At 41.8% G+C, this 57,671-nt stretch carries 46 protein-coding genes (1 of these 46 running past the window's edge); 20 read left to right on the top strand and 26 right to left on the bottom strand.

Annotated features, from left to right (window positions below; genetic code table 11):
• Positions 1 to 13, bottom strand: the start of a protein-coding gene (locus HWQ58_RS30700) for a threo-3-hydroxy-L-aspartate ammonia-lyase (protein WP_292871414.1). 956 nt of this gene lie to the left of the window's left edge; the window shows 13 of its 969 coding nt (coding positions 1-13); its start codon is at positions 11 to 13; its stop codon lies off the left edge, out of view.
• A 208-nt stretch (positions 14 to 221) separates the two neighbouring features.
• Here HWQ58_RS30700 and HWQ58_RS30695 point away from each other — a divergent pair, with 208 nt between their 5' ends.
• Positions 222 to 1,034, top strand: coding sequence for an SDR family oxidoreductase (locus HWQ58_RS30695; protein WP_292871412.1), 813 nt, complete (start codon positions 222 to 224; stop codon positions 1,032 to 1,034).
• 209 nt (positions 1,035 to 1,243) lie between these two features.
• Here the strand turns inward: HWQ58_RS30695 and aroF are convergent, their stop codons facing one another.
• Positions 1,244 to 2,344 carry a 3-deoxy-7-phosphoheptulonate synthase gene (gene aroF, locus HWQ58_RS30690; protein ID WP_292871410.1) on the bottom strand — a complete coding sequence of 367 codons (1,101 nt, stop codon included), beginning with the start codon at positions 2,342 to 2,344 and terminating at the stop codon, positions 1,244 to 1,246.
• 59 nt (positions 2,345 to 2,403) lie between these two features.
• Here aroF and HWQ58_RS30685 point away from each other — a divergent pair, with 59 nt between their 5' ends.
• Complete coding sequence (locus HWQ58_RS30685; RefSeq protein ID WP_292871408.1) at positions 2,404 to 2,589, top strand: hypothetical protein; 186 nt, start codon at positions 2,404 to 2,406, stop codon at positions 2,587 to 2,589.
• Positions 2,590 to 2,640: 51 nt separating this feature from the next.
• On the opposite strand, the gene trpD is transcribed toward HWQ58_RS30685, so the two are convergent.
• The 15 genes from trpD to scyA form a co-directional block, all read right to left on the bottom strand.
• Positions 2,641 to 3,804 carry an anthranilate phosphoribosyltransferase gene (gene trpD, locus HWQ58_RS30680; RefSeq protein ID WP_292871496.1) on the bottom strand — a complete coding sequence of 388 codons (1,164 nt, stop codon included), beginning with the start codon at positions 3,802 to 3,804 and terminating at the stop codon, positions 2,641 to 2,643.
• A gap of 188 nt (positions 3,805 to 3,992) precedes the next feature.
• Entirely contained in the window at positions 3,993 to 5,222 is a 1,230-nt protein-coding gene (gene trpB, locus HWQ58_RS30675; protein WP_292871406.1) for a tryptophan synthase subunit beta, read from the bottom strand.
• Between the two features lie 73 nt (positions 5,223 to 5,295).
• Positions 5,296 to 6,522 (bottom strand): tyrosinase family protein, encoded by a 1,227-nt coding sequence (locus tag HWQ58_RS30670; RefSeq protein ID WP_292871404.1) that lies wholly within the window; start codon positions 6,520 to 6,522, stop codon positions 5,296 to 5,298.
• A 103-nt stretch (positions 6,523 to 6,625) separates the two neighbouring features.
• Positions 6,626 to 7,459, bottom strand: coding sequence for a tryptophan synthase subunit alpha (trpA, locus tag HWQ58_RS30665; RefSeq protein WP_292871402.1), 834 nt, complete (start codon positions 7,457 to 7,459; stop codon positions 6,626 to 6,628).
• 457 nt (positions 7,460 to 7,916) lie between these two features.
• Entirely contained in the window at positions 7,917 to 8,744 is an 828-nt protein-coding gene (trpC, locus tag HWQ58_RS30660; protein ID WP_292871400.1) for an indole-3-glycerol phosphate synthase TrpC, read from the bottom strand.
• Positions 8,745 to 8,867: 123 nt separating this feature from the next.
• Positions 8,868 to 11,072, bottom strand: coding sequence for an anthranilate synthase (locus HWQ58_RS30655; RefSeq protein WP_292871398.1), 2,205 nt, complete (start codon positions 11,070 to 11,072; stop codon positions 8,868 to 8,870).
• Between the two features lie 394 nt (positions 11,073 to 11,466).
• The gene (locus HWQ58_RS30650; RefSeq protein ID WP_292871396.1) at positions 11,467 to 12,663 is read right to left on the bottom strand and encodes a 3-dehydroquinate synthase; all 1,197 of its coding nucleotides are present in this window, start codon (positions 12,661 to 12,663) and stop codon (positions 11,467 to 11,469) included.
• Positions 12,664 to 12,700: 37 nt separating this feature from the next.
• The gene (tyrA, locus tag HWQ58_RS30645) at positions 12,701 to 13,759 is read right to left on the bottom strand and encodes a bifunctional chorismate mutase/prephenate dehydrogenase (RefSeq protein WP_292871394.1); all 1,059 of its coding nucleotides are present in this window, start codon (positions 13,757 to 13,759) and stop codon (positions 12,701 to 12,703) included.
• Between the two features lie 14 nt (positions 13,760 to 13,773).
• Positions 13,774 to 15,063, bottom strand: coding sequence for a glycosyltransferase family 4 protein (locus tag HWQ58_RS30640; RefSeq protein WP_292871392.1), 1,290 nt, complete (start codon positions 15,061 to 15,063; stop codon positions 13,774 to 13,776).
• A 113-nt stretch (positions 15,064 to 15,176) separates the two neighbouring features.
• Positions 15,177 to 16,373: a scytonemin biosynthesis PEP-CTERM protein ScyF gene (gene scyF / locus HWQ58_RS30635; RefSeq protein WP_292871390.1), complete on the bottom strand. Its 1,197-nt coding sequence runs from the start codon at positions 16,371 to 16,373 to the stop codon at positions 15,177 to 15,179.
• Between the two features lie 171 nt (positions 16,374 to 16,544).
• The gene (locus tag HWQ58_RS30630) at positions 16,545 to 17,921 is read right to left on the bottom strand and encodes a ScyD/ScyE family protein (RefSeq protein ID WP_292871388.1); all 1,377 of its coding nucleotides are present in this window, start codon (positions 17,919 to 17,921) and stop codon (positions 16,545 to 16,547) included.
• A gap of 135 nt (positions 17,922 to 18,056) precedes the next feature.
• Positions 18,057 to 19,391, bottom strand: coding sequence for a ScyD/ScyE family protein (locus tag HWQ58_RS30625; RefSeq protein ID WP_292871386.1), 1,335 nt, complete (start codon positions 19,389 to 19,391; stop codon positions 18,057 to 18,059).
• A gap of 92 nt (positions 19,392 to 19,483) precedes the next feature.
• Positions 19,484 to 20,455: a scytonemin biosynthesis cyclase/decarboxylase ScyC gene (scyC, locus tag HWQ58_RS30620; protein WP_292871384.1), complete on the bottom strand. Its 972-nt coding sequence runs from the start codon at positions 20,453 to 20,455 to the stop codon at positions 19,484 to 19,486.
• Positions 20,456 to 20,480: 25 nt separating this feature from the next.
• Entirely contained in the window at positions 20,481 to 21,542 is a 1,062-nt protein-coding gene (scyB, locus tag HWQ58_RS30615) for a tryptophan dehydrogenase ScyB (RefSeq protein ID WP_292871382.1), read from the bottom strand.
• 303 nt (positions 21,543 to 21,845) lie between these two features.
• Complete coding sequence (gene scyA / locus HWQ58_RS30610) at positions 21,846 to 23,729, bottom strand: scytonemin biosynthesis protein ScyA (RefSeq protein ID WP_292871380.1); 1,884 nt, start codon at positions 23,727 to 23,729, stop codon at positions 21,846 to 21,848.
• Between the two features lie 1,692 nt (positions 23,730 to 25,421).
• On the opposite strand from scyA, the gene HWQ58_RS30605 reads away from it, so the two are divergent.
• Positions 25,422 to 27,401, top strand: coding sequence for a scytonemin biosynthesis sensor histidine kinase (locus tag HWQ58_RS30605; RefSeq protein WP_292871378.1), 1,980 nt, complete (start codon positions 25,422 to 25,424; stop codon positions 27,399 to 27,401).
• A gap of 141 nt (positions 27,402 to 27,542) precedes the next feature.
• Positions 27,543 to 28,430: a response regulator transcription factor gene (locus HWQ58_RS30600; protein ID WP_292871376.1), complete on the top strand. Its 888-nt coding sequence runs from the start codon at positions 27,543 to 27,545 to the stop codon at positions 28,428 to 28,430.
• Positions 28,431 to 28,593: 163 nt separating this feature from the next.
• On the opposite strand, the gene HWQ58_RS30595 is transcribed toward HWQ58_RS30600, so the two are convergent.
• The gene (locus HWQ58_RS30595; protein ID WP_292871374.1) at positions 28,594 to 29,796 is read right to left on the bottom strand and encodes an AAA family ATPase; all 1,203 of its coding nucleotides are present in this window, start codon (positions 29,794 to 29,796) and stop codon (positions 28,594 to 28,596) included.
• 693 nt (positions 29,797 to 30,489) lie between these two features.
• Between HWQ58_RS30595 and HWQ58_RS30590 the strand changes: the two genes are divergently transcribed.
• From HWQ58_RS30590 to HWQ58_RS30560, 7 genes are all read left to right on the top strand, one after another.
• The gene (locus HWQ58_RS30590) at positions 30,490 to 31,236 is read left to right on the top strand and encodes a GDSL-type esterase/lipase family protein (RefSeq protein WP_292871372.1); all 747 of its coding nucleotides are present in this window, start codon (positions 30,490 to 30,492) and stop codon (positions 31,234 to 31,236) included.
• A 209-nt stretch (positions 31,237 to 31,445) separates the two neighbouring features.
• Positions 31,446 to 31,880: a hypothetical protein gene (locus tag HWQ58_RS30585; RefSeq protein WP_292871370.1), complete on the top strand. Its 435-nt coding sequence runs from the start codon at positions 31,446 to 31,448 to the stop codon at positions 31,878 to 31,880.
• Between the two features lie 179 nt (positions 31,881 to 32,059).
• A complete protein-coding gene (corA, locus tag HWQ58_RS30580) occupies positions 32,060 to 33,061 on the top strand; it encodes a magnesium/cobalt transporter CorA (protein WP_292871368.1) in 1,002 nt (333 codons plus the stop codon).
• Positions 33,062 to 33,505: 444 nt separating this feature from the next.
• Positions 33,506 to 34,792 (top strand): cation:proton antiporter, encoded by a 1,287-nt coding sequence (locus HWQ58_RS30575; RefSeq protein ID WP_292871366.1) that lies wholly within the window; start codon positions 33,506 to 33,508, stop codon positions 34,790 to 34,792.
• Between the two features lie 547 nt (positions 34,793 to 35,339).
• A complete protein-coding gene (locus HWQ58_RS30570; protein ID WP_292871364.1) occupies positions 35,340 to 37,529 on the top strand; it encodes a cation:proton antiporter in 2,190 nt (729 codons plus the stop codon).
• Between the two features lie 4 nt (positions 37,530 to 37,533).
• Positions 37,534 to 38,016: a hypothetical protein gene (locus HWQ58_RS30565; RefSeq protein WP_292871362.1), complete on the top strand. Its 483-nt coding sequence runs from the start codon at positions 37,534 to 37,536 to the stop codon at positions 38,014 to 38,016.
• A 107-nt stretch (positions 38,017 to 38,123) separates the two neighbouring features.
• Positions 38,124 to 38,954: an AMIN domain-containing protein gene (locus HWQ58_RS30560; RefSeq protein ID WP_292871360.1), complete on the top strand. Its 831-nt coding sequence runs from the start codon at positions 38,124 to 38,126 to the stop codon at positions 38,952 to 38,954.
• Positions 38,955 to 39,039: 85 nt separating this feature from the next.
• On the opposite strand, the gene HWQ58_RS30555 is transcribed toward HWQ58_RS30560, so the two are convergent.
• Positions 39,040 to 40,959 (bottom strand): transketolase C-terminal domain-containing protein, encoded by a 1,920-nt coding sequence (locus HWQ58_RS30555; protein ID WP_292871358.1) that lies wholly within the window; start codon positions 40,957 to 40,959, stop codon positions 39,040 to 39,042.
• A 306-nt stretch (positions 40,960 to 41,265) separates the two neighbouring features.
• Between HWQ58_RS30555 and HWQ58_RS30550 the strand changes: the two genes are divergently transcribed.
• Complete coding sequence (locus HWQ58_RS30550) at positions 41,266 to 42,030, top strand: DeoR/GlpR family DNA-binding transcription regulator (RefSeq protein ID WP_104906232.1); 765 nt, start codon at positions 41,266 to 41,268, stop codon at positions 42,028 to 42,030.
• 136 nt (positions 42,031 to 42,166) lie between these two features.
• Here HWQ58_RS30550 and HWQ58_RS30545 read toward each other — a convergent pair whose 3' ends face one another.
• Positions 42,167 to 42,706: a DUF3172 domain-containing protein gene (locus tag HWQ58_RS30545; protein WP_292871356.1), complete on the bottom strand. Its 540-nt coding sequence runs from the start codon at positions 42,704 to 42,706 to the stop codon at positions 42,167 to 42,169.
• Positions 42,707 to 43,426: 720 nt separating this feature from the next.
• On the opposite strand from HWQ58_RS30545, the gene HWQ58_RS30540 reads away from it, so the two are divergent.
• Positions 43,427 to 44,254 (top strand): ABC transporter permease, encoded by an 828-nt coding sequence (locus HWQ58_RS30540; protein WP_292871354.1) that lies wholly within the window; start codon positions 43,427 to 43,429, stop codon positions 44,252 to 44,254.
• A gap of 8 nt (positions 44,255 to 44,262) precedes the next feature.
• Here the strand turns inward: HWQ58_RS30540 and HWQ58_RS30535 are convergent, their stop codons facing one another.
• On the bottom strand, positions 44,263 to 44,772 hold the full coding sequence (locus HWQ58_RS30535) for a hypothetical protein (RefSeq protein WP_292871352.1): 510 nt from the start codon (positions 44,770 to 44,772) through the stop codon (positions 44,263 to 44,265).
• A 345-nt stretch (positions 44,773 to 45,117) separates the two neighbouring features.
• Here HWQ58_RS30535 and HWQ58_RS30530 point away from each other — a divergent pair, with 345 nt between their 5' ends.
• Entirely contained in the window at positions 45,118 to 45,783 is a 666-nt protein-coding gene (locus tag HWQ58_RS30530) for a hypothetical protein (RefSeq protein ID WP_292871350.1), read from the top strand.
• A gap of 176 nt (positions 45,784 to 45,959) precedes the next feature.
• Here HWQ58_RS30530 and HWQ58_RS30525 read toward each other — a convergent pair whose 3' ends face one another.
• Positions 45,960 to 47,018 carry a glycosyltransferase family 4 protein gene (locus HWQ58_RS30525; RefSeq protein WP_292871348.1) on the bottom strand — a complete coding sequence of 353 codons (1,059 nt, stop codon included), beginning with the start codon at positions 47,016 to 47,018 and terminating at the stop codon, positions 45,960 to 45,962.
• Positions 47,019 to 47,383: 365 nt separating this feature from the next.
• Between HWQ58_RS30525 and HWQ58_RS30520 the strand changes: the two genes are divergently transcribed.
• The gene (locus HWQ58_RS30520) at positions 47,384 to 48,067 is read left to right on the top strand and encodes an ATP-dependent Zn protease (RefSeq protein ID WP_292871346.1); all 684 of its coding nucleotides are present in this window, start codon (positions 47,384 to 47,386) and stop codon (positions 48,065 to 48,067) included.
• 111 nt (positions 48,068 to 48,178) lie between these two features.
• Here the strand turns inward: HWQ58_RS30520 and HWQ58_RS30515 are convergent, their stop codons facing one another.
• Positions 48,179 to 49,471 (bottom strand): glycoside hydrolase family 10 protein, encoded by a 1,293-nt coding sequence (locus tag HWQ58_RS30515; RefSeq protein WP_292871344.1) that lies wholly within the window; start codon positions 49,469 to 49,471, stop codon positions 48,179 to 48,181.
• A gap of 338 nt (positions 49,472 to 49,809) precedes the next feature.
• Between HWQ58_RS30515 and bchI the strand changes: the two genes are divergently transcribed.
• Both bchI and HWQ58_RS30505 read left to right on the top strand, forming a co-directional pair.
• Positions 49,810 to 50,934, top strand: coding sequence for a magnesium chelatase ATPase subunit I (gene bchI, locus HWQ58_RS30510; protein WP_292871342.1), 1,125 nt, complete (start codon positions 49,810 to 49,812; stop codon positions 50,932 to 50,934).
• Positions 50,935 to 51,102: 168 nt separating this feature from the next.
• Positions 51,103 to 51,399 carry a hypothetical protein gene (locus tag HWQ58_RS30505; protein WP_292871340.1) on the top strand — a complete coding sequence of 99 codons (297 nt, stop codon included), beginning with the start codon at positions 51,103 to 51,105 and terminating at the stop codon, positions 51,397 to 51,399.
• Positions 51,400 to 51,460: 61 nt separating this feature from the next.
• On the opposite strand, the gene HWQ58_RS30500 is transcribed toward HWQ58_RS30505, so the two are convergent.
• Together HWQ58_RS30500 and HWQ58_RS30495 are read right to left on the bottom strand one after the other, a co-directional pair.
• Positions 51,461 to 52,555, bottom strand: coding sequence for a nucleotidyltransferase domain-containing protein (locus tag HWQ58_RS30500; protein WP_292871338.1), 1,095 nt, complete (start codon positions 52,553 to 52,555; stop codon positions 51,461 to 51,463).
• Between the two features lie 236 nt (positions 52,556 to 52,791).
• Positions 52,792 to 53,025: a Nif11-like leader peptide family natural product precursor gene (locus HWQ58_RS30495; protein WP_292871336.1), complete on the bottom strand. Its 234-nt coding sequence runs from the start codon at positions 53,023 to 53,025 to the stop codon at positions 52,792 to 52,794.
• 504 nt (positions 53,026 to 53,529) lie between these two features.
• Here HWQ58_RS30495 and HWQ58_RS30490 point away from each other — a divergent pair.
• Entirely contained in the window at positions 53,530 to 53,844 is a 315-nt protein-coding gene (locus HWQ58_RS30490) for a hypothetical protein (protein ID WP_292871334.1), read from the top strand.
• 208 nt (positions 53,845 to 54,052) lie between these two features.
• Here the strand turns inward: HWQ58_RS30490 and HWQ58_RS30485 are convergent, their stop codons facing one another.
• Positions 54,053 to 55,897: a tetratricopeptide repeat protein gene (locus HWQ58_RS30485; protein ID WP_292871332.1), complete on the bottom strand. Its 1,845-nt coding sequence runs from the start codon at positions 55,895 to 55,897 to the stop codon at positions 54,053 to 54,055.
• A gap of 536 nt (positions 55,898 to 56,433) precedes the next feature.
• Between HWQ58_RS30485 and rplU the strand changes: the two genes are divergently transcribed.
• Both rplU and rpmA read left to right on the top strand, forming a co-directional pair.
• The gene (rplU, locus tag HWQ58_RS30480; protein ID WP_292871330.1) at positions 56,434 to 56,841 is read left to right on the top strand and encodes a 50S ribosomal protein L21; all 408 of its coding nucleotides are present in this window, start codon (positions 56,434 to 56,436) and stop codon (positions 56,839 to 56,841) included.
• A 29-nt stretch (positions 56,842 to 56,870) separates the two neighbouring features.
• The gene (gene rpmA / locus HWQ58_RS30475) at positions 56,871 to 57,167 is read left to right on the top strand and encodes a 50S ribosomal protein L27 (RefSeq protein ID WP_292871328.1); all 297 of its coding nucleotides are present in this window, start codon (positions 56,871 to 56,873) and stop codon (positions 57,165 to 57,167) included.
• Positions 57,168 to 57,671 lie beyond the last annotated feature (504 nt).

Genomic DNA, 57,671 nt, shown 5'->3' with positions numbered 1-57,671 from the left:
GATATTGTGCCATTGATGACGATATTAAATATTCTTGCTCTTGTTTATATAGATACAGTTTTTTATATTTGCGTTTACTATGCTTGATTGCAGCATACTCCTTTCAGGTGGATAGCATCATTTCTTGTCTGCATAGAAATAGCTACAGCGAACATTATATATTGCTGTAGCTAAATTTATAAAACTTAAATTAATTAATTCACGTTCGCCATTTTTTTAGCATGAATAAAACATCTGAAAGTCGGCAAAAAAAAACTGCCCTAATTACAGGAGCGGCTAGTGGGATAGGCTATCAATTAACCCAGATTTTTGCTCGTCATAGTTATAATCTTGTGTTAGTAGATAAAAATGAACAAAAACTTACTGAAATTATAGATGAATTTCCGCAAAAATTTGGCATTTCCGTCAAAATTTTTGTTAAGGATTTATCTATTGCTACATCTCCAGAAGAAATTTTTACAGAACTACAGCAAGCATCCATCAAGATTGATGTGCTAGTTAACAATGCTGGCTTTGGTACTTATGGAGTATTTAGCGAAACAGACCTCAACATTGAACTGAAAATGCTTCAGGTAAATATGGTCAGCCTGACTCATTTAACTAAATTGTTCCTCAAAGATATGGTCGAACAAAACTATGGAAAAATATTAAATGTGGCCTCAGCGGCTGCTTTTCAACCAGGGCCTTTAATGGCAGTTTATTTTGCTACTAAAGCCTATGTATTATCATTTTCAGAAGCGATCGCTAATGAATTAGAGGGTACAGGTGTTAGCGTGACTGTTCTTTGTCCAGGGCCAACAGCATCAAAATTCCAACAAAATGCTGCAATGGAAGATTCAAAGATTGCTAGCGTTAACAGAATGATGGATACAGAAACCGTCGCTAGGATTGGTTATCGGAGCTTAATGAAAAACAAAACTGTTGTTGTTCCTGGAATGAGAAATAAGATATTGACTGAAAGCGTTAGATTTACGCCCAGAAATTTAGTCACAAAGGTTGTCAGAAGTATGCACGAACTTAAAAGAAATAGGTAGTTCGAGATTTTATACTCTTTTCAAGAAAACCCGACCAACGGATTTTTCAGATGAAAGAATCTGTCGATCGGGTTTAACCATTTGCAAAAAATCGGTTTATAGTCCAATACGCTTGGGTGTAGATAATTGGTCTTTTAAGACGCGATAAATCGGGTCTCTACAATCAGGGTTTTGTTGCTCATTCTGAACTGTATTGGTTTATAGTCTATCTACTTTGAAAGTTCTGGTGTGAGGAGAATTTGGCTTTCACCAATGCGATCAAATGCAGGTGTAGGCCAACGATCGACTACTTTGCCCAGAATTGACATTTCTTGAACCAAGCGGTCAAATTTATCAGGGGTAAGAGATTGGGGACCGTCAGATAAAGCTTTTGCTGGATTGGGGTGAACTTCAATCATCAAAGAATCTGTACCAGCGGCGATCGCAGCCATTGCCATCGATGGAACATATTCAGACCTACCCGTACCATGACTGGGATCAATCATAATTGGTAAATGGGTCAGCGATCGCAATACAGGAAGCACCGATAAATCTAAAGTATTGCGGGCATATTTACCATCAAAGGTTCTGATTCCCCGCTCACAAAGAATTACATTCGGATTTCCAGATGCCAAAATATATTCTGCTGCCATCAGCCATTCGTCAATTGTGGCAGACATCCCCCGCTTCAGCAGCACTGGTTTATCTTGAGCGCCTACCTTTTTCAGCAACGAAAAGTTGTGCATATTCCTAGCTCCGATTTGGATGATGTCAGCTGTTCTCGCTACTGCTGATAAATCGGCAGCATCCATCAGTTCTGTGACGATACCCAAACCAGTAGCTTCCCGCGCTGCTGCTAACAAATCTAAAGCGCTTTCACCATAACCTTGAAACGCATAGGGTGAAGTACGAGGTTTGTAGGCTCCGCCACGCAGAAACTGCGCTCCAGCTGCCTTCACGCGCTTTGCCGTTTCGACAATCATCGCTTCATTTTCCACAGAACAAGGTCCAGCTACCACCACAATCGGATGATGTTCGCCAAAATAGACATCACCGTTAGGTGTCGGTACAACAACCTCGCTGGCTTCTCCATGTCGGAATTCTCGGCTTACCCGCTTGAAAGGTTGTTGCACTCGTAATACTTGCTCAATCCAAGGGCTGAACTCTTGAACCTGTAATTTATCGATGCTAGTGGTATCACCAATTAGCCCCAGCACAACTTTATGAGTGCCAACACTTTTTTCTACTGTCACTCCCCAAGTTTCACTCAGTTCTTGGCTGATGCGAGTAATTTCTTCAACAGGTGTACCGCTCTTAAGTATGATAATCATCTATTTTTCCTTGTGTATAAGTTTGGGTGGGCTAATCTTTACAGGTCGATGCATTAAGATTGCGGGTTGATGCATTAAGATTGCAGGTCGATGCATTTACATTGCAGGTCGATGCATTAAGATTGCGGGTTGATGCATTAAGATTGCAGGTCGATGCATTTACATTGCAGGTCGATGCATTAAGATTGCGGGTTGATGCATTAAGATTGCAGGTCGATGCATTAAGATTGCAGGTTAAGGTGTAAGGCATTAGAAGACTTGCGTGTACACCGTAGCTCCTCGTAGGAGAGGTTCGTCTAGCGCAAAAATTCTGCGAGTTGTTCTAGTTTTGTCCAAGCTGCGCCGCTTTGCAGAATTTCCTTGGCAAGGGCAATACCTTTAACACAACCTGCTAAAACATCAGTTTCTCCATGAATTGCTTCACCAACTTGCAGGGCCAAGGCTGTATTTAAAGCGACTACATCCTGCTGCGCTTGCGTGCCTTTACCTTGCAAAACTGCCTTCAAGATTTGGGCATTTTCTTGGACATCTCCACCGCACAACGCCGCAGTTGGTGCAAAACTCAAACCAAGTTCTTGAGGATTGAGGGTTAGAGAACGCACTTTTTTATCCTGGAGTACAGCCAAGTCAGTGACATCTGCCAAACCAGCTTCATCTAAACGTTCCCGTCCGTGGAGGGCGATCGCTTGCTGACATCCCAGTTGGGATAAGGCTTGAGCAATCTCTTCTAGTAAAAGCGGGTCATTCACACCAATAATTTGCCCCGTCGGTCGCATCGGATTTACTAGCGGGCCGAGCAAGTTAAAAACAGTCCGCACTTTCAAAGTTTTTCGCAAAGTAGCGATCGCTTTTAGTGCAGGATGCCAGCCAGGAGCAAACAAAAAGGTGATTCCAACTTCGCCAACTGCGGCTTGTACTTTTTCAGGAGTGGCGTTGAGGTTTATACCCAAAGCTTCCAACACATCAGCCGAACCAGTCTTGCTAGATGCCGAACGATTGCCATGTTTGGCAACCTTTACCCCTGCGGCTGCGGCAACAAAGGCGACAGCAGTAGAAATATTAAAAGTTGAAGCGCCATCTCCACCAGTTCCACAGGTGTCAATTAGGGGGACTGGGGACTGGGTACTGGGTATTGGGGATTGGGTACTGGGTACTGGGGATTGGGAAAACTCTTGCCCAGTCCCTAATCCCCAGTCCCTAGTCCCTATCCTTTGGGATTGTAAGACGGTGGCCATGCCAACTAATTCTTGTGCAGATACGCTTTTAGCTTGAATTGCAGCTAAAATCGCTCCTGATAGCGCTTGGGGAATGGCATCTGTGAGCCAACCCTGCATCAAATCCGCAGCTTGGGAAACCGTCAACGATTGCCGATTCAGCAACTGTTGCAATAAAGCTGGCCAGTTGTAGAGATCAGGAGGGGTGGAGATGTTTTCAGGTGGAGTTTGAGTTACAGCTATCATATTGGTCAGCCCCTTCGGGGAAGTCAAAAGTCAAAAGTCATTGGTCATTTGTCATTGGTTATCGGTTACTTGTACTGAGAGAACGCGAACAGCCCCTCGTACAGAAGCCGTTGGTGCAGCCTCTCCAAAAGTTGTATTGGTCATTGGTCATTTACGAAGGACAAATGACAAATGACAAAAAGAGAAAATTAAGGAAGAAGGACTTTGGCGACAGTTTGCACATCTTTGTCACCTCTGCCAGAACAATTGATGACGATGCGGAGATTGCCTGTTAACTGGGGACAAAGAGTATCTAGATAAGCGATCGCATGAGCCGTTTCTAAGGCTGGGATAATCCCTTCTAGTTGCGAAAGTCTTTGAAATGCATCTAAAGCCTGTTTATCGGTAACACTGTAATACTCAGCGCGACCAAGATCCATTAAATAACTATGCTCAGGCCCAACACCGGGATAATCCAATCCGGCACTAATTGAATGGGCTTCGATTACTTGACCGTCATCATCTTGCAGTAAATAGCTCATTGCACCGTGCAATACACCTATTTTTCCTTTTGTCAAGGTAGCAGCGTGTTTTTCTGTGTTTACACCTTCACCCGCAGCTTCCACTCCGATTAGGCGCACCGAAGGTTCATGCACAAACTCATTGAATAAGCCGATCGCGTTGGAACCTCCACCTACGCAAGCCAGTAAAATATCTGGTAGTCCTCCCCATTTTTCTTGGCATTGAGCGCGAGTTTCTACACCAATTACCGCGTGGAAGTCACGCACAATCATCGGGTAGGGATGAGGCCCAGCAACAGAACCCAGGATGTAATGAGTTGTTTCTACATTCGTCACCCAATCCCGAATTGCTTCCGAAGTCGCATCTTTGAGAGTTCCTGTACCTGCTTCCACTGGTCGAACTTCTGCACCCATTAATTTCATGCGAAACACATTCAGGGCTTGGCGTTCCATATCCTGGACGCCCATGTAAATCACACATTTCAAACCAAATCGCGCACATACAGTTGCAGTCGCTACGCCGTGTTGTCCTGCACCTGTCTCGGCAATAACGCGTTGCTTACCCATGCGTTTAGCGAGTAACACTTGAGCCAAAGCATTATTAATTTTGTGAGCGCCTGTATGATTTAAATCTTCGCGCTTTAAATAAATTTGCACTCCCGTGCCATCTGGTCTAGCGTAATTTGCTGTCAGGCGTTCAGCAAAATATAATGGGCTGGGTCGTCCTACATAATCACGCATTAAGTTTTGCAGTTCTGCTTGAAAACCCGGCTCATTGCAATATTGTTTATACGCCGCTTCCAATTCACTTAATGCAGGCATTAAGGTTTCCGGGACATATTTACCGCCGAATTTTCCAAACCTGCCCAAAGAATCTGGTTGCACAGTTGCAGTTTTGATGTTTTGTATGCTTACCACAGGTTAAAATCCTTTTATGTTCAAGTATTTTTTACTTTCGTTCTAACTTTTTAGAACTTATGCCACTGTTGAATTATCTTTGCGTTTTCCATTCCCAGGTTTGGTAGGTATAGCCCAGTTTCCGGTGATCTAAAACGTCTATAGGGCGCACCAAATCGTCAGAGTTAAAATTTGGTAATAGGGATAATAAATCTCCTAACGCCGTAGCTTTGGGGGTAGACATACCGCCGTCCCAAGGCCACATAAAGTCTTTAAGATTGTGTCCATAAGGCTGACCACCATCAGCAGGATAAAAATCGCTACCTTGATGACCGTTCTCTTGCCATTCAGCCCAGAGGCGGTCTGCGTTGGCATGATGCAACCAAAATACTGGGTCATAAGGCGAACTTGGTATATTGCTCATAGTACCCAGACCCTTAAACTTTATGGGTTTTGTGCTTGCGTCTATCTGTACCCCACCGACTAAACCATGAATGTAGTTGTGGATGAATCCTCCAGGGGTGACTTTACCCTGCTCATCTACAGAGATAAATCCTTCCAAAGCAGGGCGAAATAGAGAATAGTTATTAAGACTCAGGGCACGCTCAACATCTTTTTTGGGCACAGGATAATCACTGGCCGGAGGTAGTTTTAGAAAGCGGACAAGTGATGTGCCTAATGATGTTTGGGTATCTGGGTCAATATTTAATGCTGGATTCATAACCCAGCCATTTGCAGCAGAGAAAGCCCCAGGCACAGCGCCACCTGTAAAATTCCCCTGATTTGGAATTTTGATGGTTATTCCTTGACCGTTAGAACCAAGAAAGTCATCGTTAAAAATTACATCAAGTGCTTTGGCATCTGTCCAATCCCAGTATGGCAGAGTCACAGTTGGGTCTACTGCTTGCAAAGCTTGTTCAAATCTGCGGATATATTCTCGATGCCAAGGGAAAAATGCGGCATTTTCATGAGCAAGTTCTTGGACGGAACCATCGGAATGTCCTTTATGGTTATGAATTAACCGTGTTGCCCCTAGATGTATGGCAACGAATTGGTCGTAAATACTGAGCTTGCTACCTGCGGGTATGACAGTTTTTAAGGTTTTGATAGCCTTTACGAAGGCTGTTTTCTCTGCTGGTGTCAGGTCAGTTACGTTCTTCCTTACAGCTAAGTGAGCGTATTGTCCTGGAAAATTATGATTCCAATGGTATTTGTATTGTCTATGGTCAATGCGATCGTGAGCGAAGACTGTAAGCGCACAGGTACTAACTAGAAGTACGCTATAGATTAATATTTTGACAAATTTCAGCAGAGATTTCATTGTCTTAATCGAGGCAGAGGGCAGGGGGCAGGGGGCGGGGGAAAGAAAGAGAAATAATTGATACTGATTGCTTATTCCCTACTCCCTAAATTTGCAAGTAAATTTATCGCACCTCTTGAAGAGATGGACTTTCGCGCCGACTTTCTGTAATGGCTGTTTTAAGTTCTCGACAAAATTCTTCTACAGCTTGCAATCCTTCAGTTGGGCTACCTTCAGCTAAACGTTTGACAAAGGCGCTACCAACAATCACTGCGTCTGCTCCCCATTCCATGACTTGATGTGCTTGTTCTGGTGCGGAGATGCCAAAACCAACGCCGATGGGTTTATTGGTGACGCTTCGCAAATCTGTAATTAAATGTTCTACGCGGTTTTGGATTTGAGTGCGGATACCTGTAACGCCTGTAACACTTACCAAGTAGATAAAACCCTGAGATTGACGAGCGATCGCTTCAATTCTATCTTGAGAACTGGTAGGAGCTACGAGTAAAATTACCTCAATTCCGAAAGATGCAGCAGTTTGGATTAATTCTTCTGCTTCTTCTAAGGGTAAGTCTGGTACTACTAACCCTTGCACCCCAGCAACGGCAATTTGCGCCAAAAACGACTTAATACCCCGGTACAAAATGGGATTGTAATAAGTAAATAAAATTATCGGCGCTTTTAAGCTAGGAATCACTATGTGCAACATCTCTAGCACTTGCTCTAATTTCGTGCCTTTTTGCAAAGCGCGGGTTGCTGCTGCTTGAATCACAGGCCCATCTGCGAGAGGATCGGAGTAGGGAATGCCCAACTCGATGAAGTCAGCACCGTTGCGATCTAAGATACGTAAAGCTTCGGCGGTGGTTTCTAAGTTAGGATCGCCTGCTGTGATAAAAGGGATTAAAGCACACTGTTGGCGATCGCGTAAAGTTTGAAAGGAATCGGAGATAGAAATCATGCTGAAAAATAGTTAATGATTGGTTAATAGTTTTGGAATAATTAACACTTAGCAATTAGTGATGCCTATGCTAAATTTTTTGTTAATGAGTCTTTGATACTCGTGAATGAGGCTTTTAGCTCCATTAATGAGTCTTTGATACTTGTGAATAAGTCTTTTAGCTCCATTAATGAGTCTTTGATACTCGTGAATGAGGCTTTTAGCTCCATTAATGAGTCTTTGATACTTGTGAATAAGTCTTTTAGCTCCATTAATGAGTCTTTGATACTCGTGAATGAGGCTTTTAGCTCCATTAATGAGTCTTTGATACTCGTGAATGAGGCTTTTATCTCCATTAACGAGTCTTTGATACTCGTGAATGAGGCTTTTATCTCCATTAATGAGTCTTTGAACTCCATTAACGAGTATCAGAGCTTCATTTTTTTAGATTACAGATTTTAGTAATTAGGTAACAGATTTAAGAAAGGCTCAAAATCTCACGCACAGCTTGTTCTACATCGCTTTGTTTAACTAAAGACTCTCCAATCAAAACCGCACGCGCACCAGCCTCAGCGACAAGAGATAAATCAGCAGGTGTATATAGTCCAGACTCGCTGACGACGGTGATATCTAAACTTTGTAATTGTTGTTGACGCTCTGCCAAGAGTTGCTGTGTTGTTCCTAAATCAAGAGTAAAATCTTCTAAATTGCGATTGTTGATTCCTACTAAACTTAGGTTATCAAGCTTTAGCACTCGATCCAGTTCAGCCAAGGTATGGACTTCTACTAGTGCAATCATGCCCAAATCGTGAATTACTCGCAAAAAATCTTGGAGTTCTCGATCTGATAAAATAGCCGCAATTAACAATACCGCATCTGCGCCTGCTGTCCGTGCTAAATAAATTTGATAGCGGTCAATGATAAACTCCTTGCACAGTAAGGGTAATGCAACTTGTTGACGTACATTCCGCAGATTATCAAAACCGCCCTGAAAGAACTTTTCGTCAGTCAGCACTGATAAACAAGCTGCACCGCCTCGTTCATAAGCTTGAGCAACAGCTACTGGGTCAAAATCTGCGCGGATAATCCCCCGGCTAGGTGATGCTTTTTTTACCTCGGCAATTAAACTAGGTTGGTTGGCATTTTTCTGCAAAGCAGTCAAGAAATTTCGCACAGTTGGGGCTACATTTAACTGTTGTCGCAAGGAGGCTAAAGGCAGTTCTTGCTGCATTTTTGCAACTTCTTGCTTTTTGTGCGACACAATGTCTTCAAGAATATGGCGGGAAGTGACAACTTGATTAGTCATAAGCTGTTAGGTAGCAGGGAATAGGAGCAGGGGGAGCAGGGAGCAGGGAGCAAGGGGAGCAGGGGGAGCAGAGGAGAATAATTAATAACCAATGCCCAATGCCCAATGCCCAATGCCCAATGCTCAATGACTAATGACTAATGAATCTTCGACCTGCGTATATGCACGCACCACATTTTTAATGATTTCCAAACCGACTTCTCCACCTAAAGTCATGATTGATTCTGGATGAAACTGAACGGCGGCGATGGGAAGTGTCTGATGTTCAATGCCCATAATTACGTCGTCATCAGAAATTGCTGTTACTTTCAGTTCTTTTGGCAAACGTTGCGGTAGGGCAAACAATGAGTGATATCTACCGACTGCAAAGGATTCGGGTAAGTTTTTGAAGGTGACAGAATTGGAATCGGTGACGAAAATCCGTGAAGATTTACCATGTTGAGGATAGTTGAGAACTCCCAACTCGCCATCAAAAGCTTCAACAATGCCTTGCAATCCTAAACAAACTCCGAAAATAGGAATTTGGCGATGCAGAAGGGCGCCGACAGTCTCGGAAACCCTAAAATCACTTGGTCTACCAGGCCCAGGAGATAAAACAACTAAGTCAGGGCGTTCTGTATCGAATAGCGATTCTGAGAAACCATGACGCAGTGTGGTAACGCTTGCACCAGTTTGGCGAATGTAATTGGCTAAGGTATGAACAAATGAGTCTTCGTAGTCTATTAATAAGATGCGCTTGCCAGATTTTACACCTGGGACGTGTTTACTTAATTTCAGAGAACCGGACTCATCAATTTTCTGACTCGTTTGCTTTACACGCCGAATCGTTTCAAATAACGCAGCGCCTTTAGTAATTGTTTCTTGTTCTTCTGCTTGGGGTATGGAGTCATAAAGGACAGTAGCCCCGACTCGCACTTCGGCGATGCAATCTTTTAAGCGGATTGTCCGCAGAATTAAGCCAGTATTTAAATTACCGTTGAAATTTAAATAGCCGACTGCTCCACCATACCAACGTCGGGCGCTCTTTTCGTGCCGTTCAATAAAGTCTATTGCTGCCCTTTTGGGTGCGCCGGTGACTGTAACTGCCCATGTATGCGAAAGAAAGGCATCTAAGGCATCAAATTGCGATCGCAGAGTACCCTCAACATGATCTACTGTATGTATCAGGTGGCTGTATAATTCAATTTGGCGACGACCAATGACTCGTACTGAACCAGGTTCGCAAATTCGGGATTTGTCATTGCGATCGACATCAGTACACATGGTCAACTCAGCTTCATCTTTATGAGAGTTGAGTAACTGACGAATTTGCACCGCATCGTCAAGAGCATCTTGTCCCCGGCTAATAGTGCCACTAATGGGACAAGTTTCTACCCGCCTACCTTCAACCCGCACAAACATTTCTGGAGATGCACCAATCAGATATTCGCCACCTAAATTAAAAATAAACCCATAAGGACTAGGATTTATTTCCTTTAAAGTGTTAAATAGTTTGCTGGGTTCATCTTCATAGCCTTCAAAAAAGTTTTGACTAGGAACAACTTCAAATAAATCGCCTCTGCGGAAATAATCGAGTGCAATCTCAACTTTTTTGGCATATTCGCCTACTTTGTGGTCAGCAGTTTGATTTGGTAGAAGATGTTTACCGCGATAATCAACAGACTCACCTGTTCTAGGAAGATTCTTGGTGCTGCCGTGCGCTGTTTGAAAATCATATTGTAGACGAAATGCACGTTGCTGATAGTAGTCAACAACAATCAATTCATCTGGCAAATAAAGCACCAAATCGCGTTGATCTGTAGGACGCTCCAAGTGTTGGGCAATTGGTTCAAACTGAAAAACTAAGTCATAACCAAACGCACCATACAAGCCTAAATGCTCATCTTCTTGACTAGAGAAAGTATATAGAATTTCGCGGACAACTGTAAATGATGAAGGCTGTTTACTACGTTCTTCTTCAGGAAATAATTCTTTTGTAGCTTTAATAAAGCCGACGATATTGTTATTTTCTTGGGTGACGTTCTCGAGCTGTTCTGACTGGGATAGTCTCTCTAAAAGGAATGGCAAAAGCACTTGACCGCGTTCATTCAATGCTATCAAAGTGAAAGCATTATCCTGCGTAGTCAATTCTAGCGGTGGATTAACAAATCCGATCGCCCATCTTTTATATCTGCCTGGATATTCGTAGCTACTCCTTAGCAACCCTCCACGCTGAGAATTTAAATGGAACAGAATATCTTCGAGGGCAGTGTCCATCTTAACTTCAGTGATGGAGCGAGAAACACTTACACCGCTAAGAGTTTTGTAAGAACGGGAATCAAAAATCATGAGTAATTTCTCTGAAATAGTTATTAGTCAATCATCAATAAGCAGCAATTGATTATTAGTAGTTATTTTTAAAGTAGTAGCATTAGATAATATGCTGTCAATCTAAGTCAACTTATTTTAATTATTGTATGATTTCTAAAAAATGTAATAAAAAACTTTTTGCTTCTTATTTAAGAATACTAGATGTCAAGCAAACAATACATTGAATAATTTTTCGATTGGATGTCAATTTATTCGCTTTTTATACTGCTTTTTTAATACATTTACCAACAATCCGATTTAAAAATCTCTACCTCCCCCAAAAGTAATAAATAATCTGATAAAACCTCTGCGTTTTTTTGCGCTTCCCTCAGCGTACCTACCCTACGGGAAGGCGAAGGAAGCGCCTATGGATTTAAAAATTCCCCTTCGCCTCTTGCAACAGCGAAATTGCTTGCTTATACAAAGACAAATTCACCTCATGAACCTCAATACTTTTTCCAATCCTTTGTAAGAGTGTTAAAGTTAACTCTCCCCCCAAATGTTCGCGAAATTCAGTCAAACCCCAAAACAAACAATGAGGATCTTCCAATTGTGATAATTTCTTAGCTAGTTCTGACACATACAACGTAAAACCCAAAGCCAATAAAGTATTTAATATCCGTTGCCACTCCGAACAATCTAGCAATCCTGCTAAATAAGAGTAAGTGCTATCCAAAGCAATACCGATCGCAACTGCTTCGCCATGACGCAAGCGATAATTTGTCAAATGCTCCAGCTTATGAGCCGCCCAATGTCCAAAATCCAGGGGACGAGACGAACCCATTTCAAAAGGATCGCCGCCATTGGCAATATGTTCTAAATGCAACTGAGCGCAACGATAGATAACCTGTTGCATAGTATCCATATCTCGCCGCCTCAAAGCTGCGGTGTGAGAGTGGATAAAATCAAAAAAGCTAGCATCCTTAATCAACGCCACTTTGATTGCTTCTGCGATTCCAGAACGCCAATCGCGAGCGTCTAGAGTTGTCAAGAACGCAGAGTCATTTATAACTGCATAAGGTGGCGCAAATGTGCCGAGAAAATTCTTTTTACCAAAAGCGTTGATGCCGTTTTTGACGCCAACCCCAGAATCATTTTGCGCTAACACTGTTGTTGGCACCCGAATTAGGCGAATTCCTCGGTGAGCAGTTGCAGCTGCATATCCTACCAAATCCAACACCGCCCCGCCCCCGATCGCTAATATGTAGGAGTGACGACATAATCCGGCAGCTTCAATTAGTTGCTGGATTTGCTCTACTAAAGTGTGATCGTTTTTAGCAGCTTCTCCTCCCGAAATTATCATCGGTTGGGCTGCGATCGCTAGTACCTCTCCATAAAACTTGGTATACGCGACTAATTGCTTCACCAATTCAGGTTGATACTTTAATATTCCTGCGTCTACCACTGCAACTACTTTTTTCGGCTTAGTCTCCCCATCTGCTGCAATCACTTGCGCTAGTGTGGGATTTTTCAACTCAAATAAATTTTGGGTGAAGTAAACTTCGTAGTCGAAAGTAACCGAAACACGTTGATGAATTAATCTACTTTTTTGCTTGATGTCAACTATCATATTTTTTATTTATGTGCATCTTTGGTTGAAAATCTCGTTAAATAGCCGCTTTAGCAGTTGTGTTTAAAGGTTGTAGAAAAGTGTTGATTTTATCTTCAAAAAAGCTTTGAGCCTTTTCAAATTCTTGAATTAATGCGTCTCTATCTTTCATCGCTACCAGTCTTGCCAAACTGCTGTAAGTATCAGCTAAAAAGCTAATTGCATCACACCTTTCTTCTGTAGCTAGCATAATATCCACACATAAGTGAGGGTTTTGGTAAAACAAACGTTTAACAATATCAATTTCTTGACGATAGTTAGGAGTTGACATTGTTAAACTCTGCTCTATGTCAATTTTTGCTTCTGCTAAGAAAACGCCAAGACTAAATCTACAGAAATGTTGGGTTGCTTGAATAATCACCATCATCCGATCGTGTTCTTCAGGCGTGCAAGCAACTAACTCGGCTCCTTGGATTTTAAAAATGTCTAAAAACCATTGAAATGAATCATCGTTTCGACCTGGACACACCACTACTTTTTGTCCAAAAAACGATTTTATATTTGGCCCAAACATTGGATGTAAACCCATGACTGGCCCGGAATGGTGTTCGAGCATCGCCTGAGTTGGCTGTACTTTAATACTCGTGATGTCACACAAAGCGGTGGTTGGGGCGAGGTATTTAGCTGCACGCTTGATAACATCAACTGTATGTTCAATAGGAACACTTACTAATACTAATTCTGCCTGACTTAACAGTTGATCTGCGTATTTCCAATCTTCATGTTCTAGAACGCTAACATTGTTACCAACTAACGAAAGTTGCTCTTTAAATAATCTTCCCATCCTGCCGCATCCACCGACGATCGTAATTTTTCGGGGACTGACATGATTTGTTGCAGATTTAGGAATTAGAGTAGTATAACAACTATTTACTACACCTGTCCAAACAGACTCAGGAATACCAGCTTGGGCGAGTAGGGGAGCGACATCAGCCAATTGTTCATCTAAAGAAGGTTGTTCTGATGCTGCTAATAATGATATGCGATCGCTCAATAAGGCAATCAACCTTTCATCAGTTTTTTTCAGCCGATCTGAATAAGAGGATTTCAAAGGCATTTTTCTTCCAATTTTCAAATATCAACAATTGATTCCTGAGAACTCAATTTTGGCAACATATCCAAAGTTGTTGCTCTTTTGGCAATCATATTAGAAAATAACTCTTCATACCGATCTAGCGTTTGCTCAAAGGAATAGTTTTCTACCGCAAACTTTCTTCCTTCACGCCCTAATTTTGCTGCTAGTTCCGGCTGATTATATAAATCCAATACCGCAGTGGCTAAAGCATCTGCTGACTCTGGCTTAACGATAATACCGCCGCCACTTTCTCGAATAGCTTTGGCAGCAGTACCAGTGGCGGGAACTGAACCTACAATTGGGCGACCACTGGCTAACAACAATGGTATTTTAGAAGGCATATTGAAAGAAATCACATTGCACTTTTGCACAATCAACCCGACGTCAGCAGCTGCTAACATTTGCGGTAGTTTTTCTCGCGGTTGCAATGGTAAAAGCAATACGTTATCTGCACCACAAGCAAGACAATGTTTTTGCAACCTTTCGAGAGCTTGGGATTCGCCGGCTACGACAAAGACAATATCATTAATATGGCGCAAGCAAGCTGCTGCTTCTATTACTGTCTCCAAACCTTGCGTGAGAGCAATATTACCTGAATAAAGCACTACAAATTTACCATCGAGTTGATGGGTAGCTCTCCAATAGTTATTCTTTTTTGGTAAAGGGCGGATAAAATTTAGATTTACCCAATTTGGAATGCAGGCAATTTTATTAACAGGTACACCTTTATTTATTAAATTATCCACAAAGCCATCAGCAATCACACTAATGGTATGTGCATTTCGGTAGGCAAATTTTTCTAAAGCTTCTAAAGCGAGAATCATCAACTTATTTTTAATTAGCCCAACACGCACAGCAGCTTCTGGGAGGATATCTTGCACATTCAGGACTACTGGACAGTTGTATAGCCAACTTATTAAGGTTGCAGGTAAGCAAACGAGTAACGGTGGCACTGTTAAGAGAATTAAATCAGGTCGCTCACCCTTGAGAGCTTGTGGCAAACTTGTAAAGACAAAGCTCAACTCTAGCAGTAGCCGATCTACAAGGTTAGGTTTAGACTTAATCCGCAGGTAACTACGCTGAATTTTGACACCATTTTTCTTTTCAGTAACGTATAACTTACCCCGATAGCGATCGTAAATCTGACGCTGAGGATAGTTAGGCATACCTGTGATTACCCGCACTTGGTGCCCTCGCTTCACCAGCCCTTCTGCTAGTTCAGTCATCAAAGGTGCAATACCAATTGGTTCTGGATGATAGTTGTATGAATAAATCAGAATGTGCATTAACCGTTAATGTTTTGAAGATTTGTAGTAAGGACTTTAGTCCTTACTACGAACTTGTTTACCTATTAATTTCAACTTGACACACTACTGCACTGTTACTCAAGCATCAGAACTCAGCACTGTTTTTGCAGTTCTTTCTCTAAACTGAAGACTGGCTTTTGTTGCCCACGTTTCCGCAATCTAACGGTAGCAGCCCCAAATCCAAGCAATGCTAAACCCAATGCTGAACTAGGTTCCGGTACTTTCCTTGTGCCTTCTACGTTTAACACTTGAACGCGACCTTGGAAGAAATCGCCCACATAAAGCTTGCCATCTTTGAGGGCTGTGCCACCCGTCCAGTTAAATCTGCCTGGTGTAAGGTCGAGGGGATTGCCAAATGGGGGGTCAGTTAATCCTGGAGGCGGAACTGGGTTGCCTGATGCATCTAGGGCTGGTTGACCGTAGGAAGTCAAGAAGTTACCGTTTTTATCAAATACCTGAACGCGGCTGTTGATAGAATCAGCTACATAAACATTCTCTTGGTCGTCCACTTCGATGCCAATTGGCTGAAGAAGCTGTCCAGGCCCGCTACCTGCTGAACCAAATGCGTACAGAGGTTTACCATTTGGATCGAGTACTTGAACGCGGTTGTTATACTGGTCAGCTAGAAAGATATTTCCACTGACTGGGGAAATTCTTACACCTGCTACACCTTGAGTTTCTCCAAGTGCAGTGCCCAGAGTGCCACCAATGACACCAATTTGCTGTCCGTCAGGTGTGAATTTAAGGATTCTTTCGCCGTTAAAATCACCTACGTAAACGTTGCCAGTTTTGTCAAATGTTACACCAGATGGTCCAAAGAAAATCCTATCATTTACGCGAGGGGTAAAATCTCCGTTTGCAAAGGATCTAATAAAGTTACCCTGAGAATCGAATTGATTGATACGGTTGTTGTAAACATCACCTGCATACAAATCCCCTGTTATGGGATTAAAGTCTACAGTTGTTGGCTCGTCAAACTGTCCGGGTCCTGTGCCGCCTGAGCCAATTGCTCCAATATACTGACCGCTTGGACTAAATTTTTCAATTTTGTCACCGAGGTTGTAGTTAGGAGTACCATCCGGGTTAACACCGCGTCCGTTAGATATAAGGGTATTCCCTTGGCTATCCACCGCTATGCCTTGGGGAACAAACAGTTGCCCAGAACCGAAGCCAGGTTCGCCGATACTTCTGTCGTAAGTTAATGTTACAGCCTTGGCTTGGGCTGCTGTTGCCAACACCATGAATCCAGTACCGAGAATGCCGATTGATAAATTTTTGACTAATCCCATGAGTTTGAAGTCCTGGTTGTATGAGGTATACTCGTTCCTAGACTAATTTTGTTCCCAGTCCCAGTTCGGGAACTCTGAAATTTGGGCTGCTGCCTCTTGTTGGAAATGCAACTTTCTCTATGAGGCAGCAGCCTATTCTATAAACTTTACCTGACACCAGGTAAACAGAAATTAGACAGTCTCTGCTTTGGTTAGCAACTCTTCGCCCAACTTTTCTTGGCGTTTGCGCTTGGCGAAAGCAGTAGTTGCGCCTACACCAGCAAGTGCTAATAAGCCAACTACTGAACCAGGTTCGGGGATTTTTTCTGTAACGATACCATCCACCCGAACAACCTCTCCTAGTCCTGGGCCAACACCGCGATTTGTAATATAAATCTTGCCATCAGGACCAATATCAATTCCATCAGCCGAATCTAGCCCTTGACCTGCTGCAACGAGTGTTGTACGAGTGCCGTCAGGAGCAACTTGGATAAGAGAACCAGGTAGATTTGTGATGTCACCGCCTAATTGGGAGGTGTCGCTGAACTGTAAAACCAGCAAATCGCCTTTGTCATCAAAGGTTAGGTCGGTGATGTGCGTAAAGCCATCCAGAAAAACTTCTGGTTTGAGATCGTCACCAATGCGGAAAATCCGTGATTTACCTTCTGGATAAGGAAAACCTGTATATTCACCAACGTATAAAGCTCCATCGGGGCCAATTGCGCCACCTGTGGGTACTGATTGAATTGCTGTTTTTCCTCCTGGAAGCTGCTCTAATAGCCCAGGAGGTAATTGTAATCCTGGTGGCAAGTCGGAGTCACTAATGATGTTTTTAGGAATTGGGATCGCCTCTGACTTGCTTCCATCAAGTTTAATTTTGTAAGCAGTGTTCCCGCCCCCGTCAACGACATAAGCACTATCACCACTAACAGTCAGGTCATAGGGATTGGTAACTACATCCCCTTTGTCTGGATTTTTGGTGATTTCATTTTTGGCAAAGTCAAAAATACTGTTGAGAGATCCTGTGTTCAAGTCAACTTGGTAAAGTTGTGCTAAAAGCGGTGTATTCAAAACTTTATCGGGTGTTGATGGCGGGAAAGTCGCAAGTTGCTGTGGTGGGAGTGCGGATTGCGAACCAAGGTTAAGTGTTGCTAGATCGCGGTTTCCTGGATAACCAGCAAAGCCAGTCAGCAGATAAGCATTCCCTTTAGAGTCGAATTGTATGTCTTGAATACCAGCGCCTTGGTTGCCACTAGGTTGTTCTGCTAGAGACTGAAAGTTATTAAGTAGACGCTGTTTGGTACCGTTTGGTGAAACTTTGACCAATGAACCGCTATTACCAGCACAGATAGGCTGAAACAGCGTACTCGGAGATGGTTGGCAATTTCCGTTTCCGCCGATACCTGGCTCTGCTACGTAGAGACTGCGGTCAGGGCCAAAGCTAGCACCCCGTGCATTACTGATTCCATCGACAATAGTTGTTAATGTTGCAGCTTGTGCAGATAGTGTTCCACAAATAGCGGTAAAACAAAATGTAACAGATGTAAGAGCAAATGACTTGAGTTTCATACCTTTGGAGATTGAGAGTTAAGTAATTTGTTTGTGGAAACTTTTATGGTTTTAAAGACAAAGAATCTTAGTCCTTAAAAAACGCAGGGTAAATAATGCCTTTATTGAGAGGCACTGATATTGGTTTGAAACTCTTTATTTGAGCGCCACGACTGTATTTATGGGAGGTTTGGTAGCTAGCTCTTTCTTCTTGTGCAACCAACCAACGCCCAAGGCAGCGATCGCTAATACGCCTAAAGCAGAATCAGGTTCAGGAATAGACTTGGTATTCTCAATTTTGAGAACTTGTCCAAGTCCTGGGCGATCGCCTCGGTTGGTGACGTATACTGCACCATCAGAACCAATAGTCAGGGCGCTAGGCGACTCTAATCCATTGCCACTCAGAAGAATTGTGCGTGTGCCATTGGGAGCTATTTTGATTACAGAACCATCAAAATTACCCTTCCACGCTGACTGATTGGCGTACTGCAAAGCATATAAATTGCCCGCAGAATCAAATTGCAAGTCTGTGAGTTGGGTAAAACCATCGGCAAAGACTGTTGGTGTTCCATCAGCACCGACTCGATAGATTTTTGCCCCACCTTCAGCGAAAGGAAACCCGGTAAATTGGCTGACGTAATAAGCGCCATCAGGCCCTTTTGCCGCACTTGAGGGTACTGGTTGAGTTGCAAACTGCGATGGGCGTTCGCGGAGCGTCTCCGACAGGAGAAGCCCCGCCGTAGGCGATCGCACTACTTCATCTTGAGATGGCACTTGTGCAGGTTCATTGGATGGGGTATCAGAAGGTGGAAAGATGGGATTAGTTAATATGTCTTGGGGAAACGCAACTATCGCCTGCAAATTATTACTAACAGTATTAAAACGGAGTAAGTCGTTTGCGCCTGCATCAGCTGCAACCAATTTATTACCATCTATTACAAAACCCAAGGGATTGCTACCGACATCACCACCATCGGGATTATTGGCGAGTTCATAGTTAGCTAAATCTGCAACACTCGTCCAGGAATTGGTCTTAAAGTCGGGAGCAATGATTTTACCGAGGTCAGTGTAACCTAAATTGCGATCGCGAAAGGCTGGATTAGCCCCATACCCAATCAGAACATAAGGTTTACCTTTGGGATCAAATTGGATATCACGAGGGCCACCGGCTCCAGTACCATCTGGTAATGCTATAGAAGGAAGTCCTGTAAGTATGCGCTCGGTTTTACCATTCTCAATTTTGGTAACTGCCCCACTTGTGCCATAGCATAAAGAATCACCTTGACCGCTTGCTGGTGGAACACAAGCTCCACTTCCCCCGATTCCTGCTTCTGTAACATAGAGATCGCCATCAGGGCCAAAGCTCAGACCACCGGCATTATATAGACCGTCGGCGATTACTGAAAAGGATGCGGCTGACGCAGCTTTCATTCCCGAAAAAGCGGCAACACAAAAAGTGAGGATAGTAATAGTAAGTGACTTGAGTTTCATGTGTTGCAATACAAGTAATCAATCGTGGGGAATTGAGGGGTGAATTTTAAATGCAGAGAACGCTGAGGGAAGCGCAGAGTAACGCCGAGATTTTAGTAGTTGGTAACTAGTGATTCTGGAGTTTTTGGTAGATAGCTCATTCCTCGGTCAAATGATTTGAGGTTGCCTGCTTTGGCTTCGAGTAAACGTTTGATGTTCATGCTCTCAGCACCAAAGTCTTCAATTTGAAGTTTGCCGTGACTAACTGTTCCATCTGTTTTCCAGAATGTAATTCGATGCAGGATGAAACCTGAAGCTTCGGGATCGGCGAAAGAGTATGCAGTTGGGATAAGTAAGGCTACAGAACGCTGATAATATTCGTAGTCTGGATAAAAATGTTCTTGTTCAAGTAAGTAGTATTTACTCAGACTATGAACTCGCACAGACACTTTTACTTTTTGGTCATATTCATCTTTGAATTCACCGGAATCAGAAGTAATATCACCATTTGGTCGCAGTAAATGTGCCCACTCATCTACATTTTTTAAGTCCTTTAAGTATTCAATGCCAATTTCAATTGGGGCATCAACATAAATGGTATCTGTATCGATAAAGTGGCTTCCTTTAGCTGCTGCGGTCAGACCAGCTTTACGTTCCAAATTACCTTTGAGAGAACGACACTCGGAAGTGTGTACTGTGTGAATTCCCTGCATAATCATCTGAGTCTGCCGTTTGGGATCGACAAAGCTCAACCAGTGAAAATACACACCTTTTTCATCTGTTCCTGGCTCGATATAGTCTGTAGGAAATAGCAAGACAGGGTAAACCTGAAAATATTTCTGATACTCTAATCCACAGTGCCATTCAATGCCGTAGAAAAGTGGATTTTCTAGTTTTTTAACGTGATAATAGAGATTTTTGTGATAACCGGATGCAGTTCCAAGCCAGGTATCTTCGTCAATTTGCTCTTTCATCCGACTATAAAGCGTCCATTCATCCAAGTTTTTTAAACTACAAAGGTAGTCAAAGGCGCTCTCTGGTGAAGTTGCAATATAAGCTGATGTAGCAAAGGTATTTTTTTCCATTGTTCACTCCTTAAGATAATAACAATTAGGCTGCGATCGCTGTAGTCTTGGTTCGCTTACTATTGTTGATTCGGTCTTCTGCTAATCGTCTAGCAGCATCGTTGGTAGTTACTCCCTGCTGTTTAGCAATATCAAAAATTGCTAATAGCGTGTCATAAATGTTATGCACTTGCTTGAAAGCTTTTTCTTCGTCATAACCAATCATTTCGTTGTAAACATTAATTAGCCCTCCGGCATTAATTACATAATCAGGGCTGTAAAGAATCCCTTTTTTGGCAAGCATTTGACTATGTAATTGCTCATTGTCCAATTGATTATTAGCTGCACCAGCAATAATTTTCGCTTGGAGGAAAGGAATTGTATGACTATTAAGAATTCCTCCTAACGCGCAAGGAGAAAAGATATCTACATCAAGTGAGTAAATTTCGGTTGGTTCTACAACAGTTGCGCCAAAAAGCCGTTTTACCTCTTCCGCTTTTACTGGATCTACATCGCTAACAAAAAGCTGGACATCATGCTCATGTAAATGCCGACAGAGATTTTTACCAACATTTCCTAAGCCTTGAACTGCAACTTTCATGCCATCAAGTCTTTTGCTCTGCCAACGAGATTCTACAGCAGCTTGAATTCCGAGAAAAACTCCTAGTGATGTTATGGGAGCAGGGCCACCGGACTTTTCTGATACCCCAACAACATATTTCGTTTCTTGACTAATTGTCCGCACATCATCAGGAGTAATATTGACATCTTGTCCGGTAATAAAACGTCCATTTAGGCTATTAACAAAACGTCCGTAAGCTCTCAACAGATCGTCTGTTTTATTTTCAGGATTAGCAATAATGACTGCTTTTCCCCCACCAGCCGGAATGTTCGCACAGGCTGCTTTATATGTCATTCCCCGACTCAGACGAAGTGCATCTTTTAAAGCAGCTTCTTCGTTGACATAAGGCATAAGTCTTGTAGCTCCCATTGCTGGGCCCAAGCTCGTATCATGAATGGCGATTATTGCCTTAATTTCGGGATTTTTACCATGACAAAAGAGAACTTGTTCGTGACCCATTTCTCTAACAGTTTCAAATAGCAGCATTTTCACCTCTTGATATTGGTTGGAATTGTTTAGAGAAAGTAATGACCATTACGAAATGTAAAGATATAGACACAAAAACACTCTGGAATATTAAGATAAGATGAAGTTAGAAAAGAGTAATCTTCAAAAATAAAACATTCCAGCTTGGTGGGCGTAGTTGTTGCCTGGAATAAAATTTTTGCCGCTTCTAAATTCATCCTTTATGTTTTGCTGAATGGACTCATCCAAACTGCGTTGTAAATTCCGCTTTCTTGGAGTGTCTTAGTGTCTATAAGAATTGAATGAGATTGCAAGCTTTTTAAATCAAATCATTGGAAATGAAACTTGCTTGACTGCATTTTTCGCGGGAGTTGATTTAATTCCTTGGGCTGCCAAACTTTTATTACGTCCACCAGAAGGTGCTGGTCGATCGGCGTCAATCACTACATCGATGAGAAAGGGAACAGTTGATGCGATCGCTTGTTCTAATGCTAGTTCGATATCCGACTCTCTGACAACGACGATCGCTTCTGCTCCCATCCCACGAGCAATCATCGCAAAGTTTGTTGGTGGAATTGTTGCATCTGCGCCCTTTAATCCCAAGATTTTCATCCCTTGATGACACATGTTGTAACGCGCATCGTTGAGTACGATCCAGATTGCGGGAATTTTGTATTTCACGGCTGTGCTGATTTCGTTATTCATCAGCATTGCTCCATCACCTACAATCCCTACAGCCTTACCATTGTTTGCCAACGCTGCACCCAACACTCCAGTGACGGCGTGACCCATTGCGCCAACTCCGGTACTGACTCGGTAACGATTGGCTTCGGAAAATTGCAGTAGATGTGTTGACCAAGTAAAAGAGTTACCGCATTCTGCCATGACTACGGCATCGCTACCCTCAACAACGATCTTTTGAATTGCTGCCATCAATACTTCTGGTCGCACTGGATAGTCTACGTCTGGAGCAGGTTCAATTGCTTTGTGTTCTGGACGAGGTAGGGAGATTGTGGAACGAGGAGCATCTGGTAATTGCTGCAACAACTCTTCCACAAAAGCTTTGATGTCAGAACGAACCCCGAAAGTTTCAACGTGTGGATAGGCTACACCTGGTACTTCTGGGTCAATATCGACATGGACAAAGCCTGCTTTTGGAACTAGCGCCGAACTCCAGAAGGAAGTCGGTTCGCCAAGGCGGGTTCCTAATACGAGTGTGCGTAGTGGAGGTTGCTGTTCCATATAAGTTAAGACGGAAGCATGACCGCCTAAACCTGTGACACCCACAAACTGGGGATGATCTTCAGGGAAGATACCTTTACCACGGGGTGAACACATGACGGCTGCTCCAGTTTTCTCTGCGAGTTGGCGGATTTTGTCTGCTGCGTCACGCGCACCGAAACCAACCCAGATGGCAAAGAGGCCAGATGATAGTAACTCTACAGATTTCGCGATCGCTTCTTTTGAAGCAGTCATCGCAAACGGAGAAACATCTAGTTGGGGTAAGGCTATATTCTCAACTAAACTTGTTTGCACTGCGGTAGGAATGCTCAAATGGGCAACAAATCCGCCTGGTTGCGCCATAGCCAAAGCCAGTTTACGAAAAATCTGCGGTAGTTGAGCCGCAGATTCAATCGTGATTGCATAGTTGAATAGCGCTCCTGTGGTAAAAATCCCTCCACTTGGCAATGTATAAGTGCTGGTTTCTTGAATTGCCCAGCGTCCACGCTGCGGTGCTGAGGTGCAAGCTGACAGTAAAATTACCTTGGCACCTTCACCACGAGCCGCAAATAATCCGGTGAGGGCGTTGGTGATCCCCGGCCCTGCTGTGGTAAAAACTACAGTGGGGCGATTATTCGCAAAGTAAGCTTCGGTGGCTGCAAATGCGGCTCCGGCTTCATGGCGGAAGTTCAACACTTCTATGCTGCTATTGGATAGCGCACCCCAAAGGCTGGCCATTGCACCACCGGCGACACCAAAAGCGTAGCTTACTCCCAAATTTTCCAACATCTGAGCGATCGCATCAGCAACGGAGAGCGTTGGGGCTGTCTCGTCCTTTAAAAAAGCCTGAATTCCCCCGTTATTCTCCGATTCATCAAGCTGACCAGAAACATCAGACACAGATTCTACATATCTGTTTGCTGGAAGTTCCTTGTATGGCTCAGTGGTGATCAGAGGAGAGTTTGAACCAGTATAGTTTTGACTCATTAGTTTCACGTAATTACAGAAAGTTACACAAAGGCTTTTTAGTTTACAATCACAGCGCTAGAAATATTTAATACAAACAACTCTGTTGTTTCTTACAGCTATGACCTAGCTTGGACAATAGTAGAAATGATTAGTCACTGCTGATTGATGCTTATGAGCGCAGTACCAAAAAATTTTTACCAAAAGCATACAACAGTTGAGGCTGTGCTTCTTAATGATCACAATAAAGGAGATAAAGACCGTTGGGCAATCAAAAATCTTTTGATGGAGGTGTCAAATTTTTCGCTTCTAGTGTGATGATTGCAGTGCTTAAGTAGGTTGGCAGGAATAAACCAAATCATCTAAAGGTATGTAAACGAGCAACTAAGCTTAACTCAAACACATCTCATAATCTTTACAAAGCTTTACATAGTTACCTTTAATTGCACCCATTTACTTATTTAACCGCCTAGGGAAATTCTTAACTTAATGATAGATACTATGATAAAAACCTATTTGCAATGAAAAATATTTTGATCAGGGTGTCAATTTTTTCGCTTTTATCGTAATTGTGACATTTCTAACTTAGTCATTCTGAAAGATTGATCTTCTGCGATGTAGGGGCGGCACATTACCAAATTTACAATAGAAAATCTTTTGATCTGGTTGTCAATTCTTTTGCTTTAGAACTTACACAACTTTTTATCCGAATTTAGGCATCAGGCTATTTAGCGGTTTTTATATTGCCAGCAAAAACTCTTTGAGTCAATTATTTGTAACGATAAAGACATTATTTTTTTAACCTTTTATACTTCTTTTGAGAGATGACAAAATATTCAGTATGTAAATAAATTAAAAAAATGTGTTTTATCATGCCTAAAATATGAATATATACTTAGTATACGAATGCAGTGTTTCTTTATGATAAAACAAACGCAACACTATACCTAAAAATATACGTATTTTTTTTTGATACGAATGTACTTCTTACGACAGATGACTAAGCATATTCTTCTATAGTTAAATCGCTGAGAGAATAAGTTAAGATAAATTAAGAAAATAAGTTGATCAGTGGTTGATGAGTGGAAGTTTATTCATTTAAGTCAGGTCCAGAACTGCAAATTGATTTATGTTGAAAATCAAACGACTCTACACGAGTAGTTCGCCAAAGTCCTTGCTAGGGAAAAGGTTAAAGGATAAAAATTTTTATTTTTTAACCTTTCTCCAGTGGAAACCCAGGAATTTTAGGTTGGTGAACTCTTGTAGAGGGGTAGCACTCCTACATCTCTACAAGGGTTATTGATAACGCATAATTAATTTCACCAGATGTCTATTAGTTAGTTCTGACGCAGGGCTAGTTTAGATTTAAAATATTTTTTCTACTTATAGATTAAGAGTTTTGAACTCTTATCTAATAAGGTTGATTGGCTAATCTAGATTTGATTTGTCTAAATTTTGTGTTGCTATAAAAAGCTGTTTAAGTCAATAATAAATAATTTTTTGAAATATTTAGTTTTTTTTAAGAAAATTCGCTTTAATAATTCACATTTTCCTGGTATGATAAGTTTTGTTAAGATAATTAGTAATATTTTCTAATAACTAACTAGTTTTACTTTTTAACAGCCGAACAGTACACCAAAAATCTTAGTAAGTTATGACTATTAACTCATTAATGGCTATAGTGCTGATTGATTACCAGGAGGAAGTGGGAATATGAATTCTGGCGAATATACACTAGCTCAATCAAACAATCAATGGGCACTACAACCAGAAATAGAGATGAAGTTTGCTCACTTTCTAATAAATCATGCTGTAGATGCTGCCTTCTGTTTAGGAGCAAACGCGCAGTTTCTTTATGTTAATGATGCCACTTGCCTGATGACTGAGTATTCCCGTGAGGAATTACTATCCATGAGGCTGCATGATATAGATGTAGACTTTTCTCTACACAATTGGTCAGATATTATTTCACAGGGTTCCCTTACCTTTAAATCTCGCTACAGGACAAAAAGAGGTCGGATCTTTCTGGTTGAAATATCCATTAGCTATGTAAAAGACCAAAATATGGAATTTGGCTGTGCCTTTGCTCGTGAGAAAACTGATGAAATAGTAGAACTGAGCGTGCAAAAGTGGACTGATGAATTAAGGGATGTCAAAGACAATTTGCAACAGGAGCTTTCTCAACTCAAGGTAAAAGAATTAGAACTAGAAACATCCCTATCTTTACTTCGTTCTACTCTCGAATCTACTGCCATTGGTGTTGTTGCAGTTAACTTTGAGGGAGATATTCTGAGCTTGAATCAGAAATTTGTGGATATGTGGCAGATTCCAGAGTCCCTAATTCTATCTAAGAAATGTCCTCGATGCAAAGCCTTTTTTGAGAGCCAACTTAAAGATCCACAAGCCTTTAGTCGGCTGATTTGGGAAGTGTCTAGCCAAGCTGATTTTGAGAGCTATGATATTCTAGAGTTAAAAGATGGAAGAGTTTTTGCACACTATTCTAAACCTCAGTTGCTTGAGGGTAAAATTATTGGAAGAGTGTGGAGTATTTGGGACATTACCGAATCGAAACAGACTGAAGAAGCATTACGACTGAACGCAACTAGATTTCGGACTTTAGCAGAAACGACAGATGCCAGCACTTTTCTGATTCAAGGTACGCGGCTTTGCTATGTAAATCCAGCAGTGGAGAAACTCACTGGCTACACAAACGAAGAACTGACAATAGGCTTTGAACTGCGTCGACTGATTAAAAGCAAAAAACGTAGGCAGGTACGCAACCAGGCTGAAGCATCTAACTTTGAATACCAGGAGATAAATATTTTGACAAAAAACGGCACGGAGCGCTGGCTAGCTTGCGCGGTTGCCATGCTGGATGGAGTTTTGGATTTTGGAGGAAAGCCAGTCGAACTGATTGCAGGCATCGATATTACCGATTACAAATATGCAGAATTAGGTCTAAACCAAGCTTTAGAACAAGCAAAACAACTTAGCGAACTTAGAGCGCGTTTTCTTTCTATGGTTTGCCATCAATTTCGGACTCCGCTGAATATTGTTTCATTTTCTAATAGTTTACTAAAGGAAGAAGTAGACAAACGTACACAGAAGAAAATACAACCATTACTCGATCACATTCAAAAAGCTACCGAACAACTCAGCCAAATGTTGGATGATATTTTGTTCTTCTCTAAGACAGAATCAGCAAAAATCAACTTTGCTCCAAAACCGCTTGATTTAGTTCAGTTTGGTAATGATTTAGTAACACAAATGCAGATGAGAATTAGCCAAAATCCGATTCATTTTGTAACTGAAGATAAGTCCTTAACAGCCTGCATAGATAAAAAATTGTTAGAGCCTATTTTGAACAATTTGCTCGACAATGCAATAAAGTATTCCCCCTCCCAGATGCCAATTGATTTGAAACTATATTGCAAAAATGAAAAATTAATTTTCCAGGTTAAAGATATGGGTATCGGTATTTCAGTAGCAGATCAGCAACGAATATTTGAGCCATTTTACCGTGGTAGTAATATTGAGCATATACCTGGTACTGGACTAGGACTATCGATTCTTAAAACCCTTGTAGATTTACATCACGGTCAAGTTTCTGTAGAAAGTCAAATTTGTGTGGGCACTACATTTACTGTGATATTGCCATTAATCCAATCAGAGTTTACCAGTACCGAGTTATGAGTGTTGAAATGAAGATAGTTGTTAATTAACAAATTAACAATCATAACTATCCAAACGAAGTAATTAATCTCATGCCTATTTACATACTCACCAAAGAGTCTAGTAAGCAGCTTCTGCAAAAAGTTATGGTAATAGAAAATTATGTCTGAATCGTCAAAGAAAATTCTCGTCATTGAAGATGATAACGTTACCCGCAATCTTTATTTAAAGGGTCTTGAGGTTAAAGGTTTTGATACGATAGGTGCTGACAACGGTTTTGCTGGTATTCGGCAAGCACAAAAGCATATACCCGACTTAGTGATTTGCGATATCACAATGCCCGATATGGATGGTTATAACGTTTTAACTACGCTACGCCAAGATCCTGTTACAGCAATTATTCCTTTCATTTTTCTGACTGGCAGTAGTACCAGAGCAGATGTTCGCAAAGCTATGGAATTGGGAGCAGACGACTATCTTAGCAAACCCTCTACACTAGACGAATTGCTCAGAGCGATCGCTACTCGCTTACAAAAACAAGCTAATTTTCAGTACTGGTGTACTATTAAGTCTGAGAAAACTCCAAAATCAGTATTTACAGATGATACTCCAGTGACCACTGTAGATGTTGCCGTTGCCCTTGCCGTTGCCGAAGCCTCTGGTAGAGAAGCCATGATCACTGATTCGTCAATCTTTCCCTCCATTCCCCAATTAAAAGAAGTGTTCGACTTCATCGAAGCTCATTACGATCAAGGAATTACTTTGTGTGATGTGGCTGTTGCTGTTGGTTACTCACCTGCTTACTTAACTAACCGAGTAGCAAAGCAGACAGGAGAGACTGTAAACTGCTGGATTGTCAAACGCCGGATGGCGGGAGCTCGTTTTTTACTCCAAAATAATAATGAGACAGTCGAGAAGATAGCAAAAGCATTGGGCTATCAGGATGTGTCTCATTTCTCCCGTCAGTTTCGCCAACATCACGGTTTACCTCCCCAGGCTTGGCGCAAAGAGCATCAGCTTGTATCGCAAAAACAGGTGCAACTCTGCTAAAAGTGCTGAAAGCAGATTTGACTGTTGTGTTAGCAAAAAAGGAATCGTCGAAACAGGATTTACGATTGCATCTACCAAATATGGAAAAAGAGGAAAAAGGGCTTCAGGCAGTATATCCATCCCCATTGTCCCTTCTCCTCAGAAGACTACCGAGTTACCCAATTCAAATAAATAGTTGTGTAAACTCATATATTAAATCCACCCTACCCTTACGTAACATGGCTGGATCTAATCTTTCGGTAGTGTTGCAAGTCATCAAGACAACTAACCGTTGCTGCATTTGAATACCAGAGTCATCAATTACACTCTGATATAAAGTCCCATCCAGCAAACTCAGAATGTGTTCGGTTTTGTTATTGTATTGCGCTACCTCGGAAGCACGATTTTGCGCTAGATTATCAGCTTCGTTAATAACGATACAAATACGCTCTATGTAAGTCGGTGGGACAAAATTAGCGATCGCATCATGATCTAAAATAAAAATTACATACCCTAAAGGTACAAGAATTTCTTTTGCTACTGCCTGTGTCCAGACTGTTTTACCAGTACCTGGTTGCCCATGTACAACAACCGCTAACTGGTTTTGATTTAAAATCGCTTGCTGTACAGAGTCAGTAAAGCTTTGGATATCTGCGGGAAATGTCCGAATGGGAAACTGACTATGAACTTTGCCTACACGACTTTGATATCCACTCAGCATTACTGCTAAGTCGTAAGTCGCTTTGTTAATTAGTGGCGCGAGATTTTTCGCCATTAAACTATATTGTCGTCGCCCGCGATCGTAAGGATCAATTTGCAACCAAATGTCATACTTAGACCAGTAAGCGTAAACAGTATTAATAACGTCTAAGCGTTCCCAGCTAACAAATTTATCTATGGGAAAATAAAAATCTCTTTCTGAGTAATACTGGGTAATAATATCAGGATTACCCAATACACCTAAAACTCGCAGTACAGTAATTTCTTGCAGTCGATTAAGAACATAATCAATAGGAATACTACTACGACTGACAAATTGGACAATAGGCGTTTCCGTACTCAAAACATCTTTGTAGCGATGATCTGGTGATTGAGGATCTGGTGTAATGTAATTCCAAAATTTTTCAACTTCGTAGCGGGTATTATCAGATACAACACTTAATAAATTCGCCCACCAAGCATAATTATTTCGTCCTAAAACATCAGCAATATTACTCGCCAAATTCAAACTTTTTTGACTTAATTCGCGGGAGTCACTGTACAACAGTTGCCATAAAAATCCCCAATCTAATTCTCGGTTAAACGGTCGCCAACCGCAAGCAAGTAAGCTTTGCCGAGTATTATTTGTAGGAGTGCCTTCATTGCTTCTAAAATAGTCAAAATCCATATTTATAAGTTATGCAGCGTTAATTAAGTTATTTTGTGTTAAGTAGGAAGTTTTGAAAATTTTTTCTCGTAATATCAACTAATTGCGTGCAAATGGTAATTTTATTTTCACTGTACTGGCGAGGAAGTCTTTTTAATCTAACTCATTACTTATGTAGTACACTGTATTACTAAACAACTACTTGTGTCAACTCTTTTAACAAACCAATTGGTAAGTGAGTGTTTACTTTTAGCGATTGATTTATCTACACAACTTATCCGTCTGTAGATGAGGACTTACAGCAGATTTCAAGTTGATGAAGTATACAAGCTAGTCTGAAAGCCTTGTAAAAAGCTTGTTTTATTTCTGTTAGCGCAGCGGGGCGTAGCCCATTCTGAATTCTGACTCCTGAATTCTGCTGTATATCATGTCCGTGGAATTGCCCAGCAAAATTCCCTACATCCCAGAAATAAAATTAATTTTGCGGGGATCTGCCTTTTTTCTCTTCCTCTGCGTCCTCAGCGCCTCTGCGGTTCGATTCTCATGTTGATTGTGAAAGTGCAGTAGCCCATCATACAAAGTCTCAACTGCGGCAATATTAACCTTAGAACTATATCAACAAGTAAAACTCCATAGATGCTTGAACACTAAAGATAGCCATCTATGGTATAGAAATGTATAGAATCTTGTAAAGATATAAAATATAGTCGTTAAATGCACACATTTCTCGCTTCTTCCTCAATGCAGCTGTCTGTACCACCAAATCACTTTCAGCCTATGAAGATTGTCGCACTTGGGGACAGCTTAATTTATGGATTCGGCGACCCGGAAAAAGGAGGTTGGATTGAGCAACTACGGCGATGGTGGATGTTGCCGGATAGTGCCGGTCATGTTCTTTATAATTTAGGGGTAAGAGGCGATCGCACGCAACAAGTAGCACAAAGGCTAGAAGTTGAATTTCGCCACCGGGGTGAACTGCGAAATCGTGTTCCCGACTTGATTATTTTATCAGTAGGCGTGAATGACTCAGCCCGGTTGGCGCGTCCCGATGGCCGAAGTTACACAGATTTTACCTTATTTGAAAAGGAAATTGCTTCTCTGCTAGATTTAGCCCAGCAACTCTGTCCTGTGTTATTTGTAGGCATGGTGCCAGTAGATGAAGCCAAGATGCCATTTTTAGATTGTTTTTACTATAATCATGCCGACCAGTACCGCTACAAAGAAGCAACTCGAATTGCTTGCAGCAAACGGCAGATTCCCTATTTGGATATTTTTGAGCAATGGATGGGACGCGGTGAAAGTTGGCGACTCAAACGCTTGAGTGAAGATGGACTTCATCCCAATACACTAGGTTATCAAGCTTTGTTAGAAGATGTAATCAATTGGGATGCCATACCTTCAATGGACTTTGCCAATGCAGCTTACCATTCTAAATTTGATTATCACCTTAAACCATCCTAATAATATAGATGTGTTGGTGCTTTGGGGGTAGCCGATATTCTCGTATTTGCCATCCTCGCAAAAAGCACTACAATCTTCCTAACTTTTTAATGAAGCGAGTCAAAATATATCTATAAAAACTCTAATTTCTCTATATTATTCATAACTCCTAACTCAGCACTCAGCACGGGCTAAACGCCCCGCTTCCGCTAACAGTACTCAGCACTCCTATGACACCAACTTTATTTGGTCGCTGGCAAACTCGATTATTATTACTGGCAACTGTCGGCGTACTCGTATCTTTGCCTTTTGCAATTGGTTTGATTGGTTCTAGTGCTAACTCGGTTTATTTTTGGATACTTGGTTATGTCGCCGTCTTTGGCTTAGGTTGGGATGTACTTTATAACTATCTCCAAAAATCCCGCTGGGACAGGGATTGGCCCGCAGCCTATCAATTATTAGCTGGTATATGGGAATTAGTATTTTTGTTTTGTGGAGTCAAACTGTTTGGCTTTTTACCAATACCTTTACCGAAAGAAAAACTACCGTTAGCAGTTTTTTTGTTACACTATAGTGTCGTGTGGCTAGCAATTTTTATTAGTTCACAAAGCCTGATGCGAGTTATCTTTCCCCGTTGGCGTTTCCGGGGTGGGGAGTGGTTATGAAAAAGCAAAGAAGGAACCTCAATAAATAGATTTTAAAAAATAAAGTAGTGAGTAATACTTAAGTTAAGAAATAATAAATAAAAAGAATTACTTAAACAGCTATGGTTAGAGTCAATCGGTTGGTTCATCCGAACCCCTCAAGATTACTGAGGACGCAGAATCGCCCATTAACATGCTCATTGACGACAGAGATTGGGCTGATTAACTACAGTCAGTCGGAAGAAGCGGTTCGCCATAGACCCAATACACCAGAGGAATGTATGCCTTATCTAACGGCAGAATCGGTGAGTTGGGTCGATATACAGGGGTTGGGGCGCGAAGATATCCTACAACAATTTGGAGAAAGATTTAACCTTCATCTTTCGCTTCTCGAAGATATCATGAACGTGCCTCAGCGTCCTAGATTTGAGGATTATGATGACCAGCTATTAATAATTTGTCGCATGGTCAAAGCGGATGATCAGGGTAAGGGCTTTGACCGTCAACAGGTGAGCCTTGTCTTAGGATCAAACTATGTACTCACAATTCAGGAAGGGTTTGACCACGATAGTTGCTTTAATCCATTACGCGATCGCATCTGCCGTGACAAAGGGGCTATCCGTAAACAGGGATCAGACTACCTGCTCTATTGTCTAATTGATGTGATAATTACTGGTTTTTTCCCAGTACTGGAAGACTATGGCGAACGACTCGAAGAACTCGAACATGAGGTCGTTCGTTCTCCTAATCGCTACACCCTAGAGAGAATTTACGAGATGAAGCGCGAGTTGCTCATGCTGCGGCGATCAATTTGGCCTCAGCGCGATGCTATTGATCGGCTGATGCGAGAAGATTCAGATCTGATTGGGAATGAGGTGCGAGTCTGCTTGCGCGATTGTTATAACCACGCAGTGCAGGTGGTCGATATGGTAGAGACTTATCGGGAGCTTGCTTCTAGCTTAATGGAGGTTTATCTCTCCTCAATGAGCAACCACATGAATGAGAATATGCGCTTCCTGACTGTATTTTCAACAATCTTTTTACCCCTGACATTTATTGCTGGTGTCTATGGGATGAACTTTAAATCCATGCCTGAGTTGGAGTGGGACTGGGGATACCCTCTCCTTTGGCTGATTATGTTGAGTATTGCTGGCTGTATGCTGTTTTACTTCTACCGCAAGGGCTGGCTAAAACTTAAATGATAAATAACGATCTGCGATCGCACCCAATTAAGAATTCACAGTTACTTAGACTGTCGTATCCCACAGATAATATCATGTCCGGTGAAATACTTATGATTAAGACTGCAAGGGAGCAGGGAGCACGGGGAGAAAGAGTTTTCAGGTTTTTCCACAGATATGGGAATTATAACTAATTAAATGGGCATGATATAACTTCACGGTTTAACGGTAAGCATCACAGGCGGCAGACACCTTCAAACGAAGCTAGAGGTTGCCAATCCGTCCGGTGCAGGCGTTTAATACGTCCTGACCCTGAACCTGTATTTAACCCAATTGAGAACCGCTATATATTGTGTTTCCAAAATTGGCACTTGTACTGATGTATTAATCATCTATAAAAAAACAGGACAAGCTTTGGAGTATGGGGAGATTGTTCAATGCAAAGACGCAAATTAAGGAAGTGCAATGACGAATTTTGATCTGGTTATTCGGCTATTTTTACAACTCACAGTTATTTTAACCACTTGTCGCATTGTCACAATTTTAGGACGCCGCTATCTTGGTCAAACCGATGTTGTTTGCGAAATGATTGCAGGTGTCATGCTAGGGCCATCACTTTTAGGATTGATTGCACCAGATTTTCAGCAATGGTTGTTTCCTAAGCTTCCGATCATCACTGCTGTCGGACTCAAAATACCCAATCCCTCAATGTCGATTTTATATGCTATCAGCCAGATTGGGCTGGTAATTTATATGTTTTTGATTGGTTTAGAGTTTAATACCAAACTCTTAAAACATCATATTAAAAGTGCAAGTTTGCTATCTGCGGCTGGGATTATTACTCCCTTTATTTTAGGAGCGATCGCATCTTTTTGGTTTTATCACAATGGTGATTTCTTTCAACCAAAAGTTATGCCTTGGTCAGCCGCTTTGTATCTGGGTGCATCGATGACAATTACGGCTTTTCCAATGTTAGCTCGTATTCTTTACGAACGCGGTCTTGCACAAACCCGCTTTGGTACTTTGGCTTTAGGTGCAGCATCGGTAGATGATGGAGTTGCCTGGTGTTTGCTGGCGATTGTACTTGCTAGCGTGAAAAATTCTTTGAGTATTGCCATATTAGCAATTGGTGGTGGCATTTGCTATGTGCTATTTGCGATTTTTCTCGGACAACCTCTACTCAAAGCATTCACACGCATGACAAAACGCGAAGGTGTGAACAGACAAACCCTGACTTTAATGTTGATAATTTTGATGTTTTGTGCATGGTTTACCGATGTTACAGGTATCTATGCAATATTCGGTGCTTTTGTGCTGGGGGCAGTGACACCACGGGGAGAATTTGCCCAACAAATTCGCCAATATACGGAGTTTTTAACTACTTCTTTTTTGTTACCAATATTTTTTGTCTTCTCTGGACTAAACACTCAAATTGCATTGGTAAACACACCTACTTTATGGGGAGTAACGCTGTTAATTATTGCGATCGCAATTCTCGGTAAAGGTGTTGCTTGTATGTTAGCTGCAAAATTAGCTGGGGAAAATTGGCGCGAATCTGCAACTATCGGCGCTTTAATGAATGCTCGTGGTTTGATGGAGTTAATCATCCTCAACATTGGTCTAGAACAAGGTATAATTACCCCAACTTTATTCACTATCATGGTTATTATGGCAGTTATTACTACCCTAATGGCATCACCACTGATTGCCTTTTTATTACACAATACAAGCTATGAAAAATCTTCTACTTAAATAAATTTAAATATAAAATTAATTACTTAGTAATTGGGTAAAATTTTCTGCTTTAACATCTGGTTATAGCAATCCTAAATAATTTATGAATAAAAATATCCCTGACTTCTTTAAAAAGTCGGGGATCTGAGCCACTTGGTGGAAAGTAAATCAAATAGGATTGCTATATAAACGTTAATTTGTTTGTAGTCGTGTTTAAGTACTACTACAAACTAACTACCTACCTATTAACTAGTTTTTTTGCTATTGTTAATTCGGAAGTTATTCGAGATGTAGCTCCTAAAATCATCAGAATTCATGTTTCACGGCTGCAACTGCATCGTAACAATAATTCATATAACAACGAAGCACAAATTACTCTTGGTTGTATAGCAAAGTGCTGAGTACTGAGTGCTGAGTGCTGAGTAGAAACCCAGTTAAATCAAGGCTTTTGGCAATCAACATTGTCCTAACCTATGTGGCTACGGCTATATCTAACAAGCTTGACATTTCCCAGTCTTTTAAAGAATTATCTTAGGGAAACCAGATAGTTAATTTTGAGGAAACCATGCACATAGTTATTCTCGTTCTGGTTGAGGTGCTGATTGTTATTGGGCTTTCACGGCTAGTAGGGCTAGCATTCCGTTCCATTAAGCAACCTCTGGTAATTGGTGAGATTGTCGCCGGGATTATGCTCGGCCCATCTTTATTTGGTTTAATTGCTCCCCATCTAGCAGTTACCTTGTTTCCACCAGAAACTTTTCCTTTTCTAAATGTTTTGTCTCAGGTGGGACTAATATTTTTCATGTTTCTGATTGGGCTAGAACTAAATCCTAAATACCTCGGCGGTCAATTAGAAGTAGCAGTTTTAACTTCTCATGTCAGCATTTTGGTGCCGTTTTCTCTAGGAACATTGCTAGCGGTGATACTTTATCCCCTAGTTTCCAATGCAAGTGTATCATTCACCGCCTTTGCTTTATTTTTAGGGGCGGCGATGTCGATTACTGCCTTTCCAGTGTTGGCGCGAATCATTACTGAAAACAATTTACAAGGAACGCGTTTAGGAACTTTGGCGTTAACTTGTGCAGCAGTGGATGATGTCACAGCTTGGTGTCTCTTGGCAGTAGCGATCGCAGTTGCTCGGACTGGTGATTTTGCTGGTGCTGTACCTACAATTATTGCCAGTATAGTTTACATCGGCTTGATGTTGACAGCAGGTCGTTGGTTCCTGCAACGCCTTGCCAAACACTACCTCCGTGCAGGACGACTCAGCCAGGTGCTGCTAGCTGGGATTTATATGGCAGTGGTTGCGTCGGCACTAATCACCGAACTAATTGGGATTCACTTAATTTTTGGGGCATTTTTGCTGGGAGCAGCCATGCCTAAAAATGAAGATTTAGTGCGGGAATTGGCAGTAAAAACCGAAGATTTTGTCCTGATATTCTTGCTGCCCATATTTTTTGCCTACAGTGGTTTAAAAACGCAGATAGGTTTGCTCAACCGTCCCGAATTGTGGCTTTTGTGTGCGTTGGTTTTAGGAGTGGCGATCGCAGGCAAATATGTTGGTACTTATGTAGCTGCGCGTGTCAGTGGCATTCGTAAACGGGAAGCCTCGGCACTCGGTTGGTTAATGAATACTCGCGGTTTAACCGAACTGATAGTACTAAACATTGGTCTAGAGTTAAAGGTAATTTCCCCCTTAATATTTACCATGCTGGTAATTATGGCATTGGTAACTACCTTCATGACCTCGCCACTTCTGGAATGGACATATCCGAAGAAGCTGATTAGGTTAGATGTGGTGGAACCGGAGTTAGAAGCAGAAACGGCTACCAGCGCTACTGATGCCGAAACTTACATTCGTCCCTACCGAATTTTGGTGCCCGTGGCGAATCCAAGTACCCAAAAAGGCTTGTTACAGTTGGCAGCAAGCATCGCTCTCAACTCCCGACATCCCGCCGTTGTTAACCCTCTGAGCTTGATTGAATTTGAAGAAGATTATGCCTTTGAAAGTACGCCAGTTGAAGCAGACCGATTAATTGCCCAGCGTCGGCAGCAGCTAGAAGAATTGATTAATACTCTTGAACCAGTAGAAATACGCTCTCACGTGCGTCCGATCGTTCGCATATCTAGTAATGTGGCACGGGAAACCGCACAGATTGCCGCCCTCAAACAAGCTGATTTAATTCTTGTGGGATGGCATCGCCCAGCTTTTAGTAGCAACCGTTTAGGTGGAAGAGTTGGTCAAATGCTCACTACTGCGCCAGTTGATGTTGCAGTGTTTGTGGACAAGGGAAGCGATCGCTTAGAAAGCTTGTTAGTGCCTTATTCGGCAAATATTCATGATGATTTAGCGTTAATAATAGCTTTAAGACTGCTAATTAACCGTGAGACTTGTGTGTTACAGGTTTTGCAGGTTGTACCCGAAAATCAGCTCAAGGATGAATTGAGTTACGAATTAAATACGATGATGGAGCAATTACCGAGTAGTGTACGCGATCGCATCGAAATCAAAATTGTCCAAGCTCCAGATCCAATCCAAGCTGTAGTCGAAGCCTCAAAAAATGTAGACCTAACAATTGCAGGCACTAGCCGCACTTGGGGTATCGAGCGTCAAACCTTGGGAAGATATACAGATCAACTAGCCATTCAATGTTCCTCTTCCCTGCTGATTACCCGCCGTTACAGTCAAGTCACTGCTCATCTGGCTTCCATGCTTCCTGATGTTAGTAGTCAAGAGCCAACATTGAGGAACTGAGAACATGAATCATTTCAACTTCAAATCTTTAGCTTTTTACGGAGTAGCAATAATTTCAGTGCTACTGTTGTTTAAAACTGTCAGTGTTTACGGAGAAAACAAACTCAAGGCTCCTCCTCCAGTTAATGGTCGGTATCGTCTAACCCTAGCGGAGAATTTGCCTAACTGTGAAAAATCGGATACTCTGACGTTAAACATTGAGCAGTCAGGTATTTACTTAAATGCCTCTGTATTACCGACAAACGCTAACGCCGACACTGACGAAAAGCACTCTCTGGCAGGCATCTTCAAAAATCAACAATTAAATTTATCTGGAAAAGTTGGTAAATCAATCCTTTGTAATATTCCTCGCCCCCAAAACGATCCTCTAACCTCAGTCACAATTCAAATGCAACTTGTGGATAAAGATAAGATGACAGGTCAATTAACCGTAAATAGTATTCCACAAACTCTGAAATTTACTGCTGTGCCTCAAAAAGCTAATTGAATTGGGGAGTAGGTAGAGACGCGATGAATCGCGTCTACGGGATTGTCAGCGCGAAGTAAACAGCAATGTGAGCGCATTGTATGGGTTTTATGGAGCAAATAAACAGAATGGATCGAGGACTAAAGACTAAGCCATTTTATCAATGGGGCAAGCAGCTATTTAGCATCAGTATATTAGGCTTTTATGCAGCGATCGCCCTCGAAACTTGCACTACTGCTGCTACACCAGGGGCAAAGCTAAATAATTGGCGTTTTTCTCCCAAGACACAGCAACTCGAAATCACCCTCTCAGCAGGCACAACCCCTCGTTATTTCTACTTGGCACAACCCTCTCGTCTAGTTGTAGATTTACCGAATACTAAGTTGGGCAAAATTACCACGCAACAAAATTATTCTGGAGCCATCAAAAGCATTCGTATTTCTCAACTGAACGCAAACGATACACGCATTGTCCTAGATTTAGCAGCAGGGACTGTTTTTAATCCCAAACAGGTACAACTGCAACCCATTTCCCGAAAAAACCCCACTCGCTGGGTATTACGTCCGGTTATTTCTGGTAAAAAAACTACTGCCGTAAAACCAGGAAAGTCTGCACCTTCAGCCAAGAAACAACCTCAAACACTCCAAAAGCCGCCTAGTAACCCACCTGTAACTACTAATCCGCAATCGCCCTCACTCACAGTTCCGACTCCATCCAATCAACTGCCCTCAACTACTACTAACTCAGGGCAGCCTTTTGTCACCGTACCTCCTTTAAATCCAAATACATCCTCTCAACAACCTGCTTCGATTCTTCCCCCTGCTTCTTTCCCAAATCAACCCGATAATTTAAATAACATTCCTCCTTTGGGAATGTCAGAATTTCCAGTTCCAACAATCCCCAATGCTCCCAATCCCCCGATCATTGAGTTTGGTCAACCTTTACCTAAAACTAAATAAAAATTGGGAATTGGGAATGGGGCATGGGGCATGGGAAATCGAACCAATGCCCCATTTGCTATGCGCTATGCCCTAATACAATGAATTATTTTTTTCCAACTAATTCCTTTACCTTGTTGATGATGCCGACTGGATCGATACCTTGATATGGGTACTGTTCCCACAAACCGCCGCAACCTTCTTTATAAGTTCCAAGATGGGCATATTTGGGAGTCAACCCCCGCTCTAGCAGCCAGGAACCAAAACGACTACCTAAGCCAGTGCGACGGTTGAAGGGTTCTACTACAAGCACGAAAGGAGCATTACCAACTTTGGTAATTATTTCTTCATCAATGGTGTTTAAAGTTGTTTTGCTAATCAAACCAACGTCTAACCCTTCTTGCTTCAGACGCTCTACAGCATCAACGGCACGATAGAGAGCATCGCCAAAACTGATAATGTAGCCTTGCGTCCCTTCTCGTATAACCTCATCTTTACCAGGAACAAATTTGTAGCCACTTCCAAAGAAGTCATTGCCGTTGCTGTCCTGAATATTGGGCACTTTGGAACGGGTGGAGAAAATAAACCGCAGTCCCGGCTCAAAGAACACAGCTTCTACACAAGCTGTCATTTGATTATTATCTGCCGGGAAGTACAACTGTGTTGGGTAGCCATCATCCAAGCCATTGTCAGCAAACATATTATTTATACCAAAGTGGCAGCTGTTATCTGCCATGTCATCTATACCCGCATGGGAAAAATGACACAGAACATTGGAATAGTTCAGCCGTGCCATCGTGATTTCTGAGATACACATTTCTAAGAAGGCGCTGAAGGTCGCAAAAATACCTTGCTTGCCCTCGTCCATCCCGAATCCGGCCATAGCAGAGAAGTTGCTCCGTTCCATAATGCCGGAGGAAATAAAAATTTCTGGGTATGTTTCATGAATTATCTTCAAACCGCAGGAGCCTTCTAAGTCGCTATCAATAACCTTGACTTTTTCTTTACGCTCCGCTTCACTCATGCGACTGAGGACACCCACCACGGCTTCACCAAACACACTACGGTTAGCGCCCCATTTGTCACCCGAACCCAGAAACGTATATGTTTGTTTGGGTTTCTCAATACTTTTAAGGTATTCGACAGCCGCAGTTTGTCCGCGAGATTCTAGATACTTAACTGCTAAATCCACAGGAATTACATCATGGCCATGAATGGAACCTTCTAAACCTTCAATACCAGGACACATCGGGCGTTTATTGATTAGAGCGATCGCTCCGGGAGTATTCACAGCTTCGCTCAGGCGACGGTATAAATCGTCTAAGTCTTCCCCGTCTCCCTGAAGTACTTTTAACCCGTGGCCTTCTAAGGTTTTGGCGACACTAAAACCAGGTAAATATTTAGAAGGATGTCCGGCGATCGTGACATCATTATCATCAATGAGCAGCTTGACGTTGAGATGTTGAGCAACAGCCAAGCGAGCAGCTTCAGCATCATTGCCTTCTTGCTGCGAACCATCAGAACCGAGACAAAAAACAGCCTTGCCTGGATTCGCCATTGCCACACCATTGATGTAAGGCCAAATATGACCCAGGCGGCCAGAACTAAATTTCACACCAGGAGTTAGTTTTAGTTCCGGGTGTCCCGGTAAATTGGAATGTGCTTGCCGATAACGTAAAAGTTGCTCGGCAGGTAAATCACCATGCAATGTTGCCATCAGATATTGAGTGGCAACTCGATGTCCTGCCTCATCAAAGAAAATCGGTACAAATTGCTCCGATGCTCCCCGGAAAAAGGCATCAAGGATCATCACCTCTGGCACTGTATCGTATGGCCCGCCAGTATGACCGCCGACTCCGCTAGCAGCGCCAGTCGCTGTAAAAAAGACGATCGCATCTCGGCAAAGTTGAATATTCGCTTTGAGAGTATCTCGTTGTTCGACGGTGAGGCTGGAATTTGCGGGATTGAGCGCTAAAGGTTTGTAGGCACCGAGATCAATTGGAAATTGGGTGTTCATAATAGTCATGGTTTCTTGATTGAATAAAAAACAATTTGAACAGACGGGAGGCGTGATCGCACTACAAAAAAAATTGTTAAAACCCCGATGGGCAACAATTATCCAAACATTTCCCAAGCTCAAGTCAACCACTTGGAACCATTATGGAACCATGTAGTTTCATCAAATGCCAAAATCAATACATTCAATTGTGCATGAATGTGCTTGAATTCAATTGAAGTTACGGATTACCGTACAAAGACTTGCATATCAATAAGTATAAACTCACAAACGTGCAATTTAAAGCCCAAAAGCGCATTTTCAGGAAAATTAATTATGCTAACTGCTGAACGACGACAATTTATCTTAGAAATTCTGCGTCGTGATAAAAAGGTACTTTCGACAGAACTTAGTGCTGTTCTCAAAGTTTCTGAGGATACGATTCGGCGAGACTTGCGAGAACTGGCAGAAACGGGACTATTGCAACGCGTTCATGGGGGAGCGCTCCTTAAATCTCCAGCCACCGCTAGTTATGCCGATCGCCAAAAGCAAGCGCCAAAAGAAAAAGAAGCGATCGCTCGCACAGCAGCAAAATTAGTTTGTACAGGACAGGTGGTAATTTTAGATGGAGGTACGACAACTCTCCAAGTAACCCGTCATTTGCCCCTAGATTTGCACGCAACAGTGATCACAAATAGTCCGCCAATTGCCGTTGCTTTAGCAGAACATCCCCATATAGAGGTTGTGATGTTAGGTGGACAACTCTACAAAAAAGCCTTGGTGAACGTGGGTACTGTCACAATTGAGACATTACGGATGATTCGTGCAGATTTGTGTATGTTGGGGGTTTGCAGTTTGCATCCAGAAGTTGGGATTAGTGTACCTAACCTAGACGAAGCCCACGTCAAACGAGCCATGATTGCGGGATCGGCTGAGGTAGTCGGATTAGTGACAGCAGAAAAATTGGATACAGCTGCTCCTTATCTAGTGGAGTCTATTCATGCCCTGACTTATCTAGTAACTGCACCGACAGTATCTAATAATATGCTGAGTGCCTATAAAGCTTTAGGTTTGACCATTATACGTGATGAGTATGAGTGAGCTGATGAAGGCAGATGCGATCGCGGGGGACTGGGGAGCAGGGGGAGATGGGGGAGATGAGGGAGCAGGGGGAGATGAGGGAGAAGAATTAATAACCAATAACCAATCCCCAGTCCCCAGTCCCCAATGCCCCAATCTAAAATCTGTCAGTTTCCTGAGGTGTTCCAACTGCTCCGGGTTGAGCCGTAAAGAAGTTTTGAGCAGCTTCATTCTGATATATACATCTAATATCAGGTTTGTCACTGTCCAAGTTACCTGTGAAACCAAAGGTGTTTAGGCGATTTTTGCAATCTCTAACCTGATCAGATGTCACCAACTTGCGGTTCTCTAAAAGCGCCCAGTTATTTTGTCGGATCACACATCCAGGACGCATACTGGGTTGGGCAACATAGACATTGAAAGGGTTGAGAGTGACGAACAATCTAGCGTCCATCACCATCGCGCTGGCTCCATACTGCACACAAATTTCCGGGTTTGGTGCTTTGGTATCAATGAATTCACGGGAAGCTACATTTGATGGAGTCAATGTGGTTGTAGAACTAAAAGCAATGCCAATCCCAATTCCCAAAATCAACACTCCTCCCATAATTGCGATGGTGGTGAAGTTAAATAGAGGGGATTGGAAAATAGAGGGTTTAGAAGTAGTAGCCGATCTACCAGTAGATTTACGTCTCATTGTTGCTTAATCACCTTCACGCCGATTTGGGAGGGAGTGGTCTAAAGTTTTCTCCTTCTTTCAGTATGCCTATTCTTGACTGTAATTGCCTATGACTTTCTCTGCGATCTTCTTGTTAAATGAGAAAAATAGGAGCTTATCTAGATATCAGGACAAAAATTTAATATGGTTACTGTGGCGAAAGTTTGCCTACCTTAGACAAGTTGCTCCAGAACTTGTATGGCTAATTAAAATAATAGCTGAATTTATGTCAAGCTATACTAATTGCTTATTTTTTTCATTTGTTAGTAAGTATATTTATTTTAAGATTAATTAATTATTAATTATAACCTTTGCATTTTTTTGTGTTGCTTGATTTTACCAATTAATTTATGAATTTAGTTTAATAATTATACCATATTTTTAATTGTTATCATATATAAATTCTTTCTTTTCTCCTTTTTCGCGTCCAACTCTTACGAGATGCTGCGCGTAGCTTGCTTCTCCGTAGGAGTATGCGCCCTTTGCGGTTCGTTAAAAAGAGTATTTTTCACAACTCAGATAGGATTGCTATAGCTGATTTAGTTTTCACAATTAGTCTAGTCAGAATGCTTAAACTATCTAATTTTTGTTGTTAATTTCCACTTTTTAGGATGAGATATTTTTGTTACCCCTAGCAATTGATGTGTAAAATAATGTAAATTAACACTTAATGAAATTTTAATAAGTAATTGAAAGCACGTGACATCTCAAAGAGCGCTACCTTCGGGCAAGAGGTTCAAAACTTCGCAACTTCAAATCTTCTTAGCTGATAGTCTGACTATTTTTTGGGGAGATTGGTTAGATTTACGCGTGAGAATCCTACCAGTTGCTGCATCAGGTTTAATATCCCCACTGATATATATTTTAGCTTTTGGCTTGGGTTTGGGTAGTTCCATCAAACCCGGTTCAGGAATTAGTGGTAACTATGACAACTATTTAGAATTTATATTACCGGGAATGGTGGCGCTGTCATCGATGACGGTTAGCTTTGCTGGAACGACATTTTCAATTTGTGGAGACAGACTATTTACCAAAACCTTTGAGGAATTATTGTTGACTCCCGTACATCCGTTAGCGTTGTATATCGGTAAAATGCTGGCGGGAGTCGTGCGGGGTTTGATGACTTCCGGTTCCGTGATTTTGGTAGCGCTGCTGTTGACAGGAAACTGGAATTTTCTCAACCCACTGTTTTTACTGTTAGTGGCGCTGAATTGTGCGGTATTTGCTGGATTAGGGGTGATTGTAGGGTTGAGTGTGCGATCGCTCGAATCAGTCGGACTCTACAACAACTTTATCATTATCCCCATGTCATTCTTAGGAGCGACCTTCTTTGACCCTGCTACATTACCAGCGGCTCTGAAAGTTTTAGTTTACCTGCTGCCACTAACCTACGCCAGTATTGGATTGCGTGCAGTTGCTCATCTACCCTTGTCTCAGTTTCCTTGGTACAGCATACCCATTTTGCTGGTAGTTGCGATCGCTCTATCTTTATGGGGTGGTTATAAATTTGCTCATCAACAAGATTAAAGCGTTGATTATAATCTATGCTTTAACTGTTGAATTTTCTGTAAAACTTTTTCCCGATGCTGTGTCAGCTTGATCCATCTGGGTAGGCGACTGGCAAGACTGCCATTATGCCAGCCTAATGAATCGTCTGGCAAGCGTTCTCGCAACCTTGATTGAACATAGCTTTCCAGGAAGTTCAAATGAGCTTCATTAAATGCCCATAGTACCTGACCGCAACAAGAAGTTTGTAGCCACAAGGGTAAGCCAAAAAAATGGTCTAATATTCCATAGCGAGAATTTCTTTTATCCCTGTAATTGTTCTGCCACAGTAATAATGCGGCTTTTCGATTGCCATCCTTTGACTGTTGTTTTGTATAGCTACAGTGCTGACAGGTAATTCTTTTGATGGAACTGAGACTTGATTGCTCAGAGTTTACAGTCAATATCTTGGCAATGCGATCACATTGGGGACAACGTACTAAAATTTCTTGCTCAAAATCAGCAAGCCGTTTGCCATAGTCTCTAAATCTTATAACCATTTCATCTCAAACCTGATATGTAGCGTACCGTTAAGACAGCAATAAACCACAGTTCATTAGGAGTCAGGATAATTATTTATGCTTCACATATTGTCTAATCTGTCAATATATAAGTTCTAATTTAGATTTTTGATAAAGATTGCGTGAAATTACTAGTTATCATGATAAAGCATTACAAGAATTGCTTTATAAATCAACCTATGAGTAAATATCAACTCAGTGAGCAAGCACACATTAACCACTATTTATCTAGCAGGTAGATAGCAGTTAAAAAGTGAGTTTTTGCTGTTTGATCTAAATCATCTGGTATAGCATTCTGCAAATCAATATCCAAAGGACACAAATATGACTAGAATTGCCACAAAAATAGCCTTGTCTGTTCTCGGAGCAGCAGGAATTAGTTTTTTGTCTTGGACACCAGCAAGAGCCGTCATTTTTGTAGAACCCATTGTGACGACTAAAAATCAAGATGTACTCGACGCAAAAAAACCAAGAACCCTTACAGAGTTTCTACCAGGGCAAGTAATAGAATATGGTGTTCCAGATGTAGCTAATAACTTTCTAAATGCTACTGGTTACGATATAAACAGTTTAGTCTTTGATTTAAAAACGCTGTCCTATAGTAATCTGAATTCTACTCCACCATTTGATAATGAACCAGTGCAGTGGGGAGATGTTAATGGAGATGGGAAGATTGGTAACTCTGCTAACCCCGATCTAAAAGATATTTTTACAGACATTACCATTGCTGGTAGTACTATCACTTTTAGTGGTGGCATAATTCCAAACGGAACCCTGTTTTACAATCCATTCGCTACCCTGCCTAATCTAGCGCCAGGTGCTGGAATCATTCCACCAATTCCAGCAGAGCAAGAAGATAAAGATGGGCCGATCAGGGTGGCTTCTTATTATACTGCTTATACTGCCGTTCCTGAATCAACTAACATTTTGGGTGTACTGGTCTTTGGCGCTTTAGGCGTAGCTTTAAAATTAAAGCGATCGCTCTGTTAAGGGGATTGGGGACTGGGGACTGGGGACTGGGGACTGGGGACTGGGGACTGGGGAAGAAGCCAGGGAGCAGAGGAGCAAGGAGTGGACAGTTAACAGTTAAGAGTTAGTTGTCCACTACTCAATGCCCAATGCCCAATGCCCCATGCCCCATGCCCAATGCCCAATGCCCAATGCCCTCATTCTGTAATTAACTCACGATACACTGTCATTGTTTGCTGATGAACGCGGGCAACACTCAGCCTCTGTAGGTTTTTCTTTGCCCGCTGTTTCCACTCTTGCAGCATCTCGGCATTACTTAGTAATTGCACTAAAACCCCAGCTAAAGCATGACTATCTTTTACTGGCACCAAAAGACCTGCTCGCCCGTTGTCTAAAGCTTCAGGAATCCCGTCTACCTGAGTGCCGATGATCGCAGTTCCAGTTTCTCTAGCTTCCGAAAGTACCAAAGGACAAGGATCGCGGTGGGAAGCTAGCACAAATATGTCACAAGATATCAGATAGCGTTGAGGTTCTGGTTGGAAGCCTTCAAAATGAATGCGTTCTTTTACAGAAGTTGCTTGTGCCTGTGCCTCAAATAGCTGTTTATCAGGGCCATTTCCTACTAAATAAAGATGGGCTTGAGGAAAATCTGAGGCGATTTGTTCAAAGGCAGCAATTAACTCAGCAATTCCTTTGCGTTGATACATTCCGGCTACAGTGGCAATCGCTGGATGCTGTAATGGTAATGGTTGATAATCTTGTATCTGTCGGGTGCGGGGACTGCCTAAAGTTCCGTTACATACTACCCGCAACTTGTTTTCTGCAATACCACGCCTAATCATAGAATCACATACAGCCTGACTGACAGCAATTACTCTGTCAGCTAAACCCATCAGCAGGCTGGCACGCTGAAATTCGTTGTGGACTGTAGAAACTAAAGCATATTTGTTTCCTTTAAAAATACGTGTTAGTATTACTCCCGTCATCATGTGGGCATGAACAATATCCGGCTGAAATTCAGCTGCGATCGCTCGGTAACGTATAGCTGCTTTAATCGTATTTATCGGTTTTCTGCTTTGGTCTAATTTGTAATGTTTGACACCACAAATATCTAGTAAAGCCTCGTATTCCCCACCAGCAGAAACAACCGCTACCTCATAACCAGATTTTGCCTGTAGACAAGCCAGATCCACAGCCACATTCACAATACCGTTACCTATTTCTTGAACATGGTTCAAAATATGTATGATTCGCATAAGCTTTGAAATGTGTATAAAAAATAAAGATAAGTAACTGAATAGAAATCAACATAATTATTGAGGTCTTCAGCGACAACTAAAAAGTAGTCAGTAGTGGGTAAAATTCACCACTTTCTACTGATTAATAGCGCTTGTAACCAGTTACTTAGCTTAAAGACTTATTCAGTAACGGCTTGATAAATCGGGGTAAAACTTCAAAATTCTGAAGACTGATGTTAAGCCAGTAATTTAATTAAGTGTGAGATGAAAAAATTAGGCGATCGCTACAACTAGCTTGATGCAAAAGCTGTGCTGCATCTACGCCCGTCGTAGACATTGCCTCATAATAAATAAAGATTAAGCAGATACTCAGAAAACTCTCAATGAGCCAAACTAGCCTTAATTTAGTTGCAATATCTATCTTTCTCATGACCCTATCGGTACTGGTGGGGCCATTCTTCAACTTATCACCGGCAGTCCCAGCACTTGCTACCTTCACCATCTTAGGCATAGCGACATTAGATAGCTTCAGCTTGCAAGGCAAGGGTGGTACTATCTTTGTAGATTGGATTGCTGGTTTTTCAAAAGAACACCGCGATCGCATCGTCCACCACGAAGCAGGACATTTCTTGGTTGCTTACCTATTGGGTATTCCCGTTACCGGCTACACACTCAGCGCTTGGGAAGCCTGGAAACAGGGGCAACCTGGGCAAGGCGGCGTTAGCTTTGATGATAGCGAATTAGCATCTCAACTAGAAGTAGGTAAAATCAGCGCCCAAATGCTAGACCGCTACTGCACTGTTTGGATGGCGGGTATTGCTGCTGAAACCCTGGTTTTTAATAATGCTGAGGGTGGAACTGATGATAAAAGCAAGCTGATAGGAGTCTTGACAATTTTAGGCTTTTCTGAATCAGTTTATCAGCAAAAACTGCGTTTTCATACCCTCCAGGCAAAAACTCTACTAGAAGAAAATTGGTCTAGCTACGAGGCTTTAGTTAGTGCCATGCGACAACGCACTTCGGTCGAAGATTGCCATGCTGAATTAGGAGTAGGGGGTGGGAAATAGGAAGTTATATCAAGCTAGTAGTGAAGAGTTTGTAGTAAGGACTTTAGTGCTTAAAAAATAAGGACTAAAGTCCTTACTACGAACACATTAATATCATCTTAAACAGAAAATTTATTCAACTCTGGCGCGGAGTGCAGGAGATGGAAAAAGATTTTCAAATCCAGCTTGTCGCTCATTTAAAGATTCTAGAGCATCGTTCCAAAGACTTTCATAATAAAAGAAGGTTACGCCTAGACCCCGTTCTTGGGCGGCCCGCACCTGAGACTTGATTTGCTGCATAGGAACTGGGTTATTTCGTAACCCTGTGATAATGCCAACTCCAGTTGGAATTTTTTGTTGTGCTTCTTGAATTTCTGCGCGGGAAATATTTGCCACAAAACTTTTTAGATCGGGACGATAAATTTGCACAATTAACTCGTCCACAATATTTTGTCGCATCCAACCTAGCCAATCTTGCAAGTGAAACTTGTAAGCAAAATCATAGTAATTAGGAGAAACAGAGAAAATCGCCTGGGGTTTTCTCTGTTTTACAGCTTGATTAAGTTTTACCATGAACGCTGTAATTTTATCTGCCCGCCACTTTACCCATGCCGCATCTTGGGGATTTTTTGGGGGAGAATTATTCGTTTCTTTGGTGTACAAAGCAACTGTATATTGGTCGTAGCCAAACTCGTGGGGCAAACTCGTATGATCGTCAAACTGAATACCATCGGCATCATATTGAGTAACAGTTTCCAGCACTAGATTGGTGATAAACTCTTGCACTTGTGGAAGGAACGGATTGAGCCACATCACCTCACCAGCCGCACTGTTTGAAGTTTGGCTACCATCCCGCTTTTGTGTGAACCAATCCGGGTAATTCATTGCTAGTTCTGAGGTTGGGGGAGCCATGAAACCAAACTCAAACCAGGGAATCACTAGCAATCCTTGGTGATGGGCTTGGGTAATCAGGTCTGCAAGAATATCATGTCCATCTGAACCTTTGTAGACAAAAGGTTGAATACCTGCACTTTGTGCTAGGGCACTAGGATACATCACATAGCCAGAATTCCACACCACAGGATAGATTGTATTGAAGTTCATCCGCCGCAGTTGACTCACTGCATCCTGTACTTTGTCTCGATTCTTAAGGGTGTCAAAATCATTAGTGGTCATCCAAACCCCGCGAATTTCCTGACGGGGTATCTGTGCGATGGCGCTGAAGCGCCCACTTTCAGTGATCGCAGGGGTGAAACTGTCCACCAACAACACAGTAACAAACGATATTAAAATAAGAATCGGAAAAAGAGATTTGAGTAGTCGCCGCCAACTTTGAACAATAAATGACGATTTCATGGATTTGAATGATGCATTAGCTACCCACACAAGCCACTGCTTGCTTTTACGATTGAATCTACTAACCATATAGTCTACAAGTATTTATGCTTAGTACAGAATTGATGAGTTGGTAGTTATTCGTTCCTTGCTTATGGAAGTTTTGCACCAAAAAAACTAAAGCAGACAAATTAAGATAGTTGACGCAGCTAGTAAGCATTTGTGCCCAATAGATATTTGGTATGGGAAATGGGGCATTGGGAAAGAGGAGGCAGAAAGCAGAAGTTCTTTAATTTTGAATTTTGAATGCGTGAATTTTGAATTGATTTCTCCCCTACTGCCCCTGCCCCCGATCTTCACATTCCCCCACACCCCACCTGTGTCACAATAAAGAACTGTAATAAGAAAAATATTGTTAAGGTAATTTAGTGAGTCCAACTGCTCAATCCACGGCAAGTGCGCGTCGCGTAGTATTTCCTTTTACGGCAATTGTGGGCCAGGAAGAAATGAAACTGGCGCTGCTATTGAACGTGATTGACCCCAAAATTGGGGGTGTAATGATTATGGGCGATCGCGGCACCGGGAAATCCACAACTATCCGGGCGCTGGCGGATCTGCTACCAGAAATTTCTGTGGTTGCTAATGACCCCTTCAGTAGCGATCCTAGCGACCCCGACTTGATGAGTGATGAAGTCCGCCAACTTTTAGAACAAGGGGCAGAAATTCCCGTAGCTCACAAAAAAGTCCAAATGGTAGACCTGCCGCTAGGAGCTACAGAAGACCGAGTTTGTGGCACAATCGACATCGAGAAAGCTTTATCTGAAGGTGTCAAAGCTTTTGAACCGGGACTGCTAGCAAAGGCTAATCGCGGTATTCTCTATGTGGATGAAGTCAACTTACTAGACGACCACCTTGTAGACGTGTTACTCGACTCCGCTGCCAGTGGATGGAACACTGTAGAACGAGAAGGTATTTCTATCCGTCATCCAGCCCGTTTCGTGCTTGTCGGTTCTGGAAATCCCGAAGAAGGCGAACTCCGCCCCCAATTACTCGATCGCTTTGGGATGCACGCAGAAATTCACACAGTCAAAGAACCAGCTTTGCGGGTGCAAATAGTGGAACAACGAGCGGATTTTGACCAAAATCCGCCAGTATTTCTCGAAAGCTACAAACCCCAGCAAGAAGCATTGCAAGAGCAAATTGTCAATGCTCAACAGCTTTTGCCAGAAGTGAAAATTGACTACGATTTGCGGGTGAAAATTTCTGAAGTCTGTTCAGAATTGGATGTGGATGGTTTGCGGGGTGACATTGTTAGTAACCGCGCCGCCAAAGCCTTAACAGCTTATGAAGGACGCACTGAAGTTACAGTTGATGATATCCATCGCGTAATTACGCTATGCTTGCGTCACAGACTGCGGAAAGACCCTTTAGAATCGATTGATTCTGGCTACAAAGTCGCCAAAGTTTTTAGCCGCGTCTTTGGCGTCGAACTACCAGAAAGTGATACTGCACAAAAAAACGGCACAGGTCAAAAGTTAGGGGCCAGGGCTTAAAAGTTAGGAGTGAGGAGTTTTGAATGGAAAACTGCTTCATAACTCAAAACTTTAATTCCTCACTCAAGACTGAGTATATAACTCACAACTCCTAACTCTTAACTCTTAACTCAGCACGGGCTAAACGCCCCGCTTCCGCTAACAGCACTCAGCACTCAGCACTAAAATATGAGAATCTGGTCTTTTTGGTTCAACAGCTTTGTTCTATCTAGCCAATACAACCCGCCCAGGTTTGTAGAATTATTGATGCTCTTATTAGCGATCGCTATGCTGGCAATAGCCAGTATTTTACCCGACATACCCTATTTAATCTTAGGCTTGAGCTTAGTAGTTGGGGCATCTATTTCTATCTTAGTGCGGGAAGCGATCGCCCCCTCACCCCAAACACGAATTACCCAACTAACAGCATCCCTATTACTGATCATCAGCCTCTATGGCTTTGCTGACTTAATGTACACTCTTTAAAATTTGTCATTTGTCATTTGTCATTTGTCATTTGTTTTTTGTTAGTTGTAAGCACCAATGACTAATGACTCCATTTTTGCATTTCCACCAATTCCATACACAACTCATTAATTTGTTCTAAATCAGGTTTATGAGGTAGGGCAGATTGTTCGCAAACAATTTCCATTTCAGCTACTAAATCTTCTGCCATTTTCATCACCTGTTCATAAGAATACTCACCTTTTAAAATAGCTTTTAAATCTTCAACATCACCAGCTGTTCTTCTATCTACAATCACTTCACCTTGCCGTAATATTTCTACTCCACTGCGTAACAATCTAATGCAGTGCATTCCATGTTTAAGGTCAAAACCCGACTTTCTTTCCATTTCTGCTCTAGCCGGATTTCTATTCTCCTGCCAAGATAAGTAAGCCTTCCATTCTCTTAAAGCTATTTGATAGCTTTGACTTTTCTGAAGTAGCCGGATAAAATCTTTACGGCTATTGGTTAACTTTTGGGTATATTCCAAAGTTTCATCAGGTAAAGTATATTGTTTTAAAACTCCTTTAAAATCAATATCTGCTGTCAGCAATTGATATAATTGTTCTGCTTCTTCCAAAAATTCAATCCGTCCTCTAATTAAGTTATAAAGATACTCCAGAAAAGCATTTAACTCATCTTTGCTCAGAGGTGTTTCGTCTTCTATAGCGAAGTCAGATGGTATTGGTTTTTTTTGTGGTGGCTTTAACAACCACTTACGATGAGTTTCCATCTTTTTGATTTGGGCAAAGGCATAACCAGTGTAAGTATGTTTTACCTTCTTGCTCAAAAATAATTGTTTACGATCGATTAAACGCTGTCCGACTGCGCTTAAAAAAGGATAGTTATTCAACCAAAGCAATTCTAAAACATTGGGATTCGCACCAGCTAATAACTGGAGGATTTTTCTTAATTCATATATAACTGTATCTTTGTTACCATCAACGAATGGAAATATTCCTGGTTCATCCCAACCACTATCTTTTTGTTCTATCCGATCAAATCCCAAATAGTACCTTTTAGGTGCAATAAATACTCCCCGATAATCAAAGTCGGAATCAGGACGATTTAAACCATAGCCGTGGCTACCAGCCAAACCAATTAAAATAGTTCTTTGCTCAACTTCTATTCTTTTCATATCACCTGATAAAAATATAGTCATCCTAACTCATCAGTTAAGCAGGTGGCGAGACGGAGAGTAGAGAAAGGAATCATTTGCGAACAATAAAATCCCCGACTTCTCTAAGAAATCAGGGATCTGAGCCTTGGTATAACAGGAATGCCCTTAAAGGAGATGATACAACAGTATCCACTTGAGGAGCAAAACTTGTTAATTCAGTTGTTCCTATACTTTCGATTTCCTATGAACAGGAATTATCTCGGATAAATGTGGCGTCTATTCCCCCATCCTGGATTGACAATGGCAGCTAAATCTTCTTCAGATAATTTGCTGATTTCACTGTCGAGTTCTTCGGCGTTGAAATCATAGCCACGCTCTTGAGCAATTTTGATGAAGGCTTCTGGATCGGCTGTTGCTTTGAGTCTTTGCTGTAACGCTTGATCTTCTTTTACCGCTTGAAAAAGTCGGGCAGCATTTTGCTGTGTCATGACAATCAATCTCCTGTTTGAAATATCAGGTTTGAACGTAATAGTTTAACTTTTGAGGATTCACGAACTTTTGTAAAGAATTTCTAGATGAGACACCTTATACTTTGATATTAAAACAAAGAAGAAAAATGTGTTGATTTTGATAAAAAAGTATAACTTTTCAGCTAATACGAACTAATGTTAATATTTGGTAGATTCAGCCCTAAGATAGTAGCAATTTTTATCTAAAAAGTATTTATTCTGACTTCTTGTAAATACAATTTATATTCGTGCCAGTGGGCGATGTCTACGACGGGCTACGCCTATACTGATATCATGTCCGGTTAATTAGTTATAATTCCCGTAATCTATGCAGAAACCGGAAAACCCTCTTTCCCCCAGCTAAGAGCCCCCAGCAAGAACTGCGGTCTTAATGATAAGTCTTTCACCGGACACGATATGAATGGCACTAAGTTAAGCTGAAGGAATGATAACTTTTATCTTAAACACGAGAGCAGTAAATACTTGATTGTGGTCGATCAAGGACGCTACAACTGGCCGCGGTTGGGCAATACAGGAAAAGTAAAACTTGAACTTGTGGGCGGCAATGGCGAGGTTCAATCCAACAGCCACATCAAAATCAGAACGACAGAATCAGCGACAGGCAACAATAATATTTTGGGGCTTTTTCGGATAGCCATGATTGTTACTATTGGCAAGATGGCTATGATGAGGATAAACAGAGCTGGCGGATTACTAAAGCTTCTGGCGATGCAGGTCCAATTCGCTATGGCGATCGCGTTTGCATCACCAACATCTCCTACAGTAATCAAAGCCTAGCTCCCGATACAAAGTACAATGAAACGACAATCAATATTTCGCAAATTAAGTCGAAGAATATAATAAATTAGCTAGTTTTTTCATCTTTAAATCCGCCAGACGCAATACTAATGACCGATACAGTGTTAATTGCATTTTCAGTATTTTTCACTCCAACTCCGTCATTCCTAGTCTATCAACGCTCAATAGCATTGAAATTGGTATCAGATCAAAGCCTAATACCAATTTTTTTGCAAGTTCCTAAAGCTTGCCGATACAAGTTTAAGGATCTGGGATTTTGATTATAGTTAGTGTAGATTGCTCCAATGTTTTTCAGGGTTATGCATTCACTCTTAACAGAGCCGGTTTGTTGGTAAATGACTAAAGCTTGCCCAAAAAACTCTAAGGCTTTTTTGTACTGACGCTGTTTATAGTAAACTGCCCCAATACTGTTGAGAGTTATACCTTCTTTTGACTTGTTGCCAATTTCTTTATTAATTGCTAAGGCTTGGCCAAAAAACTCTAAAGCTTTGGGATACTGACTCTGGCTGTAGTAAAATGCCCCTATATTATTGAGGGTTGTACCTTCCCCTGCTTTGCTACCAATTTGTTTGTGAATTGCTAACGCTTGCTCAATAACCTCTAAGGCTTTAGGGTACTGCTTCTGTCCATAATAAACTGACCCGATACCGTTGAGAGCAGAGGCTTCCTCAGCTTTACTGCCGATTTGTTGGTAAATAGCTAAGGCTTGCTGGTAAAACTCTAAAGCTTTGGGATACTGACTCTGGCTGTGGTAAAATCCCCCCATGCTTGCCAGATTTGTACCTGACCCCTGTTTGTCGCCAATTTGTTTGGTAATCTCTAAAGCTTGCTGGTAAAACTCTAAGGCTTTGGGGTATTGACCTTGAATGGAGTAAGCATCCGCAATATTATTGAAGGTTGTACCTTCTCCGGCTTTGCTGCCGATTTGTTGGTAAATGGCATTTGCTTGTTGGTAGAACTCTAAGGCTTTTTTGTACTGACGCTGGCTAGAGTAAACTGACGCAATACCTCTGAGGTTTGCACCTTCTCCCTCTTTGTCGCCGATTTGTTTGGCAATGGTATTTGCTTGCTCAAAATACTCTAAGGCTATGCCATACTGACTGAGGTCGTCATAAACTGCCCCAATACTATTGAGGGACTCAACTTCCCCTTTCTTGTTGCCGATTTGTTTGGCAATGCCATTTGCTTGCTGGTAAAACTCTAATGCTTTGGCGTACTGACTCTGGCTAGAGTAAAACTTTCCAATACTATTGAGGGCCTGACTTTCCTCTTTTTTGTCGCCGCTTTGTTTGGCAATGGATAAGGCTTGTTGATAGAACTCTAAAGCTTTGGCATACTGACTCTGCCTAGAGTAAACTTCTCCAATACTATTAAGGGTTTGAATTTCCCCTTTGTTGTCACCGCTTTGTTTGGCAATGGGTAAGGCTTGTTGATAGAACTCTAAAGCTTTGGGGTACTGACTTTGTTTATAGTAAAGTTCCCCAATACCATTGAGTGTCTTACTTTCCTCTTTGTTGTTGCCGATTTGTTTGGCAATGGGTAAGGCTTGTTGGTAGAACTCTAAAGCTTTGGGGTACTGATCGATGTTGTTGTAAACTGACCCAATACCTCTAAGTGTTGCACCTGACCCCTGTGTATCACCGATTTGTTTAGTAATGGCATTTGCTTGTTGGTAGAACTCTAAAGCTTTGGGGTACTGACCGATATCGTTATAAACTTCCCCAATGTTATTAAGGGTCTTCGCTTGGTGAGAGCGATCGCCAATTTCTTGATAAATAACTAAAACCCGTTGAAATGTCTTTAGGGCTTGGCTCAACTGACCTTGATTATACTGCTGTTCGCCTAGTTGGTAGAGACGTAAAGCCTCTTCTGTGCGCTTCTGGACTGTTTGTGTCTGTGCCGATGCACTTAATATTCTTGAATTGGTTACAAACAATGGTGAGATCAAAGTTAGAGAAACTAACACACTCGCACTCAGTAAGCTCTGGCGATGAAGTCTATTTTGCAACCAAGTGCTAAAAACATAATGCATAGAAATACTCCTTGCTCATTTAAAGCAGAGATATTCTGCTTTAGTTTTATATCACTCTTTTTTTGAGAAAATTACGCAGATATTGTAATATCAATAAGTATTATGTATTGGTTAAAAATATAATACAGATTCTGAACACAAGAATTACCTTGACTTACAATTACGGGAGTAACTACAGCATGGAAATATTGGGTTGTCCCGTTTTTGAACATTCTACAAGAGATGGTATGGACAGTGAATTTGCTGACGGGGTTGTCATAAAATAAGCAGAGCCAACCTTTGCTAACAAGATACAAAAGCCATACCTTTATCTGAAAATTTTACATAGTCTACACTTAAATTAATAATTATTCTCATAAGGATAATTACCAAAAAATCCTCGTATAGCTTGACTTGATACCTGTTAATAAAATAGTATGTTAGATTGTCTGTCTAATTCCTGCTCGGATCAGGTAGACATATTACAAAGGCTGGCAAAAGCATCTCTATAGGAGATAAAAACCAGCTACCTGTACGGCAACCTCAAGGACAATTCCATGACCTACGCGATTATTGAAACTGGCGGCAAACAAATACGAGTAGAGCCAGGGCGGTTTTACGACATTGAACTGCTTGCGATCGAACCAGATGAAAAAGTTACAATAGATTCCGTATTACTCGTGCAGCACGATGGCGAAGTCACCATTGGACAGCCATTAGTAACAGGTGCGACTGTAGAAGGGACTGTACTGCGACATTACAGAGGTCGTAAAGTTCTGGTATACAAAATGAAGCCGAAAAAGAAAACCCGCAAAAAGCGGGGGCATCGTCAGGAAATTACCAGACTTATGATTGACTCCATCACCCTTAACGGTGCAGTGTTTGCTGCCCAAGGAGAAGCGGAGAAGGAAACTCCCGTTGTAAATGAGACTGCTGCCGAAGAAGTTGAAACCGCTGCTGAATAATAAAAGAAGTAGATACACAAGAGGAAATCATGGCTCATAAGAAAGGAACAGGTAGTACACGCAACGGTCGTGATTCTAATGCCCAACGTCTGGGTGTCAAGCGTTATGGCGGTCAAGTTGTACGTGCAGGAAACATTCTTGTGCGTCAGCGTGGTACTAAATTCCACCCTGGTAACAATGTTGGTATTGGTAGCGATGACACTTTGTTTGCCTTAATCGACGGTGTTGTGACGTTTGAGAGAAAGGGCAAAACCCGTAAAAAAGTTAGTGTTTATTCACCCACAACTGCTGCTGAGGCAGCCCCTGCTGAGGCAGTAGCAAGTTAAAGTGTTAGGGTGGGTAACAGTGCCCACCCTAATCGTTAGTTAGCGCTGATGTGATAATCAGATTTGCACAAATATTCCAGTAGTTACTTAACTTTTAACCGCTTCTAAAAAATAAGTTTTTAACTCTTTTATTCTCTCTACCCAACCTTTCATCTCATCAGCGACTTTATACTTCCATTGAAGTTGAAGTACTTCTCTAGTATGAGAATCATCAAATATAACTTTGTCTTTGTTTTCAAAGACTGGCGCCAGAAATTCTACTTGAGCAGCCTGATTAACTCCAGTTCGTCGTCTCGGTTGCTGTTAGTGTTGGTCATGATGTACCTTTGGCTGTGAGGATGCGATCGCGTCTGGGGATTTTTGGCAAGCCGCTTACTCTTGGGCTAGTCTTCTGGTATGCTTGCTATAAGCTTTCCAGGTTTAGCAACCAAAATTTTTCCTTTGTTAAAACCTAGTGTGGTAAAACTTACTAGAGAAGACGACTCTCTAAATTAGCCAAGTAAC

The organism is Nostoc sp. LPT, from assembly GCF_017115165.1.
Classification (GTDB): Bacteria; Cyanobacteriota; Cyanobacteriia; order Cyanobacteriales; family Nostocaceae; genus Nostoc.
This window is presented reverse-complemented; position numbering and strand designations above follow the sequence as displayed.

Bases quoted from the DNA above. Each gene is read 5' to 3' on its own strand.
- HWQ58_RS30695 (WP_292871412.1), top strand. From the start codon at position 222: ATGAATAAAACATCTGAAAGTCGGCAAAAAAAAACTGCCCTAATTACA.
- aroF (WP_292871410.1), bottom strand. From the start codon at position 2,344: ATGATTATCATACTTAAGAGCGGTACACCTGTTGAAGAAATTACTCGC.
- trpD (WP_292871496.1), bottom strand. From the start codon at position 3,804: ATGATAGCTGTAACTCAAACTCCACCTGAAAACATCTCCACCCCTCCT.
- HWQ58_RS30670 (WP_292871404.1), bottom strand. From the start codon at position 6,522: ATGAAATCTCTGCTGAAATTTGTCAAAATATTAATCTATAGCGTACTT.
- trpA (WP_292871402.1), bottom strand. From the start codon at position 7,459: ATGATTTCTATCTCCGATTCCTTTCAAACTTTACGCGATCGCCAACAG.
- trpC (WP_292871400.1), bottom strand. From the start codon at position 8,744: ATGACTAATCAAGTTGTCACTTCCCGCCATATTCTTGAAGACATTGTG.
- HWQ58_RS30655 (WP_292871398.1), bottom strand. From the start codon at position 11,072: ATGATTTTTGATTCCCGTTCTTACAAAACTCTTAGCGGTGTAAGTGTT.
- HWQ58_RS30650 (WP_292871396.1), bottom strand. From the start codon at position 12,663: ATGATAGTTGACATCAAGCAAAAAAGTAGATTAATTCATCAACGTGTT.
- tyrA (WP_292871394.1), bottom strand. From the start codon at position 13,759: ATGCCTTTGAAATCCTCTTATTCAGATCGGCTGAAAAAAACTGATGAA.
- HWQ58_RS30640 (WP_292871392.1), bottom strand. From the start codon at position 15,063: ATGCACATTCTGATTTATTCATACAACTATCATCCAGAACCAATTGGT.
- scyF (WP_292871390.1), bottom strand. From the start codon at position 16,373: ATGGGATTAGTCAAAAATTTATCAATCGGCATTCTCGGTACTGGATTC.
- HWQ58_RS30630 (WP_292871388.1), bottom strand. From the start codon at position 17,921: ATGAAACTCAAGTCATTTGCTCTTACATCTGTTACATTTTGTTTTACC.
- HWQ58_RS30625 (WP_292871386.1), bottom strand. From the start codon at position 19,391: ATGAAACTCAAGTCACTTACTATTACTATCCTCACTTTTTGTGTTGCC.
- scyC (WP_292871384.1), bottom strand. From the start codon at position 20,455: ATGGAAAAAAATACCTTTGCTACATCAGCTTATATTGCAACTTCACCA.
- scyB (WP_292871382.1), bottom strand. From the start codon at position 21,542: ATGCTGCTATTTGAAACTGTTAGAGAAATGGGTCACGAACAAGTTCTC.
- scyA (WP_292871380.1), bottom strand. From the start codon at position 23,729: ATGAGTCAAAACTATACTGGTTCAAACTCTCCTCTGATCACCACTGAG.
- HWQ58_RS30605 (WP_292871378.1), top strand. From the start codon at position 25,422: ATGAATTCTGGCGAATATACACTAGCTCAATCAAACAATCAATGGGCA.
- HWQ58_RS30600 (WP_292871376.1), top strand. From the start codon at position 27,543: ATGTCTGAATCGTCAAAGAAAATTCTCGTCATTGAAGATGATAACGTT.
- HWQ58_RS30595 (WP_292871374.1), bottom strand. From the start codon at position 29,796: ATGGATTTTGACTATTTTAGAAGCAATGAAGGCACTCCTACAAATAAT.
- HWQ58_RS30590 (WP_292871372.1), top strand. From the start codon at position 30,490: ATGCACACATTTCTCGCTTCTTCCTCAATGCAGCTGTCTGTACCACCA.
- HWQ58_RS30585 (WP_292871370.1), top strand. From the start codon at position 31,446: ATGACACCAACTTTATTTGGTCGCTGGCAAACTCGATTATTATTACTG.
- HWQ58_RS30575 (WP_292871366.1), top strand. From the start codon at position 33,506: ATGACGAATTTTGATCTGGTTATTCGGCTATTTTTACAACTCACAGTT.
- HWQ58_RS30570 (WP_292871364.1), top strand. From the start codon at position 35,340: ATGCACATAGTTATTCTCGTTCTGGTTGAGGTGCTGATTGTTATTGGG.
- HWQ58_RS30565 (WP_292871362.1), top strand. From the start codon at position 37,534: ATGAATCATTTCAACTTCAAATCTTTAGCTTTTTACGGAGTAGCAATA.
- HWQ58_RS30560 (WP_292871360.1), top strand. From the start codon at position 38,124: ATGGATCGAGGACTAAAGACTAAGCCATTTTATCAATGGGGCAAGCAG.
- HWQ58_RS30555 (WP_292871358.1), bottom strand. From the start codon at position 40,959: ATGACTATTATGAACACCCAATTTCCAATTGATCTCGGTGCCTACAAA.
- HWQ58_RS30550 (WP_104906232.1), top strand. From the start codon at position 41,266: ATGCTAACTGCTGAACGACGACAATTTATCTTAGAAATTCTGCGTCGT.
- HWQ58_RS30545 (WP_292871356.1), bottom strand. From the start codon at position 42,706: ATGAGACGTAAATCTACTGGTAGATCGGCTACTACTTCTAAACCCTCT.
- HWQ58_RS30535 (WP_292871352.1), bottom strand. From the start codon at position 44,772: ATGGTTATAAGATTTAGAGACTATGGCAAACGGCTTGCTGATTTTGAG.
- HWQ58_RS30530 (WP_292871350.1), top strand. From the start codon at position 45,118: ATGACTAGAATTGCCACAAAAATAGCCTTGTCTGTTCTCGGAGCAGCA.
- HWQ58_RS30525 (WP_292871348.1), bottom strand. From the start codon at position 47,018: ATGCGAATCATACATATTTTGAACCATGTTCAAGAAATAGGTAACGGT.
- HWQ58_RS30520 (WP_292871346.1), top strand. From the start codon at position 47,384: ATGAGCCAAACTAGCCTTAATTTAGTTGCAATATCTATCTTTCTCATG.
- HWQ58_RS30515 (WP_292871344.1), bottom strand. From the start codon at position 49,471: ATGGTTAGTAGATTCAATCGTAAAAGCAAGCAGTGGCTTGTGTGGGTA.
- HWQ58_RS30505 (WP_292871340.1), top strand. From the start codon at position 51,103: ATGAGAATCTGGTCTTTTTGGTTCAACAGCTTTGTTCTATCTAGCCAA.
- HWQ58_RS30500 (WP_292871338.1), bottom strand. From the start codon at position 52,555: ATGAAAAGAATAGAAGTTGAGCAAAGAACTATTTTAATTGGTTTGGCT.
- HWQ58_RS30495 (WP_292871336.1), bottom strand. From the start codon at position 53,025: ATGACACAGCAAAATGCTGCCCGACTTTTTCAAGCGGTAAAAGAAGAT.
- HWQ58_RS30485 (WP_292871332.1), bottom strand. From the start codon at position 55,897: ATGCATTATGTTTTTAGCACTTGGTTGCAAAATAGACTTCATCGCCAG.
- rplU (WP_292871330.1), top strand. From the start codon at position 56,434: ATGACCTACGCGATTATTGAAACTGGCGGCAAACAAATACGAGTAGAG.
- rpmA (WP_292871328.1), top strand. From the start codon at position 56,871: ATGGCTCATAAGAAAGGAACAGGTAGTACACGCAACGGTCGTGATTCT.